The following is a 56152-nucleotide window of genomic DNA, read 5'->3' as shown; positions in this document are numbered from 1 at the left end:
TCTCAGGCCGTTGGCGCACCATGCGCTGCGACTGGGCAAGTCCGATGAAGTCGCGCGCCGCCTGCGGCAGACCGGAGCCGCGCCGCCAGACCATGCCGACCTGGACGACCGGCAACGACCCCGAAATATCGCGCGATTCGATGCGGTCGCCTTCCAGCGACCATGGCCGGTAGACGAGATCGGGCAGCAGCGCCACGCCGGCGCCCGTAGCGACGAGGCTGCGCACCGCTTCGACCGAGCGGGTGCGGAAGGCCACATGCGGCTTGGCGCCGATTGCCGTCAGCAGCTTTCCGGTATTCTCCTCGATCTCGTCGACGGTCAGCATGATCAGCGGTTCCGAGGCGATGTCGCCGATGCCGATGATGTCGGCACCGGCCAAGGGGTGGCCGAGCGGCAGCCACAGCCGGTAGGCCGAGACTTCGAGGATTTCGGACTGCAGCGCGGTGCGGTCGCGCAGGTTCGAGGTGACCATGACGGCAATGTCGAGCTTGCCGCCGATCAACAGATGCTCGAGATAGTCGCCATTGTCCTCGATCGCCGAGACCTCGACACCCGGATAGGCGCGGCGGTAGCGGGCAAGAAGATCGGAAAGCACATAGCCAGCGACCAACGAGGTGACGCCAAGTTGCAGCCGCCCGCTTGCCGCGATCCGTTCGCCGAAGAAGGCGCGGCGCGCATCGGAAACGTCGGCCAGGATCTTCCTCGCATGGCGCAGGAACTGGTGGCCTTTGTGGGTGATATTCAAGCCGCGCGGGTGGCGCTCGAACAGCTCGACGCCGAGATCGTGCTCCAGCTCCTTGATCGCTTCGGTGACCGAGGATTGCGAGATCGACAGGTTCTGGGCGGCGCCCGACACTGTGCCCTGCTCGGCCACGGCGATGAAGAACTGCAATTGGCGGATGGTGAAAGCCATGGCCGGACTAAACACGGCAGAGGCGGCGCTGGGAAGTGGGTGCTGGTGCCGATCTGCCGATAGAGCTCAGCCCTCGCTTCCGCCGTCCGCAATGCTGAGCCGCGCGCCGGCCTGGACGAGGGCGGCGGCGATGTCGTGCGGCGGCGGCCGGTCGGTGGCGAGTTCGGAAAAGCCGCCGAAGCCGCAGACCTGAACAAGGCCCTGGCGGCCGAATTTGCTGTGGTCGGTGACGACAAGCGAACGCTGGCCGCGCGACAGCACCATGCGGGCGAATTCGGCCTCTTCCAGATCATAGTCCATGACGCCGGTGACGGCATCGACCGCACCGGTCGATATCACTGCATGGTTGACGGAAAAGCGGCTGACGAATTCGATGGCCGAGACGCCGAAGGCAGCACCGGAATCGCTGCGCAGCTCGCCGCCCGCCATGTAGACTTTGTTGCCGTTGACGGTGGCCAGTGTGCGAGCGATGTCGGAGGAGTTGGTGACGACCGTCAGCCGCCGGTGGCCGAGCAGTTCCCGCGCCAGGAATGAGGTGGTGGTGCCGGTGTCGAGCATGATGGACTCGCCGTCGCGGATGGTGGCGGCGACCATGCGGGCAATAGCCCGCTTGGCATCGGCGTTCTCGCGCATGCGCCGCTCGAACGGCGCTTCGCCGGCAAACGACGGCAGGCCGATGGCGCCGTGCATCTTGAGGATGGAGCCGTCGCTGGTCAGTGGCTTGACGTCGCGGCGTACCGTCTCCAGCGAGACGCCCAGCCGGTCGGCCAGGCTGGCAATGGTAACGGTGCCTTCCTCCTTGAGGAGGCGCAGGATTTCGCCATGCCGCTTCGAGTGGAGCATCAGTTCCATCCGGTCGGATTGTTGCACCATTGACTGGTTCTACGGCATAAATGCCACTAACTCCAGGAAATTTAGCAAAATTCGGGCAAAAAGCCAGAAAACACCACAATTTCGCGTTGACAACGCCTCCAGCGTGGCGCGACATTATCGCCGTGACAGGCTCGGAACGGAGGACGACGGCTGAGCCGCACGAAAAATCGCCTGCCCGAACGCCCGGGAGACTGTCGGGTGCAAGGGTGCCGAAATTCAGGATCCGCGGGGGCGGATGCCGGCGTCGAAGAACCCGGCACAAAGGGGCTCGTCGGTGCGGTGCGGGATACCGATCCCGAGATCTGCACCGACGAGATCTTCACGTTGCCGCCATTCCTCCGTCCGATTGTCATCGCTGGCCAGCCGTGACATGCGTGGAAAATTGACCCAATGTTGGACGAGACCGTGACTGTCGAAGACCGCATCCGCGCGCTGCCTTGCTGGACCGGCAGCATCGACATTGCGCCGCTGCCGGGTGGGCTGAGCAATGCCAATTATCTGGTCAAGGATGCGGCCGGGCGGCACGTCGTGCGGATCGGCCAGGATTATCCGTTCCACCATGTCTTTCGCGAGCGCGAGATGATGACCGCGCGGGCAGCGCACGCGGCAGGCTTCGCTCCGGCCGTCCACTACACCGGACCCGGCGTCATGGTGACGGAGTATCTCGGCGCCAAGGCCTATGTCGCGCAGGACGTGCGCGCCGATCTCGGCCGAGTTGCCGCGTTGCTGCGCGGCTTCCACCGGGAGATGCCCAGTCACATCTCCGGCGCCGGCTTCATGTTCTGGGTGTTCCACGTCATTCGCGACTATGCGCGCACGCTGGAGGAAGGCCGCAGCCGCAAGCTGGACGAATTGCCACGCCTTTTGACCCTGGCGGACGAGCTCGAGCGCGCGCAAAAACTGCTGCCGATCGTCTTCGGTCACAACGATCTTCTGCCGGCCAACATAATCGACGACGGTCACAGGCTGTGGCTCATCGACTTCGAATATGCCGGCTTCAACACCGCGATGTTCGACCTTGCCGGTGCGGCTTCGAACGCCGGCATGAGCGACGAGGAATCCTTCGCCTTCCTGACCGCCTATTTCATGAAGGAGCCGGACCCGGCGATACGGCGCTCGCACGCCGCCATGCAATGCGCGTCGCTGCTGCGTGAGGCGATGTGGGGCATGGTTTCCGAGCTCTACCTCGATGCGCCCGGCGTCGACTACGCCGCCTACGCCGACGAAAACTTGGCGCGGCTCGAAGCCGCCCTGGAAAACTACAGGACAAAATACGGGACGCGGACGTGACCTTGCCCGCCCAGGCCGGGATCGTGGTCATCGGCGGTGGCATCATCGGCTGTTCGACGGCCTATCATCTGGCGCGCGACCACAAGGCCGAAATCGTGCTGCTCGAACAGGGCAAACTGACCTCGGGTTCGACCTGGCATGCTGCCGGGCTGGTCGGCCAGCTACGCTCGTCGGCGTCGATCACGCGCGTGCTCAAATATTCAGTCGATCTCTACAAGGGGCTAGAAGCCGAAACCGGCCTCGCCACCGGCTGGAAGATGACTGGCTGCCTGCGCCTCGCCACCAATGCCGACCGCTGGACCGAGTATGAGCGGCTGGCAACGACGGCTAAGAGCTTCGGCATGGACATGCATCTGCTGTCGCCGGCCGAGGTCAAGGAAATGTGGCCGCTGCTGGAAACCGGCGACCTCGTCGGCGCGTCCTGGCTGCCGACCGACGGTCAGGCAAGCCCTTCCGACATCACCCAGTCACTGGCCAAGGGCGCGCGCATGCATGGCGCAAAATTGTTCGAGGAGGTGCGGGTCACCGGCTTTGAAATGACCAACGGCCGGATCGTTAAGGTTAGGACGAACAGGGGCGATATCGCCTGCGACAAGGTGGTGAACTGCGCCGGGCAATGGGCGCGGCAGGTGGGTGCGCTGGCCGGCATCAACGTGCCGCTGCAGCCGGTGAAGCACCAGTACATCATCACCGAGAGGATCGTCGGCCTGGCGACCGACGCGCCGACAATTCGCGACCCCGATCGCCGCACCTATTTCAAGGAGGAGGTGGGCGGGTTGGTGATGGGCGGCTACGAGCCGAACCCGCAGGCGTGGACGACCGGCCTGCCCGGCGGCGATGTGCCGGACGATTGGGAGTTCCGGCTGTTCGACGATGATTACGATCATTTCGAGCAGCATATGAGCCAGGCCATCGAGCGCGTCCCGGCGCTTGCCAATGTCGGCGTCAAGCAGATGATCAACGGGCCGGAGAGCTTTACGCCGGACGGCAATTTCATCCTCGGCGTGGCGCCGGAATGCCCCAATATGTTCGTCGGCGCCGGCTTCAATGCCTTCGGCATCGCGTCCGGCGGCGGCGCCGGCTGGGCGCTGGCGCAATGGGTCGTCGACGGCGAGGCGCCGCTCGATTTGTGGGTGGTCGACATCCGCCGCTTCTCCGACCTGCACCGCGACCGGAAATGGGTCGGCGACCGCACGCTGGAAGCCTACGGCAAGCACTACACGATCGGCTTCCCGCATGAGGAATATGCCAGCGGACGGCCGCGCATCGTCTCACCTTTGTACGAGCGGCTGCAAAAACATCGCGCCGTGTTCGGCTCGAAACTTGGCTGGGAGCGGCCGAACTGGTTCGCGCCGGCAGGCATCGAGCCGAAGGACGTCTATTCGATGGGCCGGCAGAACTGGTTTTCACCCGTCGGCGACGAGCATCGCCATGTGCGCGAAAAGATCGGTATTTTCGACCAATCGTCGTTTGCCAAATACGAAATGACCGGAGCCGACGCGCTGAAGGCGCTGGACTGGATCTGCGCCAATGACGTCGCCAAGCCGGTCGGCCGGCTGACCTACACACAGCTCCTCAATACGCGCGGCGGCATCGAGGCCGATTTGACCGTGGCGAGGCTCGGTGAGGAAAAATTCTACATCGTCACCGGCACCGGGTTCCGCACGCACGATTTCTCCTGGATTGCCGATCATATCGGCAGGGAGTTCGACGTGACGCTGACCGACGTCACCGAGGATTTTGGCACGTTGTCGCTGATGGGGCCGCGCGCACGTGACGTGCTGTCGGCGGTGACCGATGCTGACGTCTCGAATGCCGCCTTTCCGTTCGGCCATGTTCGCGAGATCGCCATTGCCGGCCACGCCGTGCGGGCACTGCGCGTCACCTATGTTGGCGAACTGGGCTGGGAATTGCATGCGCCGATCGCGGCGACAGGCGAGGTTTTCGACGCGCTGATGGCGGCGGGCGCTACCCACGACATCCGCCCGGTCGGCTACCGGGCGCTGGAATCGCTGCGGCTGGAAAAAGGCTACCGCGCCTGGGGCGCCGACATCACGCCCAACGACACGCCGCAGGAGGCCGGCCTCGGCTGGGCGGTGAAGCTCAGGAAGAACACCGATTTCCTCGGCCGACGGGCGCTTGAAAAGCTCGGTGGCTCGACGCTCAGGAAACGCTTTGCCGGCTTCACTGTCGACGATCCCGACGTCGTGCTGCTCGGGCGCGAGACCATCCTGCGCAACGGCGAGGCGGTCGGTTACCTCACCAGCGGCGGCTATGGCTACACCATCGGCAGGAACATCGGCTACGGCTATGTGCGCAATGCCTATGGCGTCAGCGATGATTTCCTCACCTCCGGCGACTACGAGCTGGTTGTGGCAATGGAACGGACGCCGGCGAAGATTCACCTCGAGCCGCTTTACGATCCGGCAGGAGTAAAGGTGAAGGCGTAGAGCGTTCCGATTTCAGCCTCAGTTCACGATGAGCACCAGCCCCCGGCTAGGCACCGTATCGGCCTCGCCTGGCATCGAGACATAGGGCGGCGTCTCCTCGGCGCGGGTGACGATGCCTTGCGCCTCGAGCTCGGCGATCCGCGCGGCAAAGCCCGTGTCCCACAGCGTGTTCTTCACCGTCAGTACGATCACTCCGCCCGGCCGGCAGATGCGGATCAGCTCGTCCAGCCCCTCGGCTCCGACATGGCCCGACGTGAAGACGCCGGCTGAGATGATCCCGGCATAGGCATCGTCCACGAAGGGCAGCGGCCCGCCAAGCGCCAGGCAGTGCAGCGCCGAATAGATACCTTTGCGCGCCGCTTGCGCCAGCATTCCTTCCGAGATGTCGAGCGCCTCGACCTGCGGATAACCGGTGATGGCGAGCCACTCGCCGATGAGCCCGGTGCCGGCGCCGGCATCGAGGAGAGGTGCGGCGCCGCGCGGCAGATGGCGGGCCAGCAAGGCAAGGCAGATGGTGGGATGGCGATAGCCGGCCGCCGACATGTCGGCGTCGTAAGTGCCGGCCCAGCTGTCGTAGAGCGCGGCTACGTCTTCCGGCCGCTTCGCCGCATAGGCTGCGGCGAGTGCGCTCTGCTGTTTGCTGTCCGTCATTGCTGTTTCGTCGCCCGGTATTGATCCGCTACGCGATGATAGCCAAACGGTGAAAACTGTGGAACCGTCGTCGCGACAATAAAGATGGGAAAAGGAGCGAAAGCCATGGCGGATGACCAGGCACGCGCCGCGCTTGCGGCAATTCCGATGCTGGCCGGCTATGACGGCCCGCTGGAACGGCTCGGCGGCCTGACCAACCTCGTCTTCAGAGGTAAGGATTTCTGCCTGCGTATCCCCGGCAAGGATACCGAGGAATACATCAACCGCGCCAACGAGGCAGTGGCGGCCCGGGAAGCGGCGAAGGCCGGCGTCAGCCCGGAAGTGCTGCATGTCGATGCCGAGACCGGCGTGCTGGTGACCCGCTTCATCGCCGGCGCCGAGACGATGTCGCCGGAAAAATTCAAGACCCGACCGGGCAGCCCGGCACGCGCCGGCAAGGCCTTTCGCAAGCTGCACACATCCGGCGCGGTGTTCCCCTTCCGCTTCGAGCTGTTCGCGATGATCGACGATTATCTGAAAGTGCTGTCAACCAAGGACGTCGCCCTGCCTGCCGGCTACCACGATGTGGTCCGCGAGGCGGAGGCAGTGCGCTCAGCACTTGCAGCTCAACCTCTGCCGATCGTCGCCTGCCACTGCGACCCGCTCTGCGAAAACTTTCTCGATACGGGCGACAGGATGTGGATCGTCGACTGGGAATATTCCGGCATGAACGATCCGCTCTGGGATCTCGGCGACCTCAGCGTCGAAGGGCAATTCGACGCCGCGCAGGACGAGGAAATGATGCTGGCCTATTTCGGCGGCGAGCCGAGACCGGCGGAGCGCGCCCGCATCGTCATCTACAAGGCGATGTGCGACCTTTTGTGGACGCTGTGGGGACTGATCCAGCTTGCCAACAAAAATCCGGCCGACGACTTTCGCGCCTATGCAGACGGCCGGTTTGCGCGCTGCAAGGCACTGATGGAGATGCCGGAATTTTCGCGGCATCTCGCAGCGGTGCGCCGGGGTTAATTCACACCCTTCGGCACGTTCTCGGGCGGCACCACGGTTTCGACCACCTTCTGGCGATGGAAAATGAACAGGCCGGCCAGCACGACGATGGCCGAGCCGATCAGGATGCGCGGCCCAGGCACATCGCCGAAGAAGGCGAGGCCGAAGACCACTGCCCACAACAGCAGGCTGTAATGCAGCGGCGCCAAGGTCGAGGCCGGCGCCAGCTTCAACGCCCTGGTGATCATCAGATGCGCACCGCAGGAGACGATGCCGAGAAGCAGCATGGCGCCGAAGTCGAGCGAGGACGGCGTCCTCCAGCTGCCGAGGGTCAGCGCAGCGCCGACCAGCAGCGTGCCGATGGTTTGCCAGGTGACCAGCGAAGTGTCGCTGGTGCCGCGGAGCCGCCGATTGAGGATGATGGCGAAGGCAAAGGAAATGCTGCCGGCGAGCGCGAACATCGAGGACAGCGAGAACGCGGCCGACGACGGCTTCAGCATGATCAGCACACCGCAGAAACCGAGCAGGATAGCCGCCCAGCGGCGCCAGCCGACCCTTTCGCCGAGCAAAAAGTGCGACAGCGCCGCGACGTAGATCGGCCCGGCCATGTAGAAGCTCATCACATCGGCGAGCGGCAGATAGACGACCGCCGCGTAGAACAGCGCCGTGTCAAGCGTCGTCATCACCACGCGCAGCAGCTGCAGCTCCGGCCGCTCCATGAGAAACAGCTTGGCCGCACCCTGATGGGCAATCATCGGCCCAAGTATGAAAAACGCGCCGATCGAGCGGATCAGCACGACCTGGCCGACGGAAAAACTGGCAACCAGCCACTTGCCCATCGCATCGTTCAGCGCAAACAGGAAATCGCCGGCGAGCATCAGCAGGATGCCGGCCAGCAGCACGTTCCTGATCGTCGAATTATGGGCTGCGGGCTGCGCCATTCCGTTACCGGTTCCTCGCCGTGGGGTACGGTGACCCGCGTCGTAGTCGCAAGCTGCGGCCGTGACGAGGCGAAAATCGAGAATTCGGTAAGACCAGCGCCGGAAATCGGCTGGACTAATGCATGTCGCGCAAAAGTGTGCAGCGGTTTTGCGACAACGACATGCATCAAAACAGGAACTTAAGCGCGTCGCATGAGGCCGGTCGAGCGCGACGCGCTTTAAGCGTGGCGCCGGTTCACCGTGCCCGGCCTTCCGGCGATCGAAAGCCGCGTGTCCTGCCGGCTGCGCTCGGCCACCACCTTGCCCCTGGCAATGACGCAGAGACGCTCTGGGCGCAGCCGCAGCGCCTCGACCGGGTTGCCGGCATCGAGAACGACCAGGCTGGCGCGCTTGCCGACCGCCAGGCCAAGGTGGTCGAGGCCCATGATGGCGGCATTGACGTTGGTGACCATGTCGAAGCAGCGCGCCATCTCTGCCGGGCTCGACATCTGGGCGACATGCAGGCCCATGAAGGCGACGTCGAGCATGTCTGCGGTGCCCAGCGAATACCAGGGGTCGAGCACGCAATCCTGGCCCCAGCCGACGCGGATGCCGTGCGCCAGCATCTCCTTGACCCGCGTCAGCCCGCGGCGCTTGGGAAAGGTGTCGTGGCGGCCCTGCAGCATGATGTTGATCAGCGGATTGGGGATCGCCGAAACGCCGGCCTCGGCAATCAGCGGCAACAGTTTCGAGACGTAGTAATTATCCATCGAATGCATCGATGTTAGGTGCGAGCCGGCCACTCTGCCCTGCAATCCAAGCCGCTGCGTCTCATAGGCAAGCTGCTCGATGTGGCGCGACAGCGGATCGTCGGTCTCGTCGCAATGCAGGTCGACCATCAGGCCGCGCTCGGCCGCGATCTCGCAGAGCTCGGTGACGGAGCGCGTGCCGTCGGCCATGGTGCGCTCGAAATGCGGAATGCCGCCGACGACATCGACGCCTATGTCGAGCGCCCGGATGGTGTTGCTGCGCGCCGTCGGCGAGCGATAGAAGCCGTCCTGCGGGAAGGCGACCAATTGCAGGTCGATATACGGCGCAACGGTCTTCTTCACGTCGAGCAGCGCTTCGACCGCCAGCAGGCGGTCGTCGCAAACATCGACATGGGTTCGGATCGCGAGCAGGCCCATCGACACCGCCCAGTCGCAATAGGCAAGCGCACGGTCGCGCACCGCCTCGTGGGTCAGAAGCGGCTTCAGCTCGCCCCAAAGCGAGATGCCTTCGAGCAGCGTGCCCGAGACATTGATGCGGGGAATGCCGAGCGAAAGCGTGGCATCCATATGGAAATGCGGATCGACGAAGGGCGGCGAGACCAGATTGCCACGGGCATCGATCGCCGTGCCGGCGCTGACGTTCAGCTCGGGCTCTATCGCTGCGATCGTTTCGCCGACGATGCCGATATCGGCGATCCTGCCGTCGGGCAGCGTGCCGCCGCGCACCACAAGGTCGAAATCCATCTATCGTTACCCCTTTGAAGAGTATGCCTATTCCGGCACGTACCGCACCGCCCCCTTGGCGGCACTTGTCGCCATCGCCGCATAGGCGCGCAAGGCCGTCGTCACCTTGCGCTTGCGCTTTTCCTCGGGCTTCCAGGCAGTTGGTCCCCTGGCCTCCATCGCCGCACGACGGCCGGTGAGTTCGGCGTCGTCGACGGCAAGCCTGATGGTGCGGTTGGGGATGTCGATCTCGATCGTGTCGCCTTCCCTGACCAGCCCGATCAGACCGCCTTCAGCCGCTTCCGGCGAGACGTGGCCGATCGACAGGCCGGAGGTGCCGCCGGAAAAACGACCGTCGGTGATCAGTGCGCAGGCTTTGCCGAGGCCCTTCGATTTGAGATAGCTGGTCGGATAGAGCATTTCCTGCATGCCGGGGCCGCCGCGCGGGCCTTCATAACGGATAACGACGACATCGCCGGCCTTGATCTCGTTCGACAGGATCGCCTTGACGCTGGCATCCTGGCTTTCGAACACTCTTGCCGGACCGGTGAATTTCAGGATCGATTCATCGACACCGGCCGTCTTCACTATGCAACCGTCGAGCGCGAGATTGCCTTTCAGCACGGCAAGGCCGCCGTCCCTTGAGAAAGGATGTTCGGCCGAGCGGATGACGCCCGTCTCGCGGTCGAGATCGAGATCGTCCCAGCGGCGGTCCTGGCTGAAAGCGACCTGCGTCGGCACGCCGCCGGGTGCCGCGAGGAAGAAGTCGCGGACGTTCTGGCTGCTCGTGCGCGAAATATCCCAGTGGTCGAGCGCTTCGCCGAGGCTGGCGGTGTGCACCGTCGGCAGGTCGCGCTTGATCAGCCCGGCGCTATCCAGCTGGCCGAGGATCGCCATTATGCCGCCGGCGCGGTGGACGTCCTCCATGTGGACGTCGGCCTTGGCCGGCGCCACCTTGCATAGCACCGGCACCCGCCGCGACAGCCGGTCGATGTCTTCCATGGTGAAGTCGACCTCGCCCTCATGTGCCGCGGCGAGGATGTGCAGCACGGTGTTGGTCGAGCCGCCCATGGCGATGTCGAGCGTCATGGCGTTCTCGAAGGCGCCCTTCGACGCGATGCTGCGCGGTAGCGCGGTGTCGTCGTCCTGCTCGTAATAGCGTTGGGCGACATCGACGATCAGATGGCCGGCCTCGACGAACAGCCGCTTGCGGTCGGCATGCGTCGCCAGCGTCGAGCCGTTGCCGGGCAGCGACAGGCCGAGCGCCTCGGTCAGGCAGTTCATCGAATTGGCGGTGAACATGCCCGAGCACGAGCCGCAGGTCGGACAGGCCGATCGCTCGATGATCTTGACGTCCTCGTCGGACACCTTGTCGTCAGCGGCCGCGACCATGGCGTCGACCAGGTCAAGCGCCTGGCTCTTGCCGGCGAGCACCACTTTGCCGGCCTCCATCGGTCCGCCGGAGACGAAGACGGTCGGGATGTTGAGGCGCAGCGACGCCATCAGCATGCCCGGCGTGATCTTGTCGCAATTCGAGATGCAGACCATGGCGTCGGCGCAATGCGCGTTGACCATGTATTCGACCGAGTCGGCGATCAATTCTCGCGACGGCAGCGAATAGAGCATGCCGTCATGGCCCATGGCGATGCCGTCGTCGACGGCTATGGTGTTGAATTCCTTGGCGACGCCGCCGGCCTTTTCGATCTCGCGGGCAACCAGCTGGCCTAGGTCTTTCAGATGGACATGGCCGGGCACGAACTGGGTGAAGGAATTGACCACGGCGATGATCGGCTTGCCGAAGTCCGAATCCTTCATCCCGGTGGCGCGCCACAGGCCGCGGGCGCCGGCCATGTTGCGGCCATGGGTGGTGGTGCGGGAACGGTAGGCGGGCATTGAACTGTCCTTGCTGTCTGCTCGCGCCGCACAGGCGCGGAAAACCGGAATTGAGCCGCAGGCCTTATAGGCGCCAAGCTCTGGTCTGGCCACAATTTTGCGCTGCGCCAGGGCGCGGAACGAGCGCCAGCCAAAGACGCAGCCGGTCCAGACCGACCGAAAAAAAGTCAGAGGTGCTGTCGGATCGGGTTTTGCTCGAGCGTCCTTGGGCAGACGGCGGGGCTGGGCAACATTCGCCAGCCGGCCGTTTTGCCAGTAAAAACAAAGCCAAAACCAGTCCGAGGAGCAAGAGAATGCAAAAGATCACCCCCTGCCTGTGGTTCGACGACCAGGCCGAGGAGGCCATGAACCATTACATCTCCATCTTCAAGAATTCGAAGGTGCTGAGCGTGATGCGCTGGCCCAAGGGCAGCGGCGATAATGAGGGCAAGGTGCTGATGGTCTCATTCGAGCTCGACGGCGTTCAGTTCCAGGCGCTCAACGGCGGGCCGCAATTCAAGTTCACCCAGGCAGTCTCGCTCTCCATCGACTGCAAGACGCAGGAAGAGGTTGACTATTTCTGGGACAGGCTCATCGCGGGCGGTGGCGAGCCCAGCCAGTGCAGCTGGCTGAAGGACAAGTTCGGCCTCTCCTGGCAGGTCGTTCCCGAGCAGTTGCCCAAGCTGCTGCTGGACCCCGACAGGGAAAAGGCCGGCCGGGTGATGCAGGCGATGATGCAGATGAGCAAAATCGACATCGCCAAGATCGAAGAGGCAGCGAAAGGGTGAACGAACGCGATCTTTCCTTCTCCCCTGTGGGAGAAGGTGGATCGGCGCGAAGCGCCGAGACGGTTGAGGGGTGCTGGACGGAATGAGACGTTGGTGTTTCCTGGAACACCCCTCATCCGTCGCCCTCGGCGACACCTTCTCCCACAAGAAGGGGAGAAGGGAAGGGGCGCATCAGGCCGCTTTGTCGCGGACCTGATAATCCTTTACCGCCGCAAAGCGGATCGCCTTCCAGCGTTCAGCCTCGTAATTGAGCGAGAAGGCGTGCTGGGCGAGGAACACCGGGTCGTTGTCGAGGTCGCGGGCAATGTCGCCGCGATGCGCCTCGATGAAGCGCTGGAGCTCGGCCTTGTCGTCGGCCGAGATCCAGCGGCAGACCGAAAAGCGCGACATCTCGAAATCGACCGGCAGTGTGTATTCGAAGTTCAGCCGCTCTTTCAGGACATCGAGCTGCAGGGCGCCGACGACGCCGACGATGGCCGGCGAGCCGTCCTCCGGCGAGAACAATTGCACGACGCCTTCCTCGGCCATCTGGTGCAGCGCCTCCTTGAGCTTCTTGGCCTTCATCGCGTCGCCGAGGCGGACGCGGCGCAGGATTTCCGGCGCGAAATTCGGCACGCCGCGAAACAGGATCTCCTCGCCTTCGGTCAGCGTGTCGCCGATGCGCAGCGTGCCGTGATTGGGAATACCGACGACGTCGCCGGCAAACGCCTCGTCGGCGGTGACGCGGGTGCGGGCGAAGAAGAATTGCGGCGCCGACAGGCTCATCGGCTTGCCCGTGCGCACCAGCTTGGCCTTCATGCCGCGCTCGAGCTTGCCGGAGCAGACGCGGACGAAGGCGATGCGGTCGCGGTGGTTGGGGTCCATATTGGCCTGGATCTTGAAGACGAAGGAGGTCATCTTGTCCTCGGTCGCCTCGACCTTGCGCGTGTCGGCCTCCTGCGCGCGCGGCGGCGGCCCATAGGCACCGAGCGCCTCGATCAGGTCGCGCACGCCGTAATTGCGCAGCGCCGAGCCGAAATAGACCGGTGTCAGATGGCCTTCGCGAAAGGCTTCCAGATCGAGCGGGCGGCAGGCCTCGCGCGCCAGCTCCAGCTCCTCGATGAAAGCCTCCCGGTCGTTCTCCGGCAAGAGACCGGCGACACGGTTGGAATCGGGGCCGTTGACCGGCGTGCGCTCCTTTTCGGCGTCGCCCTTGCGAACCGCGTTCAGCGCCAGATGGTAGGTCCCGGAAAAGGTCTTGGCGCGGCCGATCGGCCAGGTGATCGGTGCGGTATCAAGCGCCAGCTTCTGCTCGATCTCATCGAGGATGTCGAACGGGTCGCGGCTTTCTCGGTCCATCTTATTGACGAAGGTGATGATCGGGATATCGCGCAGCCGGCAGACCTCGAACAGTTTCAACGTGCGCGGCTCGATGCCCTTGGCGGCGTCAATGACCATCACCGCGCTGTCGACCGCCGACAGCGTGCGATAAGTGTCGTCGGCGAAATCCTCGTGGCCGGGCGTGTCGAGCAGGTTGAAGACAGTGTCCTCATATTCGAAGGTCATCACCGAGGTGACCACCGAAATGCCGCGCTCGCGTTCGATCTTCATCCAGTCGGACCGGGTCTGGATGCGGTCCTTCTTGGCCTTGACCTCGCCGGCAAGCTGGATCGCACCGCCGAACAAAAGCAGCTTTTCGGTGAGCGTCGTCTTGCCGGCGTCGGGGTGAGCAATGATCGCGAAAGTGCGGCGGCGCGATACCGCATCTGTAATCGTTTCGGACATTTTCAGGATTTCCGTGTGAGGCCGGGCTTCTAGCAGCGGAGTGCAGAGCTGTCGACCTCTCCGGCGGAGTGGCCACGCTCCCGGCTTCACGCCGGTTCGGCGGCATGGCTCTCGAAGGCTATCTCGGGAATCCACTCGGCAATGGCGGTACCGATCCTGTCGGCATGGTCCTCCTGCAGATAATGCGCGCCGGGTCCGAGATCGATCAACCGGCAGTTCTTTAGGCCGGCTGCGAATTCCCGTGCCGCCTGCGGCGAGACGAGGGCGCCCGGATCGCCTGAGAAAAGCAGCTTCGGGTAGGAGGAAGCCCGGAGCGCCCGATGGTCGTGCTCACTGATGGCGGCGACATCGGCGGGCTGGCCTTCGATCGGCAGGTCGCGTGGCAGCCGCAGGATCGGCTTGCGTGATCGCGGTGTCGGGAACGGCGCCCGGTAGGCGGCCATTTCAGCATCGCTCATCGTGCGCAGAACCGAGGCCGGCAGCACCTTTTCGACGAAGACGTTGTCTTCCAGAACAAGCTTCTCACCGATGCCGGGCGTGCGCATTGCCTTGAACAATTCGCGCGCCTGCGAACGCTGGTGAAAATCGTCCCAGCTCTCGAAGGGGCGGATGAACTCCATGAAGGCGAGGCCGAGGATCCGCTGCGGCCGCCGTGCGGCGAGATGGAAGGCGACCGCGGTGCCCCAGTCCTGCGCGATGACCACCAGTTCGGTGATGCCAAGCGTCTCGATGAAGGCGTCGAGATAGCGGACGTGGTCGAAGAAGCGATAGTCGATGTCCGGCTTGCCGGATTGGCCATAGCCGATCAGGTCGGGCGCGATGCAGCGGCCGAATGGCGCCACATGCGGGATGATGTCGCGCCAGATGTAGGACGACGTCGGGTTGCCGTGCAGGAAGAGCACTGTCGGGCCAGCCGTGCCTGCCTCGACATAGGAGATGGTGGAATCGAGTACCGCGATTTGCGACCGTCGCAGCATTGTGCGGGATTGCTGCTTTTCGAATTTCGGGTTCATCGGATCAGCTCCTTTTTGCGAAGACTGTTTTGAAGACGATGTTCTTGAAGCGCTCGAGCGGTTCGGGACTGCGCTCCACCTTCATGCGCAGCATCGCGCCTTGCCAGGAACTCAAAAGGAAATCGGCGAGGTCCTTGGCATCGAATGCGTCGGTGATATCGCCGGCCGCCTGGCCCTCGGCGATGCATTCGGCGAAGGGCTTGCGCCAGCGTTCGAAAATTGCGACGAGTTGCAGCCTCAGCGCCTCACTGTGAGCCGCCGTCTCGAGGCTGAGATTACCGATCATGCAGCCCCGTGCCCAATCATGCGCCTCCAGTTTCGACGTGATGATTTCGAGATAGCGGCGCAAGCGCCCGACCGGAGGCGTGCCGTCCCGGGCGAGGGCCTGCTCCACCAAACCGCTCACATAGGCGAAATAGCGGTCCAGCACCTCGCCGGTGAACGCCTCCTTGGATGCAAAATGATTGGTGAAGGACCCCGGACGGGCATCGGCCGCGGCGACGATGTCGCGTACGCCGGCGGCCGAATAGCCGGAACTCCAGATGGTTTTGAAACCGGCGTCGAGAAGCTTTTCGCGAAGTGAGTGTCTAGCCATGGCGATACAATACGTACGTACGTATTAAAGTCAAGAGGCATATTTTATACCGCGCGCTCTTGGCAGAACCCACGGGCAATGGCATCGCAGTGGTGGCGTTGGAACGAGGAGTGAAGCATGGCAGCGGCGAAACAAGTCATCGTCATCGGCGCCGGCATCATCGGCGCCTCCATCGCCTGGCACCTGACCAGAGCAGGAGCAAAGGTGACGGTCATTGCCGGCAGCGGCGCCGGCGGCGTCGCGACGCCGAATTCCTTTGCCTGGATCAACGCCAGCTGGGGTAATCCGCAGCCTTACTTCCGGCTACGGACTCGATCGATGGCCGAATGGACGCGGCTGGCGAACGAAGTGCCCGGCGTCCCGTTGCAATGGTGCGGCGGCCTGTGCTGGGACCTGCCCGCGGCCGAACTGGAAGCCTATGCCGCCGAACATTCCTCATGGGGCTATGGCATCGAGCGTGTCGACCGCGCCGCCGCAGCACGCATCGAGCCAAACCTGACCGAGCTTCCCGACTTCGCCCTTTATGTCGCCAAGGAAGGTGTCGCCGAACCGGTCGCTGCTACGCAAGCGCTGCTGACCGACGCTGAACGGCGCGACGCGCGGCTGCTGACGGGAGTTACCGCGACCGCGCTTGTGCAGGCCAACGGCAGGATTGCCGGCGTCGATACATCCGGCGGGCGGATTGCTGCCGACGAGGTGGTGATCGCGGCCGGAGCCGGCTCTCCTGCACTAGCGGCAACAGCCGGAATAGAACTGCCGATCGAGACGCCACCCGGCCTGATCGTGCATTCGCGCCCCTACGAAAAGCTGCTCAACGGGCTGGTGATCGGCGACCGACTGCATATGCGCCAGACGGCGGAAGGCCGCGTCATCGCCGGCTCGGATTTCGGCGGCGCCGATCCCGGCATGGATGCCGCGGCCACCGCCCGCGCCCTGTTTGCGGCGATGAAGGCGATGCTGCGCGGCGCGGATGGGCTGGAACTCGATTTCCACACCATTGGCTACCGGCCGACGCCGGTCGATGGCTTTCCCATCATAGGCCGCGCCGAAGGCACGGGCGGCGTCTACGTCGCCGTTATGCATTCCGGCATCACGCTGGCGCCGGCCGTCGGCCTGTTCGCCGCCCACGAAATCCTCGACGGCGAGCGCGATCCGCTGCTTGATCCCTACGGGCTGGCGCGGTTTACTCAATAACCGGGCGGGCGGCGAAAGCCGCCGGCCAGCGGCTCGATTGCGCTGGCGATCCCGAGCAGGCGCGACTCCGACCAGCGTTTGCCAACAAGCTGTAGTCCGATGGGCAGGCCGTCGCGATCCTGTCCGCAGGGCAGCGACAGTGCCGGATGGCCGCTGTAGTTGAACACCGCGCCATAGGCCGGCAGTATCCAGTAGCTTTGCTTCTCGCCGTCGACCTCGATCGGCGTTCCCGGCTCGCAATGCGGGAAGGCGGTGACCATGGCGACCGGGCACAGCAAGGCGTCGCAACCGTCGAAGAACCGTTCCCATGCCAGGATGGAGCGGTCGCGGCGGGCGAGCGCCTCGAACCAGCGCGAGACCGGCGTCGGATTCTCCGGTGGTTCGGGCTGCGCCGCCTCCAGCATCATGCCGATCAGGACGCCGCCCTGCTTCAGGTCGTCGTGCAGGTCGAGCTCCGGCAATTCGGCTTCCTCGACGATGGCGCCCGCAGCCTGAAGCTCTTTTGCCAGACTTTCGACCGCCGCGCTGATCTCGCCGGCCACTGGAAAGCCCGGAAAGGACGGCGCGACTGCAATGCGCAAATTTTTGAGGTCCAGCTCCGGCATGGTTTCGACCGGTACCGGCGCAAGGTCGGTATCGCTTCCATCCGGCCCGGCAATTAGGCCATAGATGAGCGCCAGGTCCTCGACGCTGCGCGCCAGCGGTCCGAGGCAGGACATCAGCCGCACGCTGCGCGGCGCCCCGCCTGGATCGGGGAAGGCGCCGGCGAGCGAGACGCGGTGCTCGGTCGGCTTGAGGCCGTAGACGCCACAAAAGGCGGCCGGCAGCCGGATCGAATCCTGCATGTCGGTGCCGACCTCGAACGGCGTCATTCCGGTGCTGAGCGCCGCCGCCGCACCGCCACTGGAGCCGCCGGCGGTGCGCTGGAGATCCCAGGGATTGCCGGTGCGGCCGAATAGCGGATTGCTCGACTGCCAGTCACCGAGCATTGTCGCCACGTTCGTCTTGCCCACCAGTATGCCGCCTGCCGCCTTTAGCCGGGCAACGACCGAACTGTCTGCCCTCGGGGCATAGTCGGCGAAGGCCGGGAAGCCGACGGTGGTCCTCATGCCAGCGGTTTCGTGCGTGTCCTTCAGTGTGAACGGCAGGCCATGCAGCGGCCCAAGTGCCTCGCCGCGCGCCTGCACTTCGTCGGCTTTCTTCGCTCGAGCGTGAGCCCCCTCCCTGTCGAGCGTGACGACGGCATTGGCCGCCTCATTGTGCCTGTCGATCTGCGCCAGATGCTCGTCCAGCACTTCTATTGCGGATACCGTACGGTCGCGGATGGCCGCGGCCAGTTTGGTGGTCGAGGAAAAGACGATATCCATCATGAGTGCTCCGGGCTACCGCGTCGCGCTCCTCAAAATGGCGGATTGCGGCGCGGCTTCAAGCCTGGCTCGGCATTTCGACGACGGCGGCGCTTGATCGGGATTGCGCTGCCGGGATCCGTTGAGCGTCGGCGCTGTCCAGCGGGCCTCGCCGCGATCGGCACCTCTATGGCTTACCGTCCCCGGTTATGCGTCCGTTCGTAGAGCTCACGGATGATTTCGCTTGCCGTGGTCTCGAACAGAAACGGCAAGAAAGCATGAATGAGCGCGGCAAAGGCCGCCATGAACAATCGTGACGAGAACCATGCGGCGAAAGCCATATGGCCGAAATAGCTCTCGCCGACCGCGGCCGGGTGAGAGGTGAAAAGTCTTGCAAGCCGTGCTGTCATGTCGATCCCTCCTGCCGGCATGAAGAGCCAGCGATGAATATCCTGCCACGGCTATCAGGTTCATCGGTCTCAAATTGTCCTTGTCTAAAGCCAAATTTTGGGACAAACATCCCACATGATGGCGGAAATCGACGAAATTGACCGGAGATTGCTGGCCGAGCTGCAACGCGACGGCACGCTGTCCGTCGACCAGCTCTCGGCAAGAATATCGCTGTCGCGCAATGCCTGCTGGCGCCGGGTCAAGCGGCTGGAGGAAGACGGCGTCATTACCGGTCGGGTGGCGCTGGTCGACGCCGACAAGCTCGGACTCGGCCTTTCGGTGTTCATCCTGATCCGCACCTCGAACCACGATCCCGACTGGCTGCAAAGATTCCGGGCGGCGGTGACCGGCTTTGCCGAGATCACCGGCGCCTACCGCATGTCCGGCGATCTCGACTATGTGCTGCGCGCCCGCGTCGCCGATGTGAAGGCCTATGACCGGCTCTACCAGCGGCTGATCGCCAAGGTGGCGCTGTCGGACGTTTCGGCCTCCTTCGTCATGGAGGAGATCAAGGAGACCACGGTCGTTCCGATGGAACTGCGCTGAGGCGGAACTGCGCTGAAAGAAAGCCGTTGATAGCATTGCCGCCGAGTTGACTGAACCAGCGTTCGCGACGATAGGATCAGCCTTATGCGCGCAGCACCTTATCCTACCTCCGTCATCGGTCCGGCTGTCGGTTTCGTCAGGCTGCCGCATGGCGAGGGCTTGCCGCTTCCCGCCTATGAGAGCTCGGGCGCCGCCGGCATGGACCTGCGCGCCGCCGTCCCCGACGACAGGCCGCTTTTGATCCTGCCCGGAAAGCGCGCGCTGGTGCCGACCGGGCTGGTCCTGGAAATTCCGGAGGGCGTCGAAGGCCAGGTCCGGCCGCGTTCGGGCCTCGCTTTCAAGCACGGGCTCACCTGCCTCAACACGCCGGGCACCATCGACAGCGACTATCGCGGCGAGGTCAAGGTGCTGCTGATCAATCTCGGCGACGAGGATTTCGCGGTGACGCGCGGCATGCGGATCGCCCAGATCGTCTTCGCCCCGGTAACGCAGGCGACCGTCGAGGAGCGCACATTGGCCGGCGGCACGGCGCGCGGCTCGGGCGGCTTCGGATCGACCGGCACTGCTTGATGAAAATACCCAAACTCGTCATCTTCGATTGCGACGGGGTTCTGGTCGATACCGAGAACCTGGCCAATCGGCGCCTCGCCGAATGGTTGACCGCGGCAGGCTTTCCGGCCAGCTTCGAATATTGTCGCAAGTATTTCTCCGGCCGCAGCATGGTCTCGGTGCAGAAGGAAGTCGAGGCGACCGGCGTCAGCCTTGGCGCCGATTTTGTCGAGCGCTGGAACGCCGGCCTGCCGGACCTGTTCGCACATGGCGTCGAGGCCATCCCCTACGTTCGCGAGTTCATCGAAACCGTGCACGCCGCCGGCATCGCCACCTGCGTCGCCTCGTCGGCACGGGTGTCGAAAATGCACATCACACTCGGCCAGACCGGGCTGCTGCCGCTGTTCGAACATGCGCTGTTCAGCTCGACCATGGTCTCGCGCGGCAAGCCGTTCCCCGACCTCTTCCTGCATACGGCAGCGACGATGGGCTTCGCGCCCGCCGACTGCATCGTCATTGAGGACAGCGTCGCCGGGACGACAGCCGGCATCGCCGCCGGCATGCGCGTCTATTCCTACCACGGCGACCCGCTTTCCGACCGCGATGGACTGATCGAAGCTGGCGGCATCCTGTTCGATGACATGCGTGAACTGGCCGGGCTGGTGCCGATCCACTGACCGGCAGGCTGCATGCGCATCCGGTCTCAGACCGGGCGTGGGGCTCCAAGTACTCGGTCGACCGTGTCGCGTATGAGGCTGCGCAGATTGGCCGGCCTGTCGAGATGACTGACGACAAGGAGGCCGTCGGCCGCCACCGTTAGCGCGTCCGCTGTGCGGTCCGGATCGGGATTTGCGTCCGCGATCAGCAGATCCCTGAGGATACCCCACTTCCAGTGACGATGCTTATCGATCGCCTGGCGAACCGGGCTGCTGGGGTCGGGATATTCAGCAGCGGCGTTCTGAAACGGGCAGCCGCGGTAGCCCGGCTGATCTGCCGCATCAGCGATGAGATCGAATATCGCAAGGATCATCGGGCGAGGTGGCCGCCGGCCAAGGCGCGCGATTGCCGCCCGTCCTCCCTTGCTGAGCTCCTCGATGTAGGCGCGGACGAGATCGTCCTTGGCTGCGAAATGATGATAGAACGTCGCCTTGGCAACGCCGGCCTCGGCGATGATGCGGTCGATGCCGACTGCGCGCACCCCCTCCAGAGAAAACAGCGCGGTCGCCGTATCGAGGATGCGACGGCGCGCAAGACTTTCGGGACGATCGTTGATTCGGGCTGCGGACATGCCTTGACTATATAGCAGACAGGTCTGTATACATCCATATGTAGACAGACAGGTCTACCTACTAATGAAGGAAAGGCGAACATGGCTTCGATAGTCAGGGAAATCATCGTAGATGCTTCACCGGAAAGCGTATGGGCGACGGTCGGCGACTTCGCCGGCGGCGCCCAACGGATAGCCCCAGGCGTTTTCGTCGACTGCAGGGTGGATGAGGACGACGTACGGGCCCTTACTTTCGCCGACGGCAAGATTGTGCGAGAGCGGCTCATCGCCCGCGACGAGCAGAGCCGGCGCATCGTGTGGGGATGGCTCGGCGATGAGGTCACCCACGATAACACCTCCATGCAGGTCTTTGCCGAGGGCGAGGGCCGGAGCCGCCTGGTCTGGATCCATGACACTCTGCCAGACGAACTCGGCGCGTGGCTCGCAGCCGCCATGGATCAGCTGGTGCCTGTTTTCCAGCAGACCTTGGCGACCGAAGCCAAACCAACATAGCGGGGTAACGCCAGGTGTTTCCTCTTGGCCGCAAAATGCTCTAGCTTGCGCGCGCCCGACATAACGAGCGCGCGCATGGCCTTCTCGCTGGTTCGTTTCATCCTTGCCTGCCTGCTGCTGCCTTGTCTTTGGACGACGGCCAGCGCCGAGGCCGTCAGTTTCCCGGAGCTCGGCAGCGCTGTCCCCGGCCACGGCGATGTCACCTATCTCGACCTCGCCAGGATGGTCATTCCCGATCTGGCCGCGGACAAGGACGGCTTTTTCCGGGGTTCGACGCCGATCGAGATGCGCCACATCGCTGGTCCGGACTACGGCGGCTCCCCGCCGGCGACGTCGGGTCTTTCCAACGCCGGCGTGCTCGGCATCAAGGCCGGCGGCAAGGAGCGGCTGACCATGCTGTTCGACCTCGGCGACTCGCCTGACAGCGCCGAGGGCTATGCCGTGCTGGCACTCTACGACATCACCGGCAAGCCGGCGCTGCTCGACGCGGTCAATGTCGCCGTCGACCGCATCACCTATCTTCGCGATCCGGGCAAGCTGCCGATCGGGCCTGGTGACGACGCTATCATCAGCATGAGCATGCATTTCAATTCGAGCCAGGGCTATGGGATCACGCCGCTGATCATGGTCCGCAACGACAGGTTCGAGCTGATCGACATGATCTACACGTTCGACGAAAACCTCTGCACTCATAGGAGGACACAGACTGCGGCGTTCCAGGTGATCGCCGACGGCCAGCCTTATGCAGCCATCAAGGTCACAGTGACCGACGCGACGCTACCGGGAGAAGAAAGCTGCGACGGCCAGCAGCCGCCAAAGGCGTCTTCGCGCGACATTTCCGTCACCTATCATTGGGACAAAAATGCTTCGCGCTACGTCAAGGATTCCGATGCGCTGGACCGATTGGCAGATGACAACGCCAAACGCTTCTGAGCCAACCGCATTTGTTTGCCCGGCGCCTTCCGCCGGGCTAGAATTTGCCTCACATTCTGTACTGGAGGGGAGCATCCATGGACAAGGGTAAGATTTTTCGCGACCTGCATGCCTCGATCTTCGTCATGGCCAATTCCTGGGACGTCGGGACGACCAAGCTCTTGGCCTCGTTCGGCTTCAAGGCGCTGGCCACGACCAGCGCCGGCTTTGCCTTTTCGCGGGGCCTGCCCGATGGTGCGGTGACGTTCGAGGCGATGATCCATCATTGCCGTGAAGTGTCGGCGGCGACCGGGCTGCCGGTTTCGGCCGATCTCGAAAAGGGCAAGGGCGACAGCGCAACAAGTGCTGGCGAGACCATCTTCGCCGCCGAGGCGGCTGGCCTCGCCGGCTGCTCGATCGAGGACCATACTGGCGAGCCCGACAAGCCGATCTATGATTTTGCGCATGCCGTCGAGCGCGTCGCGGCGGCGGCAGAAGCGGCACGGGCACTGAAACGCGATTTCGTCTTCACCGCGCGGGCCGAGAATTTCCTGTGGGGCAAGCCCGATCTTGACGATACGATCAAGCGGCTGCAGGCCTTCGAGAAGGCCGGCGCCGACGTGCTCTATGCACCGGGGCTGGGCGACATCGAGATGGTTCGAACCGTCTGCTCGGCGCTGACCAAGCCGGTCAACGTCATGGCCAGGCCCGGCTTCACCATCGCCGACCTGGCCACGGCGGGGGTAAAGCGGGTCTCGCTCGGTCCATGGCTCACCAATTTCGCCTTCGGCATGCTGGAGACCGCGGCGCGCGAGATCCAGCAGGATGGCACCTTCGGCTTCACCCGCGCCGCCATGCCGTTCGGCAAGCTGCAGGCGCTGTTTGCCAAATCTTCAGCCTAGGTCGGGCCCGGCGAATGACCCTCACCGTCGTCGACATGCACACCGGCGGCGAGCCGCTGCGGATCGTCACCGGCGGCTACCCCGACATTCCCAAGGGCACGATCCTCGAAAAGCGTGCCTATGTGCGCGACCATCTCGATCATCTCAGAAAGATCCTGATGTTCGAGCCGCGCGGCCATTATGACATGTATGGCGCGCTGCTGGTGGAGCCCGACCTGCCGGGCGCCGACCTCGCGGTGCTGTTTATGCACAATGAGGGCTATTCGACGATGTGCGGCCACGCCATCGTCGCGCTCGGCCGCTACGCCGTCGACGAGCGGCTGGTGGCGCCACGCGAGCCGTTGACGACCGTAAACATAGAGGCGCCGTGCGGGCTGATCTCGGCTGCGGTCGAGGTGAGAGATGGCAAGGCCGGTGCGGTGTCCTTCGAAAGCGTGCCGGCGTTTCTGTTCGCCCGCGACCGGCGGATCGAGCTGCCGGGCTATGGTCCGGTCGGCTTTGACATCGCCTATGGCGGCGCCTTCTATGCGCTCGCCGACTGCCGCCAGTTCGGGCTGGAATTCGGCAGGAACCGGGTGCGCGATTTCGTCGATGCAGCGACCGCGCTGACCAATAAGCTCAAGGCCGAATTGCGGCTGTCGCATCCCGACCATGCCGATCTCGCCTTTCTCTACGGCACCATCCTGACCGACGGACAGGATGCGTTCTCCGATACGCCGACCAAAAACATCTGCGTTTTCGCCGAAGCCGAGGTCGACCGTTCGCCGACCGGCTCGGGCGTCACCGCGCGGCTGGCGGCCATGCACGCCAAGGGGCAAATCGAGATTGGCCGGGCGCGGCTGTTCGAGAGCATCGCCGGCTCGCGCTTTTCCGGCGCCGTCGCACGCACGGCCACAGCCGGGCCGCATGATGCCATCATCGCCCGCGTCGGCGGCCGCGCCTATTACTCAGGACGGGCCGAATTCATCGTCGAGGACGATGATGAACTGGGCAGTGGTTTCCTGCTGCGCTAGCTCGCTTCTCGCGCCGAGATCGCCTTGTGCAGATGCACCATCATGGCGGCGGCGAACAGCGGTGTCAAAAGATTGAGCAGCGGCACGGCCAGGAAAGCGGCGACGACCAGCCCGGCCAGGAATACGGTGACTGCGTGCTTTCTGCGCAGCGCCCTGGCCTCGGCCTCCGGGCGAAAGCGCATGGTGGCGAACTCGAAGAACTCGCGCCCGAGCAGATAACCGTTAACGATGAAAAAGGCGGCGATGTTGATGCCCGGCACCAGCAGAAGCAGCAGAGCGATGATGTTGCCGAGGATGACGACGCCGAAGAACCTGATCGCCAGCACCAGCGAGCGCAGCGCCGGCACGGCGCGGCCGGGCGGATCGTTGGGATAGTCGGTGCGCTCGACCACTTCGGCGACGTCGTCAAGGAACAGGCCGGCGATGATCGCCGTCACCGGCGCGATAAAAAGCGCCAGCCCCAGCGCAAGGCCGACGCCGGCGACGAAGGCGCCCAGCCATCCGGCCCAGGAGGGAAGGGCGGGCAGCCATGCATCGATCCACGGCCAGGCCAGCCATTCGAACAGGCTCTTTATCCCGAACCACAGCGCCGCCAGCGCCAGCAAGGTCAGCCCCAGCGTCTTCACGAACACGGAACGGAATTCGGGCGAGAACAGCCGGCTCAAGGCGGCGCGGGCGGCGTCGAGGATCACGGCGTTTCCAATTCCATGTCAAACATGCCCGTGGCTGATATCTCCGAATAGGCGGAGACCGCCCGAGTCGCAAGCGTGGCTTCCTAGCGCGCGACCTTCGCCTGGGGAATGGTCATCGCCGCCACGCCGACGACGACCAGGGCCATTCCCCACCACGCGCTCGGACCAAGGCTTTCGCCAAGGAACACGGCTCCGATAGCAACGCCGATCGGCACCCGCAGATAGGCTTGCGAGGTGGTGCCGACGGAGCCCAGCGTATGGAGGAGGCGGAAATAGATCGAGAAGGCCAGCGCGGTCGAAAACACCGAAAGCCCGAGCAGCGCAAGGACCGAAGTTGTCGATGGCGCCAGGGTCCATGGCCGGTCGAACGCAAGGCTCAACGGGATCAGCATCGCGGCGCCGCAGAGCATGGAACCGGCGGCCGGCACCATCGGGTCGAGCCCCCTGAAGCCGCGGCCGAAAACGGCGGCGCCGGCGTAGCAGATCGTCGCTGCGACCACGGCAAGTTGCGGCAATAATTGCTGTCCGAGGCCGCCTAGCGCCGGGGCGCCGACAACGAGGCATATTCCGGCGATTCCCGCCGCGACACCGAACAGCTTGCGCATGGTCGCCGGTTCATGGCGGGTGATGAGGGCGGTCAGCAAGAAGGTGAAGATCGGCGAGGTCGCATTCAGGATCGTGGCCAGCCCGGCATCCAGCGAGCGCTCGGCCCAAGCGATCAGCGTGAACGGCACGACGCTGTTCAGGCATGCCTGGAATGCAAACCGGCGCCAGCTTGCGGCATCACCCGGCAAGGCCAGCCCGCGCCAGCGGATCAGGGCGAACAGGATGCCACCCGCGACCAGGGTTCGCGCGGCGATCAGCGTTACCGGCGGGATCGTCGCGACGCCGATCTTGATGAAGCTGTAGGATGCGCCCCACAGCAGCGCCAATACGACGAGCAGCAGCAGTTCGATCCTCGTGTCGGTTTTCATGGACATGGCCGGCTGGAACCTCTGGGCATCGCTCATCTCAGCGATGCTTGTAAGCCAGGCACGCGGGAAATGCTTCGGCCGCCATCCAACGATGGTCGCTATGCTGACATTCGTCGGATCGCCGCTAGGCAAAGCCGCATCAAACCGCTAGACCCGCCCGCGCCCGGCGTGGCAGAAAGCCGGTGGCTTTTGTCGGAGACATGAATTGATGCCGGACTATGACGTGCTTTGTATCGGAAATGCCATCGTCGACATCATCGCCCAGTGCGACGAGGCGTTCCTGGAGACCAACGGCATCATCAAGGGCGCGATGAATTTGATCGACACAAGGCGCGCCGAACTGCTCTACAGCCGCATGGGCCCGGCCATCGAAGCCTCGGGCGGCAGCGCCGGCAACACGGCGGCGGGCATTGCCTCCTTCGGCGGCCGCGCCGCCTTCTTCGGCAAGGTCTCCAACGACGCGCTCGGCGAAATCTACGCGCATGACATCCATGCCCAGGGCGTCGCCTTCGACACAAAGCCGCTCAACGGCGAACCGCCGACGGCGCGCTCGATGATCTTCGTCACGCCGGACGGCGAGCGCTCGATGAACACCTATCTCGGCGCTTGCGTCGAGCTCGGCCCGGAGGACGTCGAGGCCGACAAGGCGTCGGGCGCCGCCGTCACCTATTTCGAGGGCTATCTGTGGGACCCGCCGCGCGCCAAGGAAGCGATCCGGCAGACGGCGAAACTCGCCCACGCCGCCGGGCGCGAAGTGTCGATGACCCTGTCGGACTCGTTCTGCGTCGACCGCTACCGCGACGAGTTCCTCGATCTGATGCGCTCCGGCACCGTCGACATCGTCTTTGCCAACAGCCACGAGATCAAGTCGCTCTACCAGACATCGTCCTTCGACGAGGCGCTGGCGCAGATCCGCAAGGACTGCAAGATCGCCGCCGTCACCCGCTCGGAAAAGGGCTCGGTGATCGTGCGCGGCGACGAGACCGTCACCATCGAGGCGACCAGGATCCGCGAGCTGGTCGACACCACCGGCGCCGGCGACCTCTACGCCGCCGGCTTCCTCTACGGCTATACGCAAGGCCGCAGCCTCAAGGATTGCGGCGATCTCGGCTCGCTGGCCGCCGGACTGGTCATCCAGCAGATCGGCCCAAGGCCAAGGCAGAATTTGCGCCGAGAGGCCGAGCAGGCGGGGTTGTTGTAGCCGCTACGCGCTCCTCAAGCTCCCGCGCTATACGCCGCGATCGCCGCCATATTGACGATGTCTGAGTCCTTGGCATTGAGCGAGACGATCTGAACCGGCTTGTTCAGGCCGACCAGCAGCGGGCCGATGACGGTCGAGCCGCCGAGCTCCTGCAGCATCTTGGTCGAGATCGAGGCCGAGTGGAAAGCCGGCATGATCAGCACATTGGCCGGACCGGTGAGGCGGATGAACGGATATTGCGCCATGGCGCGGGCGTTGAGCGCCACGTCGGCGGCCATTTCGCCGTCATACTCGAAATCGACGCGGCGCTTGTCGAGGATGCGCACCGCTTCCTGGACGCGCTCGGAGCGCTCGCCCTGCGGATGGCCGAAGGTCGAATAAGCGAGCATGGCGAGCCTCGGCTCGTAGCCCATGCGGCGGGCAAAGCCGGCGGCCTCCTCGGCGATGTCGGCGATCTGTTCAGCATTCGGCATGTCGTGCACGGCGGTGTCGGCAACGAGGACGGTGCGGCCCCGCGCCAGCACGATCGACACGCCGATAACGCAGTGCCCGGGCCTTGCGTCGATGACGCGGCGGATGTCATCGAGGGCCGTCGAATAGTTGCGGGTGACGCCGGTGACGATGCCGTCGGCATCGCCCAGCGCCACCATGCAGGCGGCGAAATGGTTGCGGTCGTTGTTGATCAGCCGCTGGCAGTCGCGGAACAGGAAGCCTTTGCGCTGCATGCGCTCGTAGAGATAGTCGGCGTAGACCGAGTTGCGCCGCGACAGCCGCGCATTGATGATCTCGATGCCTTGCTTGCCGAGGTCGATGCCGGCGTTGCGCGCGTTTTCCTTGATGATGTCGTCGCGGCCGAGCAGGATGGCGGTGCCGAGCCGCTGGTTCACATAGGAGACGGCGGCGCGCATCACCTGCTCCTCCTCGCCCTCGGCAAAGACGATGCGCTTGGGCTGGCGGCGCACCCGGTCGTAGATGCGCTGCAGCGTCGATGCGATCGGGTCGCGGCGGGCGGAAAGCTCCTGCGCGTAGCGGTCCAGATCGAGGATCGGCTTGCGGGCGACGCCGGAGTCCATCGCCGCCTTGGCGACCGCGATCGGGATCGCCGAGATCAGGCGCGGATCGAACGGCACCGGGATGATGTAGTTTGGACCAAATTTCGGCCGCATGCCCTGATAGGCGGCGGCGACGTCGTCGGGCACGTCCTGGCGCGCCAGTTCGGCGAGCGCTTTGGCCGCGGCGATCTTCATGTCGTCGTTGATGGTGGTTGCCCGCACATCGAGCGCGCCGCGGAAGATGTAGGGGAAGCCAAGCACGTTGTTGACCTGGTTGGGATAGTCGGACCGCCCCGTCGCCATGATGGCGTCGGTGCGGATCTCGGCGACCTCCTCCGGCGTGATCTCGGGGTCGGGATTGGCCATGGCGAAGATGATCGGGTTCTTGGCCATCGACTGCACCATCCTGGTGGTCAGCGTGCCCTTGGCCGAGAGGCCGAGGAACACGTCGGCGCCGTCCAGCGCTTCGGCCAGCGAGCGCGCACCGGTTTTCACGGCGTGCGCCGATTTCCACTGGTTCATGCCTTCGGTGCGACCCTGGAAGACCACGCCCTTGGTGTCGCATAGGATGATATTTTCTGGCGCAAAGCCCATCGCCTTCATCAGTTCGATGCAGGCGATGCCGGCAGCGCCGGCGCCGTTGCAGACCATTTTCGTGGTCTTCATGTCGCGGCCGGTGATTTCCAGCGCATTGATCAGGCCGGCGGCCGAAATGATGGCGGTGCCGTGCTGGTCGTCATGGAAGACCGGTATGTCCATCAGCTCGCGCAGCCGCTGCTCGATGATGAAACACTCCGGCGCTTTGATGTCCTCGAGGTTGATGCCGCCGAAGGAGGGGCCGAGAAAACGCACGCAGTTGATGAATTCGTCGGCATCCTCGGTGTCGACCTCGAGATCGATGGAATCGACGTCGGCGAAGCGCTTGAACAGCACCGCCTTGCCTTCCATCACTGGCTTCGAAGCAAGCGCGCCGAGATTGCCGAGGCCAAGGATGGCGGTACCGTTGGAGATGACGGCGACCATGTTGCCGCGAACCGTATAGTCGAAGGCGCGGCTCGGATCCTCGGCGATGGCGAGAACCGGCACGGCAACGCCCGGCGAATAGGCGAGGCTGAGATCGCGCTGCGTCGCCATCGGTTTTGTTGCGACGATCTCCAGCTTGCCCGGACGTCCCATGGCATGGAATTCCAATGCCTCCTGGGCGCTGACGGAGGGCCCGTTGCTTTCGGATTTCTTGGCCATAATGCTTTCGGTTCCTCGCCCGTACGGCACCGCTTGAGATGGGTGCGCATGCTTTCTTTTGTGGAAGGTTCGGGATTAAGGCTACACTTCGCCGCTGTAAACCGCCAAGCATGGCCTGGAAAATTTTGGAAGCAGCTTCTTGAACGACGAGACGCCCATTCGAAGCGACAATGCCACGCCGGCCTTCGCGCCGGCGACGCCGATGATGGAGCAGTATATCGAGATCAAGGCGGCGAACCCGGATTCGCTGCTGTTCTACCGCATGGGCGATTTCTACGAGCTGTTCTTCGACGACGCCGAGAAAGCAAGCCGGGCGCTCGGCATCGTGCTGACCAAGCGCGGCAAGCACCAGGGGCTCGACATCCCGATGTGCGGCGTGCCGGTGCATGCCGCCGACGATTATCTGCAGAAGCTGATCGGCCAGGGGTTCCGCGTCGCCGTCTGCGAGCAGATCGAGGATCCGGCGGAGGCCAGGAAGCGCGGCGGCAAATCGGTGGTGCGCCGCGACGTGGTGCGGCTGGTAACGCCCGGCACCATCACCGAAGACAAATTGCTGGCGCCGTCGGAATCGAGTTTTCTGATGGCGCTGGGACGGGTCAAGGGCGGGGCCGAGCATTCCTTTGCCTTGGCCTGGATCGAGATCTCGACCGGTGTCTTCCGCGTCGCCGAGACCACCGCCGACCGGCTGCTCGCCGATGTCTTCCGCGTCGACCCGCGCGAGCTGATCGTCGCCGAGCCGGTGTTTTACGACCCGGAGCTGAAACCGGTCTTCGACGTGCTCGGCCGTGTCGCCAGCCCGCAGCCGCCGTCGTTGTTCGATTCGGCTTCGGCCGCCGGCCGCATCGCTCGCTTCTTCGAGGTGGCGACCCCTGACAGTTTCGGCTCGTTTTCGCGCGCCGAGCTGTCGGCGATCTCAGGCGTCATCGCCTATGTCGAAAAGACGCAGAAAGCCGAGCGGCCGCCGCTGTCGCGGCCGGAGCGCGAGGAGCAGGGCTCGACGCTGTTCATCGACCCGGCGACGCGCGCCAACCTGGAACTGCTGCGCACGCTGTCCGGCAGCCGCGACGGATCGCTGTTCAAGGCGATCGACCGCACGGTGACCGGCGGCGGGGCAAGGCTGCTCGCCGACCGGCTGATGGCGCCGCTGACCGATCCGGCGGCAATCGCTGCAAGGCTGGACTCGGTGTCGTTCTTCCGCTCCGAGACGCGCCTTTGCCAGGCGGTGCGGGCAAGCCTGAAAAGCGTTGGCGACATGCCGCGCGCGCTGTCCAGGCTGGCGCTCAACCGCGGCGGCCCGCGCGACCTCGGCGCGCTGCGCGCCGGTTTCGAAGCGGCCGGCGCCATCGCCGAACTGTTCGGCCAAATCGCCTTGCCGGGCGAACTGGCCGCGGCATTGGGAGCTATTAAGGCGCTGCCCAATGAACTGGCGGCGCATCTGGCGCAGGCGCTGAGCGACGAGCTGCCGTTGCTCAAGCGCGACGGCGGCTTCGTCCGCGGCGGCTACCACGCCGAACTCGACGAGATGCGGGCGTTGCGCGACGAGTCGCGGAAAGTGATCGCCGGGCTGGAGCGCTCGCTGATCGACGAGACCGGCATCCGCTCGCTGAAGATCAGGCACAACAATGTGCTGGGCTATTATATCGAAGTCACCGCCAATCATCATGCGCTGATGACCGGCAGCGACGGCGCCAGGGCGCGCTTCATCCATCGCCAGACCATGGCCAACGCCATGCGCTTCACCACCACCGAACTCGCCGAGCTGGAAACCAAGATCGCCAATGCGGCCGACCGGGCGCTGGCGATCGAGCTTGCCGCTTTCGAGGCGCTGACGGCGCAAGTGGTCGGCCACGCCGACAGGATCCGTGCCGGCGCCGAAGCGCTCGCCGTGCTCGACGTTTCGGCCGCACTTGCCTTGCTTTCCGAGAGCGAGGCCTGGTGCCGGCCGTTGGTCGATGCGAGCCTTGCCTTCGAGATTTCGGGCGGACGCCACCCGGTGGTCGAACAGGCGCTGCGGCGTTCCGACGAAGGCACGTTCGTCGCCAATGATTGCGATCTGTCGCCGCAAGGCGATGCCAAGACCGGCGCGATCTGGCTGCTGACCGGCCCCAATATGGGCGGCAAGTCGACCTTCCTCAGGCAAAACGCGCTGATCGCCATCCTTGCCCAGACCGGTTCCTTCGTGCCCGCGGCATCAGCCCATATCGGCGTCGTCGATCGGTTGTTTTCGCGGGTCGGCGCCTCCGATGACCTGGCGCGCGGCCGCTCGACTTTCATGGTCGAGATGGTCGAGACGGCGGCGATCCTCAACCAGGCAGGCGAGCGCGCACTGGTCATCCTCGACGAGATCGGCCGCGGCACCGCCACTTTCGACGGCCTGTCGATTGCCTGGGCGGCGGTCGAATATCTGCACGAGAAGAACCGCTGCCGGGCGATCTTCGCCACGCATTTCCACGAAATGACGGCGCTGGCCGGGAAACTTACACGGCTCCACAACGTCACCATGCGGGTCAAGGAATGGGAAGGCGACGTGGTCTTCCTGCACGAGGTCGGCAAGGGTGCGGCCGACCGTTCCTACGGCGTCCAGGTGGCGCGGCTGGCCGGCCTGCCGGAAGCCGTCGTCGGCCGGGCCAAGGAAGTGCTGCACCAGCTCGAAGCGGGCGAGGTCTCGGGCAAGGCCAACCGTCTGGTCGACGACCTGCCGCTGTTTTCTGTGGCGGCGCAGCGGGAAGCGTCGAAGCCGGCGAAGAGTGATGGGCTGGGTTTGGCGCTAGCGGAGATCAATCCCGACGAGATGACGCCAAGGGAGGCGCTGGAGGCGCTGTACAGATTGAAGGGGATGCTGGCGAAGTAGGGCTTCTGCAATCGGAGCGGCGTCGCCGAAACCGCAATCTCCCGCACGAGGGACCCACGGGGGGGGGGGAGATTGGCAGCTTCACCCTCAAATCATCGCCAAGCCCGACTTCCGCCTCGGCGGTGGGAAGGTGCGGTCAATTTCGGCGAAATCTTCGCTTGTGAGCTCGATGTCCAATGCCGCGACATTCTGCCGGATATGCTCCGCGCGGCTAGCTTTGGGAATCGCGATCACGCCCTCCTGCGCCATCACCCATGCAAGTGCGATCTGCGCCGGCGTCGCACCGTGGCGGGCGGCGATGGCATCTAACCTGGCGTTGCGCGCCAATATCCCCTGATCGACCGGCGAATAGGCCATCAGCGGCATACCGCGTTGCCGGCTCCACGGGGCGAGGTCGAACTCGACGCCGCGCTGCGACAGATTGTAGAGCACCTGGTTGGTCTGGACATTGCCGCCGGCCGGCAACCGAACCAGCTCTTCCATCTCATCGGTATCGAAATTGCTGACGCCCCAATGGCGGATCTTGCCGGCCGCCTTCAACGCTTCGAACGCCTCTACCGTTTCCATCAAAGGAACGCTGCCCGGCCAATGCAGGAGATAGAGATCGATGCGGTCGGTGGCGAGATGCCTCAGGCTGTTCTCGCAGGCCCGTTTCACGCCGGCGCGCGAGGCATTGGACGGCAGCACTTTGGAGACCAGGAAAACCTCGTCGCGGTGCCCGGCGATGGCCTCCGCCACCACCTGCTCGGCACCGCCGCTGGCATACATTTCGGCGGTGTCGATCAGCGTCATGCCGAGATCCAGCCCTAGCTTCAGGGCATTGGCCTCGTCTGCGCGGCGGCGGGTATCCTCGCCCATCTTCCAGGTGCCCTGGCCGAGCACCGGCACGGCTTCGCCGCAGGGCAGGGTGGTCGTTCTTATCGTCGATGCCATGGCATGCTCCAGTCCGAGGCCCGGATAGCACCATAGCCGCCTAGGGAAATCCAGGTGTAGCAGAAATCCAGGTGAAGCCTCTCGCCGACAGCGTGACGCCTACTTCACCGGATGGGCGGCGAGCCAGTCTTGCATCTGCTTGATCTCGGCTTGCTGCGCGGCGATCACTGCTTCCGCCAGCTTGCGGATTTCCGGATCCTTGCCATTGGCGAGCTCGATCTTGGCCATATCGATGGCCGCCTGGTGATGCGGGATCATGCCGCGGGCGAAATCGACATCGGCATTGCCGGAATATTCGATTGCCATCATGTCGGTATGCATCTTGTCCATCGCCGCCTTGTAGCCCTCGGTCGAGGGGCTCTGCGCGCCCATTGCGCCCATGTCGTGCTTCATCTCCTCGGCTTGTGCCGGAACGCTTTCGAGGAAAACAGCAAGCAGCATTCCCGCCGCCATCATCAGCAGCACGATCTTCTTGGCCAAGGTCATTCATCGTCTCCTTTTTTGAACAGGGTCTATCTGGAAGTTTTACTCAGAGTTTCAACGTCCTGAGCCGCAATGCGTTGGCGATGACCGAAACCGAAGACAGGCTCATCGCCGCCGCCGCGAGCATCGGCGACAACAGCGTGCCGGTGAGCGGATAGAGCACGCCGGCAGCGACCGGCACGCCAAGCACATTGTAGAGGAAAGCGAAAAACAGGTTCTGGCGGATGTTGCGGATCGTCGCGCGGGCCAGCGTCCTGGCCCTGACGATGCCGTTGAGATCGCCCTTGACCAGCGTTATCCCCGCACTTTCGACCGCAACATCGGCGCCTGTGCCCATCGCGATGCCGACATCGGCGGCGGCAAGTGCGGGCGCATCATTGACGCCATCGCCGGCCATGGCGATGCCCGCACCGCCGGCACGCAATTCCTCGACCAGCGCGTTCTTCTGTTCGGGCAAAAGCCCGGCACGCACCGCGTCGATGCCGAGCTTGGCTGCGATGGCCTTGGCGGTGCGCTCATTGTCGCCGGTCGCCATGACGATCTTCAGCCCACTGTCATGCAGCGCCCTGATCGCCTCGGCGGTCGTCGCCTTGATCGGGTCGGCGACGGCAACGAGGCCGGCGAGCTTGCCTGCGACAGCGACGAACATCGCGGTCTTGCCATCGGCCTGCAGCGCCTCGGCACTGGCCAGGACCGATGCCGTGTCGATGCAGAGATCGGCCATCATCGCGGCATTGCCGAGCGCCACTTTCTGTCCCGAGACCGTGCCGGAAACGCCCTTGCCGGTGACGGCCTCGAAGCCGCTCGCGTCGGGGACCTTCACGTCGCGTTCGTGGGCGCCGTCGACGATAGCCTCGGCCAGCGGATGCTCCGAGCCTTTTTCCAGCCCGGCGGCGAGCGCCAGCAGATCGTCTTGTGCCATGCCTTCGACGGCGACGACGTCGGTCAGTCGCGGCCGGCCTTCCGTCAGCGTTCCCGTCTTGTCGACGATCAGCGTGTCGACCGAGGCAAAACGTTCGAGCGCCGCCGCTTCCTTGATCAGCACGCCGGCATGCGCGCCGCGTCCGGTGGCGGTCATGATCGACATGGGCGTGGCAAGGCCGAGCGCACACGGACAGGCAATGATCAGCACCGAGACCGCCGCGACGATGGCAAAGACCAGGCTGGGTTGCGGTCCGATGATCGCCCAGGCGACGAACGCAATGATCGCAACCAGCACGACAGCCGGGACGAAGTAGAACGAGACGCGGTCGGCCAGCCCCTGGATCGGTGCGCGTGAACGCTGCGCCTTGGCGACCAGCTCGACGATGCGTGCCAGCGTCGTCTCGGCGCCGATCTTTTCGGCGCGCATGACCAGGGAGCCGTTCTTGTTGAGCGTGCCGCCGGTGAGGTTGTCGCCTTCGGTCTTTTCGACCGGCAGCGGCTCGCCCGTGATCATCGATTCGTCGATGGAGGAGCGTCCTTCGAGCACAATGCCGTCGACCGGCACGGCATCGCCGGGGCGGATGCGCAAGCGGTCGCCGGCCTTGATCGTATCGAGCGGCACGTCGTTTTCGGAACCGTCCGCGCCGATCAGCCGCGCCGTCTTCGGCGCCAGGTCGAGCAGCGCACGGATCGCCGACCCGGTTTTCTCGCGGGCACGCAATTCCAGCACCTGGCCGAGGAATACCAGCGCGACGATCACCGCCGCCGCCTCGAAATAGACCGGCACGGTGCCGTCATGGCCGCGGAACTGGTGCGGAAAGAGGCCCGGAAACAGGGTGGCGACGACGCTGTAGAGATAGGCGGCACCGACGCCGAGCGAAATCAGCGTCCACATATTGGGGCTGCGGTTCAGGATCGAATCCCAGCCGCGGTGGAAGAACGGGAATGCCGCCCACAGCACCACGGGACTGGCCAGCGCCAGTTCCAGCCAGACCTTCGCACCGTCGTCGATGAAAGCCTGGAACGTCAGGCCGAGCATCGGTGCCATGGCGATGACCAGCAACGGCACGGACAGCACTGCGCTCACCCAGAAACGCCTGGTGAAGTCGACCAGTTCGGGGTTCGGTCCCTCGTCGCCGGTCGGCACGCCCATCGGCTCCAGCGCCATGCCGCAGATCGGGCAGGAGCCGGGCTTGTCGCGGATGATTTCCGGGTGCATCGGGCAGGTGTATTGCGTACCTTTCGGCATCGCCTGCGGCGCCGGCCTGTCGCCGAGATACTTTGCCGGCTCGGCCTCGAACTTCGCCTGGCAAGCGGCGGAGCAGAAATAGAAACCCTGGCCCGCGTGCCGCAAAAAGTACCTGGCCGTGGCGCGGTCGACGCTCATGCCGCAGACGGGATCGGTGGCCGTCAGGTATTTTTCCGGCTCGGCGATGAATTTCGAGCGGCAGCTTTCGCTGCAGAAATGATAGCGATGGCCGCCATGCTCGGCGGTCGGCTTGCCGGCAGCCGGATCGACGGTCATGCCGCAGACCGGATCGCGGACGACGGCGTCCGCAGCAGAGGTGGCGCCTTTTGCCGAGCAACAGCTGCCATGGGCGTGATGATGGTGGTCGGAATGCGTCATGCCGAAAGCCCCTGTATTTCGATGTTGCGGCGGAGGTAGTGCTTCCAGTAACTGGAAGGTCAAGGGCCGATTTTCGATTTTTCGCAGCCAATCCCAAACCGAACCGGCTGCGGGCACGAGACGATCGTCCAGTTCCACCGCTGCGGAGAACGCGTCCGTCAGCCCCATACCCAGCGCCGCGAAAACGCGCTATAGACGCCGCCGAAACGGCGAGGCCGAACGGCATCTATGGCAAGAATATCACTGAAGCTCGAGGAATTGGTCGACGGCGAGGCCTTGCGTCGCGAGATGACCGAAGTGACCGCGGCCATGGCAGGCGACGGTTCGGGCAAGGCCGCGCGCAGCGGTGTTCTCAAGCTCCTCAAAAGCCAACTCGCCGACGGCCGCACGGTCGCCGAACGCATGCTGATGGACGACGGCAGCGGCACCGCCTGCGCCGCCCGGCTGTCGCATCTGATGGACGAGATCATCCGCGCGCTCTACGATTTCGCCGGCACCCACGTCTATCGCGTGAAAAACCCGTCATCCGCCGAGCGCATGGCGGTCGTCGCCGTCGGCGGCTACGGCCGCGGCACGCTGGCGCCGGGCTCCGACATCGATCTCCTGTTCCTGCTGCCCTACAAGCAGACGCCGTGGGGCGAGCAGATTGTCGAATACATGCTCTACATGCTGTGGGATCTGGGGCTGAAGGTCGGCCACGCCACGCGCAACATCGACGAATGCCTCAGGCTGTCGCGCACCGACGTCACCATCCGCACCTCGATCCTGGAAGCGCGTTTCCTATGGGGCGAGCAAAAACTCTATGACGAGCTTTTGCAGCGCTTCGACCACGAAGTGGTGCGCACCACCGGCCCCGAATATGTCCAGGCCAAGCTCGCCGAACGCGACGAGCGCCACGCCAAGGCCGGCGAGAGCCGCTATCTGGTCGAACCGAATGTCAAGGACGGCAAGGGCGGCCTGCGCGACCTGCAGACGCTGTTCTGGATCGGCAAATATTTCTACCGGGTGCGCACCGGCGAGGAACTGGTCGACAAGGGTGTCTTCACCGACGCCGAATACAGGGAATTCCAGAAGGCCGAGGACTTCCTGTGGGCGGTGCGCTGCCACATGCATTTCCTCACCGGCAAGGCCGAGGAGCGGCTGCATTTCGACATCCAGCGCGACATTGCCGAGCGGCTCGGCTACACCACCCATCCCGGCCTGTCGGCGGTCGAGCGCTTCATGAAGCACTACTTCCTCGTCGCCAAGGACGTCGGTGACCTGACCCGCATTTTCTGCGCCGCGCTCGAGGAGGAGCAGGCCAAGCATGTGCCGGGCTTCAACCGCATTTTCCTCACCTTCTCGCGGCGCAAACGCAAGCTCGCCGGCACGGCCGATTTCATCGTCGACAACCACCGCATCAACATTGCCGACGACGAGGTGTTCGAGCGCGATCCGGTCAACCTGCTCAGGCTGTTCTGGTTTGCCGACAGGCACGGCTTGGAATTCCACCCTGATGCGCTGAAGCTTCTCACGCGTTCGCTCGGCCTCGTCGGCAAGGCGCTCAGGCGCGACGAGGAGGCCAACCGGCTGTTCCTCGACATCTTGACCTCGGACCGCAATGCCGAGCTCAATTTGCGGCGCATGAACGAGGCCGGACTGCTTGCCAAGCTGATCCCGGACTTCGGCAAGATCGTCGCCATGATGCAGTTCTCGATGTACCACCACTACACGGTGGACGAGCATTTGATCCGCTGCATCGGCGTGCTGGCCGAGATCGAACGCGGCGACGGCGAAAAGGTCCATCCGCTCTCCCACTCGCTGATGCCGGGGCTGAAGAAGAGCCGCGAGGCGCTCTATGTCGCCGTGCTGCTGCACGACATCGCCAAAGGCAGGCCGGAGGACCATTCGCAAGCCGGCGCCAGGATCGCCCGGCGCATCTGCCCGCATATGGGGCTCTCGCCGGCCGACACCGAAACGGTTGCCTGGCTGGTCGAGAACCACCTCGTCATGTCGATGACGGCGCAGACCCGCGATCTCAACGACCGCAAGACGATCGAGGACTTTGCCGCCACCGTGCAGTCGGTCGAACGGCTGAAGATGCTTTTGGTGCTCACCGTCTGCGATATCCGTGGCGTCGGGCCTGGTGTCTGGAACGGCTGGAAGGGCCAGTTGCTGCGCACGCTCTACTACGAGACCGAGCTTTTGTTGACCGGCGGGTTTTCGGAGGTGTCGCGCGCCAAACGGACGGCGGCGGCGCGCGAAGAACTGGCCGAGGCGCTTGCCGACTGGCCGGAAAAGGCCCGCAAGCGTTATGTCGGCCAGCACTACGAGAACTATCTGCTGGCGGTCGATCTTCCCGACCAGCTCCGCCATGCCGAATTCATCCGCGAAGCCGACCATGCCGGCAAGAAGCTCGCCACCATGGTGAAAACCCACCAGTTCGAGGCGGTGACCGAGATCACCGTGCTGGCGCAGGACCATCCGCGCCTGCTCTCGGTGATTGCCGGCGCCTGTGCCGCGGCCGGCGGCAACATCGTCGACGCGCAGATCTTCACCACCTCGGATGGCCGCGCGCTCGACACCATCCTGATCTCGAGGGAGTTCGACCGCGACGAGGACGAGCGCCGCCGCGCCGAGCGCGTCGGCCGGCTGATCGAGGACGTGCTGTCGGGCAAGAGCTGGCTGCCTGAAATGATCGAGAAGCGCACCAAGCCGCGGCGCGGCGCCAAGGTTTTCCGCATCCCGCCACGCGCCGAGATCCGCAACACGCTGTCGAACCGGTTCTCGGTGATCGAGGTCGAGGGGCTGGATAGGCCGGGCCTTCTGTCGGAGATCACCGGCATGTTGTCGGACCTGTCGCTCGACATCGCCTCGGCCCACATCACCACCTTCGGCGAAAAGGTCATCGACACGTTCTACGTCACCGATCTCACCGGCCAGAAGATCGACAGCCCGTCGCGTACGGCGACCATCCGCAACAGGCTGATCGCGGTGCTCGAGGGCACGGCGTCCGAGCGCGGCAAGACCAAAACGGCCGCCGAGTGACTGTTACCTTCCATTTGCCCCAATCCCACAGGCAGTCTTCAAGCGCATGAGCCTTGTCAAGAAATTCGCCACGGTCGCTTCCGGCACGCTGATGAGCCGCGCCCTCGGCTTCGGCCGCGAGATGCTGATGGCCGCCGCACTCGGCACCGGGCCGATCGCCGACGCCTTCAACGCCGCCTTCCAGTTCCCCAACACCTTTCGCCGGCTGTTCGCCGAAGGCGCCTTCAACGCCGCCTTCGTGCCGCTGTTCGCCAAGGAGATCGAGACGCACGGCACCGACGGCGCCAAGCGCTTTTCCGAAGAGGTGTTCGGCGTCTTGTTCACCGCGCTTCTGGCGCTGACCATCGCCATGGAACTGGCGATGCCGCTGATCGTGCGCTACCTGGTGGCGCCGGGCTTTGCCGACACGCCGGGAAAATTCGAAACGACGGTGGCACTGGCGACCGTGATGTTCCCCTACCTGATCTGCATGTCGCTCGGCGCCATGATGGCCGGCATGCTGAATTCGCTGCGCCGCTATTTCGCCGCCGCGGTGGCGCCGGTGTTCCTCAACGTCATCCTCATCGCCGTGCTCGCCTATGCCTGGTACAAGGGTTCGGACGCCCGCACCGTTGGTTTCGGCCTGGCCTGGGGTGTGCTGGCGGCCGGCCTGGTGCAACTGGCGATCGTCTGGGCGGCGGTGCGCCATGCCGGCATCTCGATCGGCTTCCGCCGGCCGAAGATGACGCCGAACGTCAAGCGGCTGCTGATCCTGGCGCTGCCGGCGGCTATCACCGGCGGCATCACCCAGATCAATCAGCTGATCGGCACGGCGATCGCGTCGGCGCAGGACAGCGCGGTGTCGTCGCTGGCCTATGCCGACCGCGTTTACCAGCTGCCGTTGGGCGTCGTCGGCGTCGCCGTCGCCATCGTGCTTCTGCCGGAACTGTCGCGGGCGCTGAAATCGGGCAATCTGGTCGAGGCCGCCAATCTGCAGAACCGCTCGGTCGAGTTCACTCTGTTCATGACGTTGCCGGCGGCGGCCGCGCTGCTGGTCATGTCCGAGCCGATCGTGCGGCTGGTCTATGAGCGCGGCGCCTTCGCCGCCAACAATTCGACGCCGACGGTCGCGGCAATCCTGGCGATCTTCGGCCTCGGCCTGCCGGCCTTCGTGCTGATCAAGGCGTTCACCCCAGGCTATTTCGCCCGCGAGGACACGCGCACGCCGATGATTTTTGCCGCCATCTCGGTGGCGGTTAACATTACGACGGCGCTGACGCTGTTTCCGATCATGGGCGCGCCCGGCATTGCCGTTGCCTCCGCCGTCGCCGGCTGGGTCAATGCGGCGATGCTGCTCGCCGTGCTGATCCGGCGCGGCCATTGGGGCCGCGACGTGCCGCTCATGAAACGCATCCCGCGGCTGGTGCTGTCGGCGGCGGTGATGGCCGCGGCGCTCTATTTTGCCGAACACTGGTTCGCCGCAAGTCTCGGCTCCGGCTCGCCGCTGGTGATCAAGGCGGTAACCTTGCTTGCGCTCGTCGCCGGCGGCGCGCTGCTTTACTTCGTCACCGCCTTCGCCACCGGCGGCGCCGATTTCGGCATGATCCGCCGCAATATCGGGCGGAAGGCGTCCCAGCCGGTCAAGGAGCACTCTCCGGATCCGTGAGGGGGAAAATTCATCAGCGCCAATTTTGTTCTTGCTTTGTGCCGGCAGCTATGCTACTAATCTCGGTATGGTGCTAATTGGCTCCAACGACCCGCCCACCGAGGCGGGTTTTTATTTCTGGTCGGCGCCATCCCTCAAACAGCCGTCTGTTCGGCCGACGTCAAAGCCTGCGCGCCCTGGCCAACGCCCCTCTTGATCGTCTCCTCGCTCTCGTCCATAAGCGCGCCGTCGCAAGACTTTCGCCGCGCGCGAAACGGCCCTCCACAAGCCAGGGAAACACCATGACCGATCAGCCCGCCTTCAAACAGCTCGTCTTTTCCGGCGTCCAGCCAACCGGCAATCTGCATCTCGGCAATTATCTCGGCGCCATCAAGAAATTCGTCGCCCTGCAGGACACCTCCGATTGCATCTACTGCGTCGTCGACCTGCATTCGCTGACCGCACAGCTCGTCCATCAGGATCTGCAGGACCAGACGCGGTCGATCACCGCGGCGTTTCTCGCCTCCGGCATCGAACCGACCAAGCACATCGTCTTCAACCAGTCGCGGGTGATGCAGCACGCCGAGCTTGCCTGGATCTTCAACTGCGTGGCGCGCATCGGCTGGATGAACAGGATGACGCAGTTCAAGGACAAGGCCGGCAAGGACCGCGAGAACGCCTCGCTCGGCCTGCTCGCCTATCCCTCCCTGATGGCCGCCGACATCCTCGTCTACCGCGCCACCCACGTGCCGGTCGGCGACGACCAGAAGCAGCATCTGGAGCTGACCCGCGACATCGCGCAGAAATTCAACAACGACTTTTCGGACCGCATCGCAGCGCTTGGCGTCGGCGTCGAGATGCAGGTCGGCGAAGAGACGGTGAACGGCTATTTCCCGCTGACCGAGCCGGTCATCGGCGGCCCGGCGGCGCGCATCATGTCGCTGCGCGACGGTTCGAAGAAGATGTCGAAATCCGATCCGTCGGACCTGTCGCGCATCAACCTGACTGACGATGCCGACGCCATCTCGAAGAAGATCCGCAAGGCCAAGACCGACCCGGAGGCTTTGCCCGGCGAACTGGACGGCCTTGCCGGCCGGCCGGAAGCGGAGAACCTCGTCGGCATCTATGCCGGCCTCGCCGAAATATCGAAAGAGGCGGTGCTGCAAGAGTTCGGCGGCCAGCAGTTTTCGGTGTTCAAGCCGGCGCTTGCCGATCTCGCCGTGGAAAAGCTGGCGCCGATCGCCGGTGAGATGCGCCGCATCTCCGGCGACCGCGCCTATGTCGACGCGGTGCTGCGGGATGGCGGCGAGCGTGCCGGCACATTGGCCGAAGCGACCATGAAGACCGTGCGCGACATTATCGGCCTGCTGCAAGGCTGATGCATGTCGCGCAAAGTGTGTAGCGGTTTGCGATAACGACATGCATAAAACAAGAACCTGAAGCGCGTCGCTGGTCGAACGCGACGCGCTTCAAGCCGCACCAATATCGCCACCGCCGCCTGTCGCTTGCGGGCGGGCTGTGGCGGTGGCAGATTGCGACCGAAACCATCGAACAGGGTGAATATGGTCTCCAAACGCCTCAGCCGCGAAGCCGGTCATCGCCGTAAGTTCCTGGCGATCATCGACGACACGCCGGAATGCGAGCGCGCCGTCGCCTATGCCTCGAAGCGGGCGCAAAGCACAGGCGGCGTGCTGGTGCTGCTCTATGTCATCGAGCCGGATGATTTCCAGCACTGGCTGGGCGTCGAGAAGATCATGCGCGAGGAGGCGACCGCCACGGCGCGTGCCGCACTCGACAGCTATGCCAACAAGGTGCGCCAGAAGCTCGGCATCGAGCCGGAACTGGTGGTGCGCGAAGGCAAGCCGACCGAAGAGATTCACAAGCTGATCGAGGAAGACCAGGACATCGCCATCCTGGTGCTGGCGGCAGGCGCCGGCAAGGAGGGGCCGGGGCCGCTGGTCGGCGCGGTCGCCGGCAAGGGCGCCGCCTTTCCGATTCCCGTCACGGTGGTGCCGCAGAACCTGTCGGACGAAGAGATCGACAGCCTCGCCTGAGATGCGCTGATATTCAGGTGAGGCCGGCCTGCAATTGGCGGCTTCCTGCGCTTCCGGTGCTCACGTACCAAAAGTACGCTCCGCTCCGGTTCTCGGAACCCACCATTTTCGGCTCGGCCTGACCTGAATCTCAACACATCTCCAAGCGTTTCAGGGCGCTAGCAAAACATTCCGCCAGCCAGCCGTTCCCCGCGATGCCTTTCGCTTGAATGTCGGGCGGATAAAGCCTAATTAGAACTATTCCAAACTAGTTGCCCGAAATGGGCACGGAGACGGCCATGTTCATCCAGACCGAGTCGACGCCAAACCCGGCGACGCTGAAATTCCTGCCCGGCAAGGAAGTGCTGCAAGAAGGCACCGCCGATTTCCGCGATGCCGATAGCGCCGCGACGGCTTCGCCGCTCGCCGGCCGGCTGTTCGAAATCCCCGGCGTCACCGGCGTCTTCTTCGGCTATGATTTCATCACCGTGACCAAGGACGGCCCCGACTGGCAGCATCTGAAGCCGGCTATCCTCGGCGCCATCATGGAGCATTTCATGTCCGGCGCCCCGGTGATGGCCAAGGCCGGCCCCGCCGCCGAGACCAGCCAGACCGGCGAATTCTACGACAAGGCCGACGAGGAGTTGGTCGTCACCATCAAGGAGCTGCTCGACACGCGGGTGCGCCCAGCGGTGGCCCAGGATGGCGGCGACATCACCTTCCGCGGCTTTGAGAACGGCACCGTGTTCCTGCACATGAAGGGCGCCTGCGCCGGCTGTCCGTCGTCGACGGCGACGCTGAAGCACGGCATCCAGAACCTGCTCCGGCACTTTGTGCCGGAAGTGCAGCACGTCGAACAGGTCTCCTGACGCACCGTTCCATCGTCAACGTCGATAGACAACAAAAAACCGGGCCAAAGTGCCCGGTTTTCTGTTTGCGACGTCTGTGTTGTTGCCTAGACGGTCCGCGTATAAAGCTCTTCTTGTCTGACCATGGTCTTGTCCGGAATCCCACTGATCATGGTCTTACAGAACGATGACCTTGGCGCCGACCGAGGTGCGGTCGTAGAGGTCGATAATGTCCTGGTTCATTAGCCGGATGCAGCCCGACGACATCGCCTTGCCGATCGAATTCCATTCCGGGCTGCCATGCAGGCGGTAGCCCATGTCGCCGCCTTTGTTGAACAGGTACATGGCGCGCGCGCCGAGCGGGTTCTTCAACCCCGGCTCCATGCCGCCGGCAAACTTGGCCAGCTCCGGCTGGCGCTTGATCATCTGCGAAGGCGGTGTCCAGGTCGGCCATTCGCGCTTTAGCGCAATACGGGCGGTGCCGTGCCATTCGAAACCCTCACGGCCGACGCCGATGCCGTAGCGCATCGCTTCGCCGTCGCCCATGACGAAAAAGAGGAACTTGTTCTGCGTATCGACGATGATGGTGCCCGGCTTTTCCCTGGTGTCGTAGTCGACGATCTGCCGGCGGTATTTGAACGGCACCTTTTCGATCGGAACGCGCGGCAGGTGATAGCCGGCGTCGGTCACCGCGCCGTAGTTGTTGGTGAAGATCTGCGAGCCGATGGTGCTGCAACCGGCGACAGCCGTCGACAGCGCCAGGGCCGCGACGATTGCAAGTGACTTCATGCGCATGAAAAGGTCCGATGCCTGCCCAAACAACAGCGGCTCGAGTCGGCCGCTTTTTTCATCTTCATTCATGCTGGCATTTGCTTTGCTTGCCAAGCGGGCGATGCCTATATCCTTGGACTTGCGTGCTGGTAAACCTGCGACTATGGTATTTCGGCAACAGCCCCCGCAGGATTATGTTGCAAAATCAATGGGCCAAGAACAAGAACCAGGAGACGAGGACATCACCCATGAATGTCGGTGACGCTGCCCGGCGCTCTGGCCTGCGGCCAAGACCATCCGTTGCTACGAGGAGATCGGCCTGAGACGCGGCCGCCGCAGGGGAAAGTCCAGACGGGCCGGGTTTTAATAAAGGACGCCGCGAAGCACGGTCCAGGCCAGAAGCCCGAACGTGCCGATCACCACCAATGCACCAAGGACCGTGCCGATCGTTTCAGGCAGTCCATCGGGGCGACCAGGACCGTCGGCCATTCAACTATCGATCATGACGTAGGCCGCACCAAACACGGCAACGATAATTGCCCCAAGCACCGCCCATCCTCTGATAGCCGGGCGGATTTCCTCCGGCGTCGCCGATTTCCGGTCGTCATCTTCCGTCATCTAATGTTCCTCGTAAAACACCGTAGCCGACATTGAAAGCGCTAGCTGCCGGCGCTGCCAAGAGCCGCAGTGGACTCTTTTGCGCAAAAGTTTAGGAACGTGCGCCGTTCGCGAGCAAGCGTTACCTAGCCTTCCACACTCCGCAAAGCGCGGGCGGCGGTCACGATCCCGGTGGGCGATAGCGGATCGACTTGGCTTTCCCAAGCGCCTCCATCGTCTCTTCGACACTTAACAGCACGGTGGTCTGGTACGAGCTGAGTGCGCCTCCCGCACCGATGGCCAGCATGACGGATGCCATCGACACGTTGTCCGGCGCCTCCCACAGGTTCCAGCCATCGTACTCTCCGAAGGCATACCAGAACCCGTGCAGCTTTCCGCCGACCGACTCGATGTAGGACCGGGCAGCCTCGCGTCTATCCTCGGGATTATCCATCAAGCGCGCCCAGGTTTCGGGCCTGTAGCTGAATCGCGTGAGATACATCGGCATGGTTCGTCTCCTCCCAGAGCTGCCCCCACGAAGACAGTTAAGCGCCCCAATTCGGGAGAACGCGAGTCGTTTCCGAGGCGTAGTACCGCTGGCTTAGTTGCAGGGCCGCTAATGGACCTGTTTCAATTGCCTTTCCCAAGGGGAGTAAGGTCAATGGCCGCATATCTCATTGCTGATGTAGATATAACCGACGCCGCCGTTTTCGAGGAATACCGCCGGGATGTGCCGGCAACCGAAGCCCGCTATGGGGGGAGGTACATCGCTCGCGGCGGAGCCACCAAAGTTCTGGAAGGCGATTGGGAACCTCATCGCCTCGTCATTGTCGAATTCCCGGACATGGCTTCCCTCCTGGCATGGTACGACTCTCCAGAATACGGCCGCCTCAAAGCCATCCGCGAACGCTGCGCAAAGACGAGAATTATTGCTCTGGAGGGCTTGATGCCGGTTAGTTAAGGCCGGGCTGGCCAGTCGGATAAATCACCCTGAAAAACCGGGTTCAAACCGTGAACAAAATCTGGCATGGTGTCGCCATGCCGATCATCTCACCTCTACCCCTCAATCCGCTCATCGACGGCCGCCAGTCGGAGCGCGCCATGCTGGTCAGGCGTGGCGTGCAGCGGCTGCTCAGGCAGATGGGCGCGCATGTCTTGCCCGAACTGTCGCTGGCCACCGGCCGGCGCGCCGATCTCGTGGCGCTGACCCGCCAGGGCGACATCTGGATCATCGAGATCAAATCCTCGATCGAGGATTTCAGGGTCGACCGCAAATGGCCGGACTACCGGCTGCATTCCGACCGCTTCTTCTTCGCCACCCATCCCGGCGTACCCCAGGAGATCTTTCCGGAGGAGTGCGGCTTCATTCTCTCCGACGGCTACGGTGCCGAGATTTTGCGCGATGCGCCCGAGCACCGCATGGCAGCTGTGACGCGCAAGGCGCTGATGCTGCGGATCGCACGCGCCGGTGCGTCGCGGCTGCTCGCCGCCGAGCTTGCCGGCGTGTCGGTGCCGGCACTGGACGGCGAGAGCGAGTAGGGGGTGCGCTCGTCGTGATTTCAGACGTCGCGCTGCCCCTCATCCGGCCGCTGCGCGGGTGAGGGGGCATCTTCCCAAATGCGATAGCCGTGCGGAAGCGAGGATGAGAACCGCTATTCCACGATGCGGTAGATGTTCCATAGGCTGGTGCCCGACACGACATAGGGCTCCATCTCCTTGCCCCATTTGGCGTGCGCGGCGATCTTGCCGATCCTGGCGAAGAACGCCTCCAACTGGCGAGGCTTTCGACCTGGTATGTGACCCGACCGTCGCTTCCCGCGCGCCGGTCGATCCGGTCATGATCTGGAAGTTGAGGTCGTCGAGACCGACCTGCGAGCCGATCTCGCGTTCTCATTCTTTAACAGTTCGAGCACGGTCTGCTTGTGGCCGAACTTGGCGTCGATCTGCCATCTGGCACTGAACATCGCCGCTTCCTTATTCGTCCCAGGCCTGCACGACGGTCTGCCGCGCGATCTGGCCGTTCTTCAGCTCCAGCATTGCCGCGCAGAATACCTTGGTCCCGTCCGGATAGGAGCAGGCCTGGGTGAAGGCGAGGTTGTTGCCGTCGGCGATGGTGGTGTCGACCTTGTGGGTCATCGCCCGGCTGCAGATGTCGTCCCAGAATGTAGTGATCGCAGCGCGCCCGCGGATTTCGCGCGGCTTGCTCGGCGGGTTGTTGCGGTCGATCACCCGCACCAATGCGTCGTCGGCATAGAAGCTCGCCAGCAATTTTCCATCACGGCCCTCAATCGCCTTCTTGATCGCAGCGCCGTCTATCGTCTGTGTCTTGGTCAGCATTTTTTCCTCCATAGGCCCGTTTTCTCGGATCGGGTGGTTGCTTGATCAGGCACTGCCCGGCGCTCGCCGCCGGGCAGTGGCTTCTTCACTGCGACTTCGCCTTGACGGCCGCGAACACCTCGTCGGACTGCTTCTTGAAGGTGGCGAGATCGACCTGGCTGCCGTTGAGCATCGTCGACCAGTGGCGCACGATCGCCGCCATCGCCACCGCCTCCTTGATCTCCTCGTCGCTGGCGCCATTGAGCTTGGCCGCCTGCGTGTGGAAATAGATGCAGTACTGGCAGGGGATCTGCGAGGCGACGGCGAGGCCCATCAATTCCTTGGTCTTGCCGTCGAGCGCGGTGTTCGGGTTGAGCTGCACGCCCTTGATCTCGGCCCAGGCGCCGGCAACGGCGACGTCCGGCAGCGTCTTGAACATGTCCGGTACCGAGCCGAGCGTTGCCTGGATGTCCTTGTAGGCAGCCGTCGCCGAGGCGTCTTCGGCCTTGGCAGGAACGATCGCCAACAGCGCGCCAACGCCTGCCGCCAGCACCAGTGATTTGAGTGTCGACTTCAGCATTTTATTCCTCCCTTCGCAGCGCCTTTCCCGGCGACATCCGCCTGGCCTGCATGGGACGAAGTGATAGCGCTTACGCATGCCCGGCCGCTTCGCCCGAAAGCGCCATGGCTCCTATGGCCCGTGCGGGCCAGCGTGCCGAGCCGAGAACGCCGCCGCCGCCGCCCGCGACGGCAGGTCCAGCTTGAGCAGAATATTGGCGACGTGGCGCTTGACGGTGTGTTCGCTCAGCTCGAGTTCGGCGGCGATCGCGGCATTGCTCTTGCCATCGGCGATGAGGTTCACCACCTCGCTTTCGCGCGCCGTCAGTGCGGCCGGCTCGGCAGCCTTGGCCTTCGGCCGGCAGGCCGGCTCCAGATGCTGTTCCGAGGTCGCCTGCACCAGCGCCAGCGGCTCATCCAGCTCGTCAAGCGCGATGCGCCCGGCGTCATTGAAATGAAGGCCTGAACCGGCGGCGAGGTCGGCGACCAGCCGCGAAGCGAGGATGTCGCCGCGCCCGGCATGCGCGGCAAGCTGCATCGTCACGCGCGCCGTCAACCCCGTCGGCGGCCCACGCAACTCGACCTCGCCGACATGCACGCCTTGCGCGCTGGCGACGCCGATCTCCTGCGCCGCATCGCGCAGCGCCGCCGCGCAGCGTACGGCCCGCGCCGGGCCGTCGAAGCGCGCCATCATCAGCTCGCTATGTGTGCCGGCCGGGCGGCCGCCATGGCGCCCGACCAGCAGCCGCCATGTTTCCTGGAAACGCTGGCTGCGCTCCCTCCACATGCGGTCGCCAAGCCGCGCCGTGTCGTAGATCCGGGTGACCAGCAGTGCAGCCAGCACGCGCTCGGCCTCGGCAACGGCGCGCGCTCCGGTCAGGAATTCCTCGATCAGATCGGCCACCCGGTCGATATCGCCGGTCCAGATCGGGTGGTCGCGCCCGGCCACCTCGACCAGCCGCGAATTCGGGATCTTCCTTGCCAGGAAGCGGCTGGCCTCCGGGTCGACGCGCGCATCGTTGCGGCGATGCATGAGCAGCGTCGGTGCGCTGATCGCCGCCAGCACGCCGCGCACGTCGATAGCCGCATTCATGCGGGCCAGGGCGATTGCCGCGGTCGGGCTCGCCGACAGCCGCTCGAAGCGCGCCCACCATGTGGCGAAACGCGGATCGTCGACGCGGCCGGGCGCGAAATGCGGCAGGGTGGCGCCGGTGCCCCATGCGGTCTCCGCCGTCGCGATGAACGCCTCCAGGCGTTCCGGCGGCATCACCCATTTGTGGAAATGCGCATAGCCGCCATAAAGCGCCAGCGCCCGCGTCCGCTCCGGGTAGGTGGCGGCGAACAGCATTGCCATCTGCGCGCCTTCCGAAGCGCCGAGCAAGGCGGCGCGGCCGCTGCCGGTCGCATCCATCACCGCGCGTACATCGTCCATGCGGGTTTCGAGGCTGGGCAGGTGGTGGACATCGACGCGGTCGGACAGACCGGTGCCGCGCTTGTCGAACAGGATCAGCCGTGAGAACGCGGAAAGCCGCTTCAACAGCCGGGTGTAGCCCTCGTCTTCCCAGTGCAGGTCGAGATTGGAAATGAAACCCGGCACGAAGACGAGATCGAGCGATCCCTGACCGACCACCTGATAGGCGATCCGCACGTCGCCACTGAGCGCGTATCGAGTTTCGATCGGCCTCACGAGGTTTGTCCGCCCGACCCGACGACTTCTTATCGCCGGATCATAGCAGAGGCGCGCAGCTTGCGGCAGATGAAACTTTAGAGGGCGTGAATGTGGGCCCGCGGCGCCTACTTCTGTGGCGCGGCGGTCGTCTCGGTGTTCGCTCCGCCAGCGCTGAAACCTGCGCCCTCCGGCGCGCCCGGCCGCTTGATCCTGGGCGCGGCCGCGACGACAAGCTCGTTGAACCCCTCGCCGCCGCTGTCCAGCATCTCGAACAATTGCCGGCGCATCCTCGGCTCCCAGAACTTGTTGATGTGCTCGGCGACGCCGGCAATGCCTTGCTCGCGCGGCTTTGAGTGGAAAAAAGCGGCGATCTGGTTGGCCATGCGAACCAGCTTTTCGCTGGTGCTCATGAGGTGGCCCTCGTCATGCGACATGCTTGGCAACTCCGGAAACCACTCGGTCAGGATGGGTGAAAATATCGAAATCGTCGCCGCGCACCAGCGCCACCAGCGTCATGCCGGAATCGTCCGCGGTGCGGATGGCAAGTGCCGTCGGCGCCGAGACGGCAATGATGACGGCCGAGCCGATTGCCGCGGTCTTCTGCACCATCTCGACCGAAACGCGCGACGTGACGACGACGGCCCCCGACCTGCCGTCGATACCGGCTTTGGCCAGCGCGCCAGCCAGCTTGTCCAGCGCGTTGTGGCGGCCGACATCCTCACGCGCCATGACGATGCCCTTGCCGGGGAGGTAAAAACCGGCGGCGTGGACGGCACCGGTCTCGGCGTGCAGCGGCTGCAGCTTCGACAAAAGCTTGACCGAGCGGACGATGTCATCGGCCTGAAGTGTAAGTTGCGACGCACCGACCGGGTTTACCGAGCGCATCGCCTCCTCGATCGATTCGATGCCGCACAACCCGCAGCCGACCGGGCCGGCCAGCCGTCTGCGACGCGCTTCGAAGCGGGTGTTGGCGCTGTCCTTCAGCCGGATCTGGATATCGATGCCGGCACCGTGATCCTCGACCTCGATCGCTTCGATTTCGTCCGGCGAGGCAATGATGCCTTCGGTCAGCGAGAAGCCGAGCGCGAAATCCTCGAAATCAGCCGGGCTTGCCATCATCACCGCATGCGTGGTGCCGGCAAAGGAGAACGCCACCGGCGTCTCTTCCGGCACCATGCGGTTGGCGGCCGCAGTGCCGCCGGCGCGGCGCGCGAGGCGGCTGATCTGTGTGACAGCACGACGTTTGGGCATCACGCGGCACCCCCCTCTGGCCTGCCCTCTTTGTCATCATTTGGCATCTCCCCCTCAAGGGGGGAGATCGGCAGTTCAGGCGTCGCGTCGCACCTTTCGACTTTGGTGATTGGCGAAAGTCGAGATGACATCCAATTTCCCCCCCTGAGGGGGAGATGGCCGGCAGGCCAGAGGGGGGTACTCCGGCACGAAACCAAAACCGCTACTCCGCTGCTTGCAGCGGGGCGATGCGGCGGCTTTGCTTTGCCTGCTCGTCATAGTCGCGCTGCCATTCCGACGGGCCGTTGGATGCACCCACCTGCACCGCGGTCACCTTGTATTCCGGGCAGTTGGTCGCCCAGTCGGAGAAGTCGGTGGTGATGACGTTGGCCTGGGTGTCGGGATGGTGGAAGGTCGTATAGACGACGCCCGGCGACACCCGCTCGGTGATCAGCGCGCGCAGCGTCGTCTCGCCGGAGCGGCTGGTCAGCCGCACCCAGTCGCCGTCGCGCAGGCCGCGATTTTCGGCATCGTGCGGATGGATCTCCAGCCGGTCCTCGCTATGCCAGACCACATTGTCGGTGCGCCGGGTCTGCGCGCCGACATTGTATTGCGACAGGATGCGGCCGGTGGTCAGCAGCAGCGGGAAGCGCGGTCCGGTCCTTTCGTCGGTCGCGACGTATTCGGTGCGGATGAACTTGCCCTTGCCGCGCACGAAGCCGCCAATGTGCATGATCGGCGTGCCTTCCGGCGACTTCTCGTTGCAGGGCCACTGTACCGAGCCCACCCGGTCGAGAAGGTCGAAGGAAACGCCGGCGAAACTCGGTGTTGTCTTGGCGATCTCGTCCATGATCTGCGACGGATGCGTGTAGTTCCAGCCGAGGCCGAGCGCCTTGGCGAGCTCCTGCGTCGCTTCCCAGTCGGCATAGCCGCATTTCGGCTCCATCACCTTGCGCACCATGTTGATGCGGCGCTCGGCATTGGTGAAGGTGCCGTCCTTCTCGAGGAACGTCGAGCCGGGCAGGAACACATGCGCGTAGTTGGCCGTCTCGTTGAGGAAGAGGTCGTGCACGACGACGCATTCCATCGCGGCGAGACCGGCGGCGACATGCTTGGTGTCGGGGTCCGACTGCAGGATGTCCTCGCCCTGCACATAGAGCCCCTTGAACGAGCCATCGACGGCCGCATCCAGCATATTGGGGATGCGCAGGCCGGGCTCGTCGTCGAGCTTGACGCCCCACAGGCTCTCATAGATGGCGCGCACCGCGTCGCCTGAAATGTGGCGATAGCCGGGAAGCTCGTGCGGGAACGAGCCCATGTCGCAGGAGCCCTGCACATTGTTCTGGCCGCGCAGCGGGTTCACGCCGACGCCCGGCCGGCCGATATTGCCGGTCGCCATGGCGAGGTTGGCAATGGCGATGACGGTGGTCGAGCCCTGGCTGTGCTCGGTCACGCCGAGGCCGTAATAGATCGCGCCGTTACCGCCGCGGGCGTAGAGCCGCGCCGCGCCGCGTATGTCGTCGGGATCGACATTTGCAAGCTGGCCGACCACTTCCGGGCTATTTTCCGGCAGCGCCACGAACGATGCCCAGTCCTGGAACTCGTCCCAGTCGCAGCGCTCGCGGATGAAGGCCTCGTCGAACAGGCCCTCGGTGACGATGACATGGGCAAGTGCGGTCAGCATGGCGACGTTGGTGCCCGGCTTCAGCGGCAGATGGAACTGCGCCTCGACGTGGGCCGAGCGCACGATGTCGGTGCGGCGCGGATCGAGCACGATCAGCTTGGCGCCCTCGCGCATGCGCTTCTTCATGCGCGAGGCGAACACCGGATGCGCATCGGTCGGATTGGCGCCGATCAGCAGGATCACGTCCGTCTGCTCGATCGAATCGAAGTCCTGCGTGCCGGCGGAGGTGCCGAAGGTCTGGCCGAGACCATAGCCGGTCGGCGAATGGCAGACGCGGGCGCAGGTATCGACATTGTTGTTGCGGAAGCCCTGCCGGACAAGCTTCTGGACGAGGTAGGTCTCCTCGTTGGTGCAGCGCGAGGAGGTGATGCCGCCGATCGAGGTGCGGCCGTACTGGTATTGGATGCGGCGGAATTCATTCGCCGTGTGGGTGAGCGCCTCTTCCCACGACACTTCGCGCCACGGATCACTGACCCGCTCCCGGATCATTGGTTTCAGGATACGGTCCTTGTGCGTTGCGTAGCCATAGGCGAAGCGGCCCTTGACGCAGGAGTGGCCGTGGTTGGCCTTGCCTGCCTTGTAGGGCATCATGCGGATGACCTCGTCGCCCTTGACCTCGGCCTTGAACGAGCAGCCGACGCCGCAATAGGCGCAGGTGGTGACGGTCGAGCGCTCGGGCAGGCCTTTCGCCAGCACGGTCTTTTCCCTCAGCGCATCGGTCGGGCAGGCCTGCACGCAGGCCCCGCACGACACGCATTCGGAATCGACGAACGCCTCGTGCATGCCGGCCGAGACCCTGGATTCGAAGCCGCGGCCCTCGATGGTCAGCGCGAACGTGCCCTGCACCTCCTCACAGGCGCGCACGCAGCGCGAGCAGACGATGCACTGCGTCGGATCGTAGGTGAAATACGGGTTCGATTCATCGCGGGCGATGTAATCGATGGTCAGCGAGCCATGGCCGGGCGCCACGCCGTTTTCCTGCTTGACGTGGTTGCGGCCGTCCACGCCATAGCGGTTCTCGGTCAGGCCGACCGTCCTGACGACCTTGTCGAACTCGCTGGCGCCAGTGCCGGCCTTCTCGCCCCACGCCGCCGGATGGTCGGAGACGTAGAGTTCCATCACGCCGCGGCGAATGGCGTCTAGCCGGTCGCTCTGCGTATGCACGACCATGCCTTCGCCGACCGGCGTCGTGCACGAGGCCGGCGTGCCGCCGCGCCCGTCGATCTCGACGAGGCAGACCCGGCAAGAGCCGAACGAGTCCAGCATGTCGGTGGCGCAGAGTTTCGGGATTTCGACGCCCGCTTCCATCGAAGCGCGCATGATCGAGGTACCGGCCGGCACCGTTATCGACTTGCCGTCGACCGTCAGCGTTACCTTTTGTTCCGCTTCAGAGGCGGGTGTGCCGTAGTCGATTTCCTGGACCAGCGATTTGATGTCGAATGCCGCGTTCATGCCTGTCCGCTCCTATTCCGCTGCTTCGGCGACCGGCGTCGGCCGAAAGTCGTCCGGGAAATGGTTGAGTGCACTCATCACTGGATATGGGGTGAAGCCGCCGAGAGCGCAAAGCGAGCCGAACTTCATCGTGTTGCAAAGGTCGGTGACCAGCGCGATCTGCTTTTCCGGTTCGACGTTCTGGGCGAGCCGGTCCAGCACCTCGACACCGCGCGTCGAGCCGATGCGGCACGGCGTGCACTTGCCGCAGCTCTCGATGGCGCAGAATTCCATGGCAAAGCGTGCCTGCTTCAGCATGTCGGCGCTGTCGTCGAAAACGACGATGCCGGCATGGCCGATCAGCCCGTCCTTGGCGGCAAACGCTTCGTAATCGAACGGCGTGTCGAACAGCGCGCGCGGGAAATAGGCGCCGAGCGGGCCACCCACCTGCACCGCTTTGACCGGGCGTCCCGTCGCCGTGCCGCCGCCGATATCGTCGACGATCTCGCCCAGCGTCATGCCGAACGCCGCCTCGTAGAGACCGGGATACTTGACGTTGCCGGCAATCTGGATCGGGATGGTGCCGCGTGAACGGCCCATGCCGAAATCCTTGTAGAAGGCGGCGCCCTTGTCCATGATCACCGGCACCGAGGCCAGCGAGATGACGTTGTTGATCACCGTCGGTTTGCCGAACAGGCCCTTATGCGCCGGCAGCGGCGGCTTGGCCCGCACCTGCCCGCGCTTGCCTTCGAGGCTGTCAAGCAGCGCGGTCTCCTCACCGCAGACATAGGCGCCGGCGCCGACGCGCACTTCCATGTCGAATGAATTGGCCGAGCCGAGCACATTGACGCCGAGCACGCCGGCCTTGCGGGCGATCTCGACGGCCTTCTGCATCACCGCCACCGCATGCGGATATTCGGAGCGGATATAGATGAACCCCTTCGTCGCGCCGGTGGCGATGCCGGCGATCGCCATGCCTTCGATCAGCACGAAAGGGTCGCCTTCCATGATCATGCGGTCGGCGAACGTGCCGGAATCGCCTTCATCGGCATTGCAGACGATGTATTTGCGGTCGGCCGACGTATCGAGCACCGTCTTCCATTTGATGCCGGTCGGGAAGCCGGCGCCGCCACGACCGCGCAGCCCGGACTCGGTCACCTGTTTGACGATGTCGGCCGGCGTCATCGCCACTGCATTCTGCAGGCCGTTCAGCCCGCCATGCGCCTTGTAGTGATCGAGCGACAGCGGATCGGTGACGCCGCAGCGCGCAAAGGTCAGCCGCGTCTGCCTGGCCAGGAATGGGATCTTGTCGGGAGCGCCGAGCCAGCGCTTGTGGTGACCGCCGGTGAGGAAGCCGCAGTCGAACAGGCTTTTGACGTCGGATGGCTTCACCGGCCCATAGGCGACACGGCCATTGGCCGTTGCCACCTCGACCATCGGCTCGAGGAAATAGGCACCGCGCGAGCCGTTGCGCACGATCTTGGCCTCGATGCCGCGCTCGGCCAATTCCGCCCGAACCGCCTTGGCGACCTTTTCCGCACCCAGCGCCAGCGCGCCGGAATCGCCGGGAATATAGATACGCGGGATCATGAGCGCACCTCGGCAACGATTTCATTGAGCTTTTCGTCGTCGAGCCGCCCGATCACCTCGCCGTCCAGCATCGCCGACGGCGAGCAGGCGCAAAGGCCGAGGCAATAGACCGGCTCCAGCGTCACCGAACCGTCGCGGGTTGTCTCGTGGAAGCCTATGCCCAGCAATGATTTGAGCCTGGCGGCAATCGCATCCGAACCCATCGACTGGCAGGCTTCCGCCTGGCAGAGCTTCAGCACATGCCGGCCGGCCGGCTGGCTGCGATAATCGTGATAGAAGGTGACGACGCCATGCACCTCGGCCCTGGAGATGTTCAGCGCCTCGGCGATGACCGGCAGCGCATCCTGCGGCACATAGCCGAACTCTTCCTGTATGCCGTGCAGGATCGGCAACAGCGGGCCTTCGAGGCCTTTCAGCTCGTGGATGATCGCCGCGGTGCGCGATGCGATCTCGGTACTTGCAGGCTGCATCGTCATGCAGCGCCCTCCCTGGTC

General features: G+C 64.3%; 51 protein-coding genes (1 of these 51 cut by a window edge). 21 read left to right on the top strand and 30 right to left on the bottom strand.

Features of this window, described 5'->3' with window-relative positions:
- Positions 1 to 913: the 5' portion of a LysR family transcriptional regulator gene (locus NKJ13_RS17315; RefSeq protein ID WP_254816127.1), read on the bottom strand. 14 nt of this gene lie to the left of the window's left edge; the window shows 913 of its 927 coding nt (coding positions 1-913); its start codon is at positions 911 to 913; its stop codon lies beyond the left edge, outside the window.
- A gap of 66 nt (positions 914 to 979) precedes the next feature.
- A complete protein-coding gene (locus NKJ13_RS17310) occupies positions 980 to 1756 on the bottom strand; it encodes a DeoR/GlpR family DNA-binding transcription regulator (RefSeq protein ID WP_352777910.1) in 777 nt (258 codons plus the stop codon).
- Positions 1757 to 2191: 435 nt separating this feature from the next.
- Between NKJ13_RS17310 and NKJ13_RS17305 the strand changes: the two genes are divergently transcribed.
- Both NKJ13_RS17305 and NKJ13_RS17300 read left to right on the top strand, forming a co-directional pair.
- Entirely contained in the window at positions 2192 to 3076 is an 885-nt protein-coding gene (locus NKJ13_RS17305) for a phosphotransferase (protein WP_352777922.1), read from the top strand.
- Entirely contained in the window at positions 3073 to 5526 is a 2454-nt protein-coding gene (locus NKJ13_RS17300) for a GcvT family protein (RefSeq protein ID WP_352738659.1), read from the top strand. Before NKJ13_RS17305 ends, NKJ13_RS17300 begins: the two co-directional genes overlap by 4 nt.
- Positions 5527 to 5544: 18 nt before the next feature.
- On the opposite strand, the gene NKJ13_RS17295 is transcribed toward NKJ13_RS17300, so the two are convergent.
- On the bottom strand, positions 5545 to 6177 hold the full coding sequence (locus tag NKJ13_RS17295; protein ID WP_352506950.1) for a class I SAM-dependent DNA methyltransferase: 633 nt from the start codon (positions 6175 to 6177) through the stop codon (positions 5545 to 5547).
- Positions 6178 to 6282: 105 nt separating this feature from the next.
- Between NKJ13_RS17295 and NKJ13_RS17290 the strand changes: the two genes are divergently transcribed.
- Positions 6283 to 7185, top strand: coding sequence for a phosphotransferase (locus NKJ13_RS17290; protein ID WP_352506949.1), 903 nt, complete (start codon positions 6283 to 6285; stop codon positions 7183 to 7185).
- Here NKJ13_RS17290 and NKJ13_RS17285 read toward each other — a convergent pair.
- The 3 genes from NKJ13_RS17285 to ilvD form a co-directional block, all read right to left on the bottom strand.
- Complete coding sequence (locus tag NKJ13_RS17285; protein WP_352506948.1) at positions 7182 to 8105, bottom strand: DMT family transporter; 924 nt, start codon at positions 8103 to 8105, stop codon at positions 7182 to 7184. The genes NKJ13_RS17290 and NKJ13_RS17285 overlap by 4 nt on opposite strands.
- Positions 8106 to 8323: 218 nt before the next feature.
- Positions 8324 to 9598 carry an amidohydrolase family protein gene (locus NKJ13_RS17280; RefSeq protein ID WP_352506947.1) on the bottom strand — a complete coding sequence of 425 codons (1275 nt, stop codon included), beginning with the start codon at positions 9596 to 9598 and terminating at the stop codon, positions 8324 to 8326.
- Between the two features lie 27 nt (positions 9599 to 9625).
- Positions 9626 to 11470 (bottom strand): dihydroxy-acid dehydratase, encoded by a 1845-nt coding sequence (ilvD, locus tag NKJ13_RS17275; RefSeq protein WP_352777907.1) that lies wholly within the window; start codon positions 11468 to 11470, stop codon positions 9626 to 9628.
- A 293-nt stretch (positions 11471 to 11763) separates the two neighbouring features.
- Between ilvD and NKJ13_RS17270 the strand changes: the two genes are divergently transcribed.
- On the top strand, positions 11764 to 12237 hold the full coding sequence (locus tag NKJ13_RS17270; RefSeq protein ID WP_352702460.1) for a VOC family protein: 474 nt from the start codon (positions 11764 to 11766) through the stop codon (positions 12235 to 12237).
- Positions 12238 to 12408: 171 nt separating this feature from the next.
- On the opposite strand, the gene NKJ13_RS17265 is transcribed toward NKJ13_RS17270, so the two are convergent.
- From NKJ13_RS17265 to NKJ13_RS17255, 3 genes are all read right to left on the bottom strand, one after another.
- The gene (locus tag NKJ13_RS17265) at positions 12409 to 14001 is read right to left on the bottom strand and encodes a peptide chain release factor 3 (RefSeq protein ID WP_352738665.1); all 1593 of its coding nucleotides are present in this window, start codon (positions 13999 to 14001) and stop codon (positions 12409 to 12411) included.
- A gap of 86 nt (positions 14002 to 14087) precedes the next feature.
- A complete protein-coding gene (locus NKJ13_RS17260) occupies positions 14088 to 15014 on the bottom strand; it encodes a haloalkane dehalogenase (protein WP_352702456.1) in 927 nt (308 codons plus the stop codon).
- 4 nt (positions 15015 to 15018) lie between these two features.
- Positions 15019 to 15609, bottom strand: coding sequence for a TetR/AcrR family transcriptional regulator (locus tag NKJ13_RS17255; RefSeq protein WP_352738667.1), 591 nt, complete (start codon positions 15607 to 15609; stop codon positions 15019 to 15021).
- 117 nt (positions 15610 to 15726) lie between these two features.
- Between NKJ13_RS17255 and NKJ13_RS17250 the strand changes: the two genes are divergently transcribed.
- Positions 15727 to 16803 (top strand): NAD(P)/FAD-dependent oxidoreductase, encoded by a 1077-nt coding sequence (locus NKJ13_RS17250; RefSeq protein WP_352738668.1) that lies wholly within the window; start codon positions 15727 to 15729, stop codon positions 16801 to 16803.
- Here NKJ13_RS17250 and NKJ13_RS17245 read toward each other — a convergent pair.
- Positions 16797 to 18170 carry an amidase gene (locus tag NKJ13_RS17245; protein ID WP_352738688.1) on the bottom strand — a complete coding sequence of 458 codons (1374 nt, stop codon included), beginning with the start codon at positions 18168 to 18170 and terminating at the stop codon, positions 16797 to 16799. The genes NKJ13_RS17250 and NKJ13_RS17245 overlap by 7 nt on opposite strands.
- Before the next feature lie 173 nt (positions 18171 to 18343).
- Positions 18344 to 18559, bottom strand: coding sequence for a DUF6356 family protein (locus NKJ13_RS17240; protein WP_352738671.1), 216 nt, complete (start codon positions 18557 to 18559; stop codon positions 18344 to 18346).
- A 115-nt stretch (positions 18560 to 18674) separates the two neighbouring features.
- On the opposite strand from NKJ13_RS17240, the gene NKJ13_RS17235 reads away from it, so the two are divergent.
- From NKJ13_RS17235 to NKJ13_RS17225, 3 genes are all read left to right on the top strand, one after another.
- A complete protein-coding gene (locus NKJ13_RS17235) occupies positions 18675 to 19145 on the top strand; it encodes an Lrp/AsnC family transcriptional regulator (RefSeq protein WP_254816142.1) in 471 nt (156 codons plus the stop codon).
- Between the two features lie 84 nt (positions 19146 to 19229).
- Complete coding sequence (gene dut, locus NKJ13_RS17230) at positions 19230 to 19715, top strand: dUTP diphosphatase (protein WP_254816143.1); 486 nt, start codon at positions 19230 to 19232, stop codon at positions 19713 to 19715.
- Complete coding sequence (locus NKJ13_RS17225; protein ID WP_352738674.1) at positions 19715 to 20371, top strand: HAD family hydrolase; 657 nt, start codon at positions 19715 to 19717, stop codon at positions 20369 to 20371. The genes dut and NKJ13_RS17225 overlap by 1 nt, the downstream gene beginning before the upstream one ends.
- Positions 20372 to 20397: 26 nt before the next feature.
- Here the strand turns inward: NKJ13_RS17225 and NKJ13_RS17220 are convergent, their stop codons facing one another.
- On the bottom strand, positions 20398 to 20982 hold the full coding sequence (locus NKJ13_RS17220; protein ID WP_352738676.1) for a TetR/AcrR family transcriptional regulator: 585 nt from the start codon (positions 20980 to 20982) through the stop codon (positions 20398 to 20400).
- A gap of 81 nt (positions 20983 to 21063) precedes the next feature.
- Here NKJ13_RS17220 and NKJ13_RS17215 point away from each other — a divergent pair, with 81 nt between their 5' ends.
- From NKJ13_RS17215 to NKJ13_RS17200, 4 genes are all read left to right on the top strand, one after another.
- A complete protein-coding gene (locus tag NKJ13_RS17215; RefSeq protein WP_254816146.1) occupies positions 21064 to 21474 on the top strand; it encodes an SRPBCC family protein in 411 nt (136 codons plus the stop codon).
- Between the two features lie 75 nt (positions 21475 to 21549).
- Positions 21550 to 22407, top strand: coding sequence for a hypothetical protein (locus NKJ13_RS17210; RefSeq protein WP_352738678.1), 858 nt, complete (start codon positions 21550 to 21552; stop codon positions 22405 to 22407).
- A 77-nt stretch (positions 22408 to 22484) separates the two neighbouring features.
- Positions 22485 to 23288, top strand: a complete 804-nt coding sequence (locus NKJ13_RS17205; RefSeq protein ID WP_352506934.1) for an isocitrate lyase/PEP mutase family protein — start codon at positions 22485 to 22487, stop codon at positions 23286 to 23288.
- Between the two features lie 14 nt (positions 23289 to 23302).
- Complete coding sequence (locus NKJ13_RS17200) at positions 23303 to 24301, top strand: proline racemase family protein (protein ID WP_352738679.1); 999 nt, start codon at positions 23303 to 23305, stop codon at positions 24299 to 24301.
- On the opposite strand, the gene NKJ13_RS17195 is transcribed toward NKJ13_RS17200, so the two are convergent.
- Both NKJ13_RS17195 and NKJ13_RS17190 read right to left on the bottom strand, forming a co-directional pair.
- On the bottom strand, positions 24298 to 24993 hold the full coding sequence (locus tag NKJ13_RS17195; protein ID WP_352738681.1) for a sulfate transporter family protein: 696 nt from the start codon (positions 24991 to 24993) through the stop codon (positions 24298 to 24300). The two genes, NKJ13_RS17200 and NKJ13_RS17195, sit on opposite strands and share 4 nt — an antisense overlap.
- Before the next feature lie 83 nt (positions 24994 to 25076).
- A complete protein-coding gene (locus NKJ13_RS17190) occupies positions 25077 to 25967 on the bottom strand; it encodes a DMT family transporter (protein ID WP_502899816.1) in 891 nt (296 codons plus the stop codon).
- Positions 25968 to 26175: 208 nt separating this feature from the next.
- Between NKJ13_RS17190 and NKJ13_RS17185 the strand changes: the two genes are divergently transcribed.
- A complete protein-coding gene (locus NKJ13_RS17185) occupies positions 26176 to 27168 on the top strand; it encodes an adenosine kinase (protein ID WP_352644526.1) in 993 nt (330 codons plus the stop codon).
- Positions 27169 to 27182: 14 nt separating this feature from the next.
- Here NKJ13_RS17185 and NKJ13_RS17180 read toward each other — a convergent pair whose 3' ends face one another.
- Positions 27183 to 29462, bottom strand: a complete 2280-nt coding sequence (locus NKJ13_RS17180) for an NADP-dependent malic enzyme (protein WP_352476062.1) — start codon at positions 29460 to 29462, stop codon at positions 27183 to 27185.
- A 202-nt stretch (positions 29463 to 29664) separates the two neighbouring features.
- Here NKJ13_RS17180 and mutS point away from each other — a divergent pair, with 202 nt between their 5' ends.
- Positions 29665 to 32313 (top strand): DNA mismatch repair protein MutS, encoded by a 2649-nt coding sequence (mutS, locus tag NKJ13_RS17175; RefSeq protein ID WP_352777921.1) that lies wholly within the window; start codon positions 29665 to 29667, stop codon positions 32311 to 32313.
- 87 nt (positions 32314 to 32400) lie between these two features.
- Here mutS and NKJ13_RS17170 read toward each other — a convergent pair whose 3' ends face one another.
- The 3 genes from NKJ13_RS17170 to NKJ13_RS17160 all read right to left on the bottom strand — a co-directional run bounded on the left by NKJ13_RS17170 (position 32401) and on the right by NKJ13_RS17160 (position 36280).
- A complete protein-coding gene (locus NKJ13_RS17170; protein ID WP_352739344.1) occupies positions 32401 to 33246 on the bottom strand; it encodes an aldo/keto reductase in 846 nt (281 codons plus the stop codon).
- 99 nt (positions 33247 to 33345) lie between these two features.
- A complete protein-coding gene (gene copM, locus NKJ13_RS17165) occupies positions 33346 to 33732 on the bottom strand; it encodes a CopM family metallochaperone (RefSeq protein WP_352455040.1) in 387 nt (128 codons plus the stop codon).
- A 43-nt stretch (positions 33733 to 33775) separates the two neighbouring features.
- Positions 33776 to 36280 carry a heavy metal translocating P-type ATPase gene (locus tag NKJ13_RS17160; RefSeq protein ID WP_352739346.1) on the bottom strand — a complete coding sequence of 835 codons (2505 nt, stop codon included), beginning with the start codon at positions 36278 to 36280 and terminating at the stop codon, positions 33776 to 33778.
- Between the two features lie 228 nt (positions 36281 to 36508).
- Here NKJ13_RS17160 and NKJ13_RS17155 point away from each other — a divergent pair, with 228 nt between their 5' ends.
- From NKJ13_RS17155 to NKJ13_RS17135, 5 genes are all read left to right on the top strand, one after another.
- The gene (locus NKJ13_RS17155; RefSeq protein ID WP_352739348.1) at positions 36509 to 39307 is read left to right on the top strand and encodes a [protein-PII] uridylyltransferase; all 2799 of its coding nucleotides are present in this window, start codon (positions 36509 to 36511) and stop codon (positions 39305 to 39307) included.
- Positions 39308 to 39353: 46 nt separating this feature from the next.
- Positions 39354 to 40952 (top strand): murein biosynthesis integral membrane protein MurJ, encoded by a 1599-nt coding sequence (gene murJ / locus NKJ13_RS17150; protein WP_352739350.1) that lies wholly within the window; start codon positions 39354 to 39356, stop codon positions 40950 to 40952.
- Between the two features lie 281 nt (positions 40953 to 41233).
- Complete coding sequence (gene trpS / locus NKJ13_RS17145) at positions 41234 to 42310, top strand: tryptophan--tRNA ligase (protein ID WP_352739352.1); 1077 nt, start codon at positions 41234 to 41236, stop codon at positions 42308 to 42310.
- Between the two features lie 183 nt (positions 42311 to 42493).
- Positions 42494 to 42985 carry a universal stress protein gene (locus tag NKJ13_RS17140; RefSeq protein ID WP_023717912.1) on the top strand — a complete coding sequence of 164 codons (492 nt, stop codon included), beginning with the start codon at positions 42494 to 42496 and terminating at the stop codon, positions 42983 to 42985.
- Between the two features lie 278 nt (positions 42986 to 43263).
- The gene (locus NKJ13_RS17135) at positions 43264 to 43833 is read left to right on the top strand and encodes a NifU family protein (protein WP_023676386.1); all 570 of its coding nucleotides are present in this window, start codon (positions 43264 to 43266) and stop codon (positions 43831 to 43833) included.
- Positions 43834 to 43989: 156 nt separating this feature from the next.
- Here NKJ13_RS17135 and NKJ13_RS17130 read toward each other — a convergent pair whose 3' ends face one another.
- The 4 genes from NKJ13_RS17130 to NKJ13_RS17115 all read right to left on the bottom strand — a co-directional run bounded on the left by NKJ13_RS17130 (position 43990) and on the right by NKJ13_RS17115 (position 45688).
- On the bottom strand, positions 43990 to 44607 hold the full coding sequence (locus NKJ13_RS17130) for a L,D-transpeptidase (RefSeq protein WP_352739354.1): 618 nt from the start codon (positions 44605 to 44607) through the stop codon (positions 43990 to 43992).
- A 339-nt stretch (positions 44608 to 44946) separates the two neighbouring features.
- The gene (locus tag NKJ13_RS17125; RefSeq protein ID WP_023676388.1) at positions 44947 to 45072 is read right to left on the bottom strand and encodes a hypothetical protein; all 126 of its coding nucleotides are present in this window, start codon (positions 45070 to 45072) and stop codon (positions 44947 to 44949) included.
- A complete protein-coding gene (locus NKJ13_RS17120; RefSeq protein ID WP_023676389.1) occupies positions 45073 to 45201 on the bottom strand; it encodes a hypothetical protein in 129 nt (42 codons plus the stop codon).
- 160 nt (positions 45202 to 45361) lie between these two features.
- The gene (locus NKJ13_RS17115; RefSeq protein ID WP_352739356.1) at positions 45362 to 45688 is read right to left on the bottom strand and encodes a GYD domain-containing protein; all 327 of its coding nucleotides are present in this window, start codon (positions 45686 to 45688) and stop codon (positions 45362 to 45364) included.
- Positions 45689 to 45841: 153 nt separating this feature from the next.
- Here NKJ13_RS17115 and NKJ13_RS17110 point away from each other — a divergent pair, with 153 nt between their 5' ends.
- On the top strand, positions 45842 to 46141 hold the full coding sequence (locus NKJ13_RS17110) for a DUF1330 domain-containing protein (RefSeq protein ID WP_352476053.1): 300 nt from the start codon (positions 45842 to 45844) through the stop codon (positions 46139 to 46141).
- Between the two features lie 77 nt (positions 46142 to 46218).
- Positions 46219 to 46719: an MmcB family DNA repair protein gene (locus NKJ13_RS17105; protein WP_352739413.1), complete on the top strand. Its 501-nt coding sequence runs from the start codon at positions 46219 to 46221 to the stop codon at positions 46717 to 46719.
- 435 nt (positions 46720 to 47154) lie between these two features.
- On the opposite strand, the gene NKJ13_RS17100 is transcribed toward NKJ13_RS17105, so the two are convergent.
- The 8 genes from NKJ13_RS17100 to NKJ13_RS17065 form a co-directional block, all read right to left on the bottom strand.
- Positions 47155 to 47517 carry a nuclear transport factor 2 family protein gene (locus tag NKJ13_RS17100; protein WP_352448516.1) on the bottom strand — a complete coding sequence of 121 codons (363 nt, stop codon included), beginning with the start codon at positions 47515 to 47517 and terminating at the stop codon, positions 47155 to 47157.
- An 85-nt stretch (positions 47518 to 47602) separates the two neighbouring features.
- The gene (locus NKJ13_RS17095) at positions 47603 to 48076 is read right to left on the bottom strand and encodes a carboxymuconolactone decarboxylase family protein (RefSeq protein WP_352448517.1); all 474 of its coding nucleotides are present in this window, start codon (positions 48074 to 48076) and stop codon (positions 47603 to 47605) included.
- 111 nt (positions 48077 to 48187) lie between these two features.
- Positions 48188 to 49741: an alpha/beta fold hydrolase gene (locus tag NKJ13_RS17090; protein ID WP_352739357.1), complete on the bottom strand. Its 1554-nt coding sequence runs from the start codon at positions 49739 to 49741 to the stop codon at positions 48188 to 48190.
- Positions 49742 to 49848: 107 nt separating this feature from the next.
- On the bottom strand, positions 49849 to 50157 hold the full coding sequence (locus NKJ13_RS17085; RefSeq protein ID WP_352739359.1) for a formate dehydrogenase subunit delta: 309 nt from the start codon (positions 50155 to 50157) through the stop codon (positions 49849 to 49851).
- Positions 50147 to 50974, bottom strand: coding sequence for a formate dehydrogenase accessory sulfurtransferase FdhD (fdhD, locus tag NKJ13_RS17080; protein WP_502899815.1), 828 nt, complete (start codon positions 50972 to 50974; stop codon positions 50147 to 50149). Before fdhD ends, NKJ13_RS17085 begins: the two co-directional genes overlap by 11 nt.
- Positions 50975 to 51176: 202 nt before the next feature.
- Positions 51177 to 54089 (bottom strand): formate dehydrogenase subunit alpha, encoded by a 2913-nt coding sequence (gene fdhF, locus NKJ13_RS17075; RefSeq protein ID WP_352739363.1) that lies wholly within the window; start codon positions 54087 to 54089, stop codon positions 51177 to 51179.
- Between the two features lie 12 nt (positions 54090 to 54101).
- Positions 54102 to 55658, bottom strand: coding sequence for a formate dehydrogenase beta subunit (locus NKJ13_RS17070; protein ID WP_352739365.1), 1557 nt, complete (start codon positions 55656 to 55658; stop codon positions 54102 to 54104).
- On the bottom strand, positions 55655 to 56134 hold the full coding sequence (locus tag NKJ13_RS17065) for a formate dehydrogenase subunit gamma (protein ID WP_352702411.1): 480 nt from the start codon (positions 56132 to 56134) through the stop codon (positions 55655 to 55657). The genes NKJ13_RS17070 and NKJ13_RS17065 overlap by 4 nt, the downstream gene beginning before the upstream one ends.
- Positions 56135 to 56152: the final 18 nt, after the last annotated feature.

It is taken from the genome of Mesorhizobium sp. M0174 (assembly GCF_040322275.1).
In the GTDB taxonomy this organism is placed as follows: Bacteria; Pseudomonadota; Alphaproteobacteria; order Rhizobiales; family Rhizobiaceae; genus Mesorhizobium.
The sequence above is the reverse complement of the archived record's forward strand: the minus strand, read 5'-3'. Positions and strand labels throughout refer to the sequence as shown.

What these genes read in the sequence shown, in the direction of transcription:
- NKJ13_RS17310 (WP_352777910.1), bottom strand. Translation starts at nt 1,756, where the DNA reads ATGCTCCACTCGAAGCGGCATGGCGAAATCCTGCGCCTCCTCAAGGAG.
- NKJ13_RS17295 (WP_352506950.1), bottom strand. Translation starts at nt 6,177, where the DNA reads ATGACGGACAGCAAACAGCAGAGCGCACTCGCCGCAGCCTATGCGGCG.
- NKJ13_RS17290 (WP_352506949.1), top strand. Translation starts at nt 6,283, where the DNA reads ATGGCGGATGACCAGGCACGCGCCGCGCTTGCGGCAATTCCGATGCTG.
- NKJ13_RS17285 (WP_352506948.1), bottom strand. Translation starts at nt 8,105, where the DNA reads ATGGCGCAGCCCGCAGCCCATAATTCGACGATCAGGAACGTGCTGCTG.
- NKJ13_RS17280 (WP_352506947.1), bottom strand. Translation starts at nt 9,598, where the DNA reads ATGGATTTCGACCTTGTGGTGCGCGGCGGCACGCTGCCCGACGGCAGG.
- ilvD (WP_352777907.1), bottom strand. Translation starts at nt 11,470, where the DNA reads ATGCCCGCCTACCGTTCCCGCACCACCACCCATGGCCGCAACATGGCC.
- NKJ13_RS17270 (WP_352702460.1), top strand. Translation starts at nt 11,764, where the DNA reads ATGCAAAAGATCACCCCCTGCCTGTGGTTCGACGACCAGGCCGAGGAG.
- NKJ13_RS17265 (WP_352738665.1), bottom strand. Translation starts at nt 14,001, where the DNA reads ATGTCCGAAACGATTACAGATGCGGTATCGCGCCGCCGCACTTTCGCG.
- NKJ13_RS17260 (WP_352702456.1), bottom strand. Translation starts at nt 15,014, where the DNA reads ATGAACCCGAAATTCGAAAAGCAGCAATCCCGCACAATGCTGCGACGG.
- NKJ13_RS17255 (WP_352738667.1), bottom strand. Translation starts at nt 15,609, where the DNA reads ATGGCTAGACACTCACTTCGCGAAAAGCTTCTCGACGCCGGTTTCAAA.
- NKJ13_RS17250 (WP_352738668.1), top strand. Translation starts at nt 15,727, where the DNA reads ATGGCAGCGGCGAAACAAGTCATCGTCATCGGCGCCGGCATCATCGGC.
- NKJ13_RS17245 (WP_352738688.1), bottom strand. Translation starts at nt 18,170, where the DNA reads ATGGATATCGTCTTTTCCTCGACCACCAAACTGGCCGCGGCCATCCGC.
- NKJ13_RS17240 (WP_352738671.1), bottom strand. Translation starts at nt 18,559, where the DNA reads ATGACAGCACGGCTTGCAAGACTTTTCACCTCTCACCCGGCCGCGGTC.
- NKJ13_RS17235 (WP_254816142.1), top strand. Translation starts at nt 18,675, where the DNA reads ATGATGGCGGAAATCGACGAAATTGACCGGAGATTGCTGGCCGAGCTG.
- dut (WP_254816143.1), top strand. Translation starts at nt 19,230, where the DNA reads ATGCGCGCAGCACCTTATCCTACCTCCGTCATCGGTCCGGCTGTCGGT.
- NKJ13_RS17225 (WP_352738674.1), top strand. Translation starts at nt 19,715, where the DNA reads ATGAAAATACCCAAACTCGTCATCTTCGATTGCGACGGGGTTCTGGTC.
- NKJ13_RS17220 (WP_352738676.1), bottom strand. Translation starts at nt 20,982, where the DNA reads ATGTCCGCAGCCCGAATCAACGATCGTCCCGAAAGTCTTGCGCGCCGT.
- NKJ13_RS17215 (WP_254816146.1), top strand. Translation starts at nt 21,064, where the DNA reads ATGGCTTCGATAGTCAGGGAAATCATCGTAGATGCTTCACCGGAAAGC.
- NKJ13_RS17210 (WP_352738678.1), top strand. Translation starts at nt 21,550, where the DNA reads ATGGCCTTCTCGCTGGTTCGTTTCATCCTTGCCTGCCTGCTGCTGCCT.
- NKJ13_RS17205 (WP_352506934.1), top strand. Translation starts at nt 22,485, where the DNA reads ATGGACAAGGGTAAGATTTTTCGCGACCTGCATGCCTCGATCTTCGTC.
- NKJ13_RS17200 (WP_352738679.1), top strand. Translation starts at nt 23,303, where the DNA reads ATGACCCTCACCGTCGTCGACATGCACACCGGCGGCGAGCCGCTGCGG.
- NKJ13_RS17190 (WP_502899816.1), bottom strand. Translation starts at nt 25,967, where the DNA reads ATGAAAACCGACACGAGGATCGAACTGCTGCTGCTCGTCGTATTGGCG.
- NKJ13_RS17185 (WP_352644526.1), top strand. Translation starts at nt 26,176, where the DNA reads ATGCCGGACTATGACGTGCTTTGTATCGGAAATGCCATCGTCGACATC.
- NKJ13_RS17180 (WP_352476062.1), bottom strand. Translation starts at nt 29,462, where the DNA reads ATGGCCAAGAAATCCGAAAGCAACGGGCCCTCCGTCAGCGCCCAGGAG.
- mutS (WP_352777921.1), top strand. Translation starts at nt 29,665, where the DNA reads ATGATGGAGCAGTATATCGAGATCAAGGCGGCGAACCCGGATTCGCTG.
- NKJ13_RS17170 (WP_352739344.1), bottom strand. Translation starts at nt 33,246, where the DNA reads ATGGCATCGACGATAAGAACGACCACCCTGCCCTGCGGCGAAGCCGTG.
- copM (WP_352455040.1), bottom strand. Translation starts at nt 33,732, where the DNA reads ATGACCTTGGCCAAGAAGATCGTGCTGCTGATGATGGCGGCGGGAATG.
- NKJ13_RS17160 (WP_352739346.1), bottom strand. Translation starts at nt 36,280, where the DNA reads ATGACGCATTCCGACCACCATCATCACGCCCATGGCAGCTGTTGCTCG.
- NKJ13_RS17155 (WP_352739348.1), top strand. Translation starts at nt 36,509, where the DNA reads ATGGCAAGAATATCACTGAAGCTCGAGGAATTGGTCGACGGCGAGGCC.
- murJ (WP_352739350.1), top strand. Translation starts at nt 39,354, where the DNA reads ATGAGCCTTGTCAAGAAATTCGCCACGGTCGCTTCCGGCACGCTGATG.
- trpS (WP_352739352.1), top strand. Translation starts at nt 41,234, where the DNA reads ATGACCGATCAGCCCGCCTTCAAACAGCTCGTCTTTTCCGGCGTCCAG.
- NKJ13_RS17140 (WP_023717912.1), top strand. Translation starts at nt 42,494, where the DNA reads ATGGTCTCCAAACGCCTCAGCCGCGAAGCCGGTCATCGCCGTAAGTTC.
- NKJ13_RS17135 (WP_023676386.1), top strand. Translation starts at nt 43,264, where the DNA reads ATGTTCATCCAGACCGAGTCGACGCCAAACCCGGCGACGCTGAAATTC.
- NKJ13_RS17130 (WP_352739354.1), bottom strand. Translation starts at nt 44,607, where the DNA reads ATGCGCATGAAGTCACTTGCAATCGTCGCGGCCCTGGCGCTGTCGACG.
- NKJ13_RS17125 (WP_023676388.1), bottom strand. Translation starts at nt 45,072, where the DNA reads ATGGCCGACGGTCCTGGTCGCCCCGATGGACTGCCTGAAACGATCGGC.
- NKJ13_RS17120 (WP_023676389.1), bottom strand. Translation starts at nt 45,201, where the DNA reads ATGACGGAAGATGACGACCGGAAATCGGCGACGCCGGAGGAAATCCGC.
- NKJ13_RS17115 (WP_352739356.1), bottom strand. Translation starts at nt 45,688, where the DNA reads ATGCCGATGTATCTCACGCGATTCAGCTACAGGCCCGAAACCTGGGCG.
- NKJ13_RS17110 (WP_352476053.1), top strand. Translation starts at nt 45,842, where the DNA reads ATGGCCGCATATCTCATTGCTGATGTAGATATAACCGACGCCGCCGTT.
- NKJ13_RS17105 (WP_352739413.1), top strand. Translation starts at nt 46,219, where the DNA reads ATGCCGATCATCTCACCTCTACCCCTCAATCCGCTCATCGACGGCCGC.
- NKJ13_RS17100 (WP_352448516.1), bottom strand. Translation starts at nt 47,517, where the DNA reads ATGCTGACCAAGACACAGACGATAGACGGCGCTGCGATCAAGAAGGCG.
- NKJ13_RS17095 (WP_352448517.1), bottom strand. Translation starts at nt 48,076, where the DNA reads ATGCTGAAGTCGACACTCAAATCACTGGTGCTGGCGGCAGGCGTTGGC.
- NKJ13_RS17085 (WP_352739359.1), bottom strand. Translation starts at nt 50,157, where the DNA reads ATGTCGCATGACGAGGGCCACCTCATGAGCACCAGCGAAAAGCTGGTT.
- fdhD (WP_502899815.1), bottom strand. Translation starts at nt 50,974, where the DNA reads ATGCCCAAACGTCGTGCTGTCACACAGATCAGCCGCCTCGCGCGCCGC.
- fdhF (WP_352739363.1), bottom strand. Translation starts at nt 54,089, where the DNA reads ATGAACGCGGCATTCGACATCAAATCGCTGGTCCAGGAAATCGACTAC.
- NKJ13_RS17070 (WP_352739365.1), bottom strand. Translation starts at nt 55,658, where the DNA reads ATGATCCCGCGTATCTATATTCCCGGCGATTCCGGCGCGCTGGCGCTG.
- NKJ13_RS17065 (WP_352702411.1), bottom strand. Translation starts at nt 56,134, where the DNA reads ATGACGATGCAGCCTGCAAGTACCGAGATCGCATCGCGCACCGCGGCG.